At 58.0% G+C, this 57,671-nt stretch carries 45 protein-coding genes and 1 pseudogene (2 of these 46 cut by a window edge); 19 read left to right on the top strand and 27 right to left on the bottom strand.

Annotated elements, in window-relative coordinates; genetic code table 11:
• Nucleotides 1–1,296, top strand: partial view of a bifunctional tRNA (5-methylaminomethyl-2-thiouridine)(34)-methyltransferase MnmD/FAD-dependent 5-carboxymethylaminomethyl-2-thiouridine(34) oxidoreductase MnmC gene (gene mnmC / locus VCA57_RS12695; protein WP_411185390.1) — the 3' portion only. Its footprint begins 684 nt before the window's first position; only the last 1,296 of its 1,980 coding nucleotides appear in the window; its start codon lies beyond the left edge, outside the window; its stop codon occupies nt 1,294–1,296.
• A 246-nt stretch (nt 1,297–1,542) separates the two neighbouring features.
• On the opposite strand, the gene rlmKL is transcribed toward mnmC, so the two are convergent.
• Nucleotides 1,543–3,810, bottom strand: coding sequence for a bifunctional 23S rRNA (guanine(2069)-N(7))-methyltransferase RlmK/23S rRNA (guanine(2445)-N(2))-methyltransferase RlmL (gene rlmKL, locus VCA57_RS12690; RefSeq protein ID WP_411185389.1), 2,268 nt, complete (start codon nt 3,808–3,810; stop codon nt 1,543–1,545).
• Nucleotides 3,811–4,236: 426 nt separating this feature from the next.
• On the opposite strand from rlmKL, the gene rmf reads away from it, so the two are divergent.
• Entirely contained in the window at nt 4,237–4,452 is a 216-nt protein-coding gene (gene rmf / locus VCA57_RS12685) for a ribosome modulation factor (protein ID WP_090255928.1), read from the top strand.
• A 152-nt stretch (nt 4,453–4,604) separates the two neighbouring features.
• Here the strand turns inward: rmf and VCA57_RS12680 are convergent, their stop codons facing one another.
• Together VCA57_RS12680 and VCA57_RS12675 are read right to left on the bottom strand one after the other, a co-directional pair.
• The gene (locus VCA57_RS12680; RefSeq protein WP_411185388.1) at nt 4,605–5,639 is read right to left on the bottom strand and encodes a quinone-dependent dihydroorotate dehydrogenase; all 1,035 of its coding nucleotides are present in this window, start codon (nt 5,637–5,639) and stop codon (nt 4,605–4,607) included.
• Nucleotides 5,640–5,720: 81 nt separating this feature from the next.
• Nucleotides 5,721–5,942: a DUF2835 domain-containing protein gene (locus tag VCA57_RS12675; protein WP_411185387.1), complete on the bottom strand. Its 222-nt coding sequence runs from the start codon at nt 5,940–5,942 to the stop codon at nt 5,721–5,723.
• A 150-nt stretch (nt 5,943–6,092) separates the two neighbouring features.
• Here VCA57_RS12675 and VCA57_RS12670 point away from each other — a divergent pair, with 150 nt between their 5' ends.
• On the top strand, nt 6,093–6,977 hold the full coding sequence (locus tag VCA57_RS12670) for a DUF6685 family protein (protein ID WP_411185386.1): 885 nt from the start codon (nt 6,093–6,095) through the stop codon (nt 6,975–6,977).
• 103 nt (nt 6,978–7,080) lie between these two features.
• On the opposite strand, the gene VCA57_RS12665 is transcribed toward VCA57_RS12670, so the two are convergent.
• Nucleotides 7,081–17,241, bottom strand: a complete 10,161-nt coding sequence (locus VCA57_RS12665; RefSeq protein WP_411185385.1) for a retention module-containing protein — start codon at nt 17,239–17,241, stop codon at nt 7,081–7,083.
• Between the two features lie 417 nt (nt 17,242–17,658).
• Between VCA57_RS12665 and VCA57_RS12660 the strand changes: the two genes are divergently transcribed.
• The 3 genes from VCA57_RS12660 to VCA57_RS12650 are packed head-to-tail and all read left to right on the top strand — an operon-like array spanning nt 17,659 to nt 22,566.
• A complete protein-coding gene (locus tag VCA57_RS12660) occupies nt 17,659–19,014 on the top strand; it encodes a TolC family outer membrane protein (protein WP_411185384.1) in 1,356 nt (451 codons plus the stop codon).
• A 25-nt stretch (nt 19,015–19,039) separates the two neighbouring features.
• The gene (locus VCA57_RS12655) at nt 19,040–21,199 is read left to right on the top strand and encodes a type I secretion system permease/ATPase (RefSeq protein ID WP_411185383.1); all 2,160 of its coding nucleotides are present in this window, start codon (nt 19,040–19,042) and stop codon (nt 21,197–21,199) included.
• A gap of 8 nt (nt 21,200–21,207) precedes the next feature.
• Nucleotides 21,208–22,566, top strand: coding sequence for an HlyD family type I secretion periplasmic adaptor subunit (locus tag VCA57_RS12650; RefSeq protein WP_411185382.1), 1,359 nt, complete (start codon nt 21,208–21,210; stop codon nt 22,564–22,566).
• A 5-nt stretch (nt 22,567–22,571) separates the two neighbouring features.
• On the opposite strand, the gene VCA57_RS12645 is transcribed toward VCA57_RS12650, so the two are convergent.
• The 11 genes and pseudogenes from VCA57_RS12645 to VCA57_RS12595 all read right to left on the bottom strand — a co-directional run bounded on the left by VCA57_RS12645 (nt 22,572) and on the right by VCA57_RS12595 (nt 33,739).
• A complete protein-coding gene (locus tag VCA57_RS12645; protein ID WP_411185381.1) occupies nt 22,572–23,198 on the bottom strand; it encodes a tRNA-uridine aminocarboxypropyltransferase in 627 nt (208 codons plus the stop codon).
• 79 nt (nt 23,199–23,277) lie between these two features.
• Nucleotides 23,278–24,318, bottom strand: coding sequence for a methyl-accepting chemotaxis protein (locus VCA57_RS12640; protein ID WP_411185520.1), 1,041 nt, complete (start codon nt 24,316–24,318; stop codon nt 23,278–23,280).
• A gap of 243 nt (nt 24,319–24,561) precedes the next feature.
• A pseudogene (locus tag VCA57_RS12635) lies at nt 24,562–24,843 on the bottom strand (PAS domain-containing protein); the annotation flags it as partial.
• Nucleotides 24,844–25,676: 833 nt separating this feature from the next.
• Complete coding sequence (locus VCA57_RS12630) at nt 25,677–26,474, bottom strand: transglutaminase family protein (protein ID WP_411185380.1); 798 nt, start codon at nt 26,472–26,474, stop codon at nt 25,677–25,679.
• The gene (locus VCA57_RS12625) at nt 26,471–27,421 is read right to left on the bottom strand and encodes an alpha-E domain-containing protein (RefSeq protein WP_411185379.1); all 951 of its coding nucleotides are present in this window, start codon (nt 27,419–27,421) and stop codon (nt 26,471–26,473) included. Before VCA57_RS12625 ends, VCA57_RS12630 begins: the two co-directional genes overlap by 4 nt.
• A 2-nt stretch (nt 27,422–27,423) precedes the next feature.
• Nucleotides 27,424–28,833: a circularly permuted type 2 ATP-grasp protein gene (locus tag VCA57_RS12620; protein ID WP_411185378.1), complete on the bottom strand. Its 1,410-nt coding sequence runs from the start codon at nt 28,831–28,833 to the stop codon at nt 27,424–27,426.
• 191 nt (nt 28,834–29,024) lie between these two features.
• Complete coding sequence (locus VCA57_RS12615; RefSeq protein ID WP_411185377.1) at nt 29,025–29,732, bottom strand: type 1 glutamine amidotransferase; 708 nt, start codon at nt 29,730–29,732, stop codon at nt 29,025–29,027.
• A gap of 206 nt (nt 29,733–29,938) precedes the next feature.
• Complete coding sequence (locus VCA57_RS12610; protein WP_411185376.1) at nt 29,939–30,274, bottom strand: ribonuclease E inhibitor RraB; 336 nt, start codon at nt 30,272–30,274, stop codon at nt 29,939–29,941.
• Between the two features lie 315 nt (nt 30,275–30,589).
• Nucleotides 30,590–31,351, bottom strand: coding sequence for an SDR family oxidoreductase (locus VCA57_RS12605; protein ID WP_411185375.1), 762 nt, complete (start codon nt 31,349–31,351; stop codon nt 30,590–30,592).
• Nucleotides 31,351–32,280, bottom strand: a complete 930-nt coding sequence (locus tag VCA57_RS12600) for an alpha/beta hydrolase (protein WP_411185374.1) — start codon at nt 32,278–32,280, stop codon at nt 31,351–31,353. The genes VCA57_RS12605 and VCA57_RS12600 overlap by 1 nt, the downstream gene beginning before the upstream one ends.
• Complete coding sequence (locus VCA57_RS12595; protein WP_411185373.1) at nt 32,264–33,739, bottom strand: flavin-containing monooxygenase; 1,476 nt, start codon at nt 33,737–33,739, stop codon at nt 32,264–32,266. The genes VCA57_RS12600 and VCA57_RS12595 overlap by 17 nt, the downstream gene beginning before the upstream one ends.
• A 119-nt stretch (nt 33,740–33,858) precedes the next feature.
• Between VCA57_RS12595 and VCA57_RS12590 the strand changes: the two genes are divergently transcribed.
• The 3 genes from VCA57_RS12590 (at nt 33,859) to VCA57_RS12580 (ending at nt 36,376) form a co-directional block, all read left to right on the top strand.
• Nucleotides 33,859–34,881: an AraC family transcriptional regulator gene (locus tag VCA57_RS12590; RefSeq protein ID WP_411185372.1), complete on the top strand. Its 1,023-nt coding sequence runs from the start codon at nt 33,859–33,861 to the stop codon at nt 34,879–34,881.
• Nucleotides 34,882–34,971: 90 nt separating this feature from the next.
• Entirely contained in the window at nt 34,972–35,859 is an 888-nt protein-coding gene (locus tag VCA57_RS12585; protein ID WP_411185371.1) for a DNA-3-methyladenine glycosylase family protein, read from the top strand.
• A 4-nt stretch (nt 35,860–35,863) separates the two neighbouring features.
• On the top strand, nt 35,864–36,376 hold the full coding sequence (locus tag VCA57_RS12580; RefSeq protein ID WP_411185370.1) for a methylated-DNA--[protein]-cysteine S-methyltransferase: 513 nt from the start codon (nt 35,864–35,866) through the stop codon (nt 36,374–36,376).
• Nucleotides 36,377–36,381: 5 nt separating this feature from the next.
• Here VCA57_RS12580 and VCA57_RS12575 read toward each other — a convergent pair whose 3' ends face one another.
• From VCA57_RS12575 to aroC, 4 genes are all read right to left on the bottom strand, one after another.
• Nucleotides 36,382–36,573 (bottom strand): PLDc N-terminal domain-containing protein, encoded by a 192-nt coding sequence (locus VCA57_RS12575; RefSeq protein ID WP_411185369.1) that lies wholly within the window; start codon nt 36,571–36,573, stop codon nt 36,382–36,384.
• Between the two features lie 75 nt (nt 36,574–36,648).
• On the bottom strand, nt 36,649–37,197 hold the full coding sequence (locus VCA57_RS12570; protein ID WP_411185368.1) for an acireductone dioxygenase: 549 nt from the start codon (nt 37,195–37,197) through the stop codon (nt 36,649–36,651).
• Between the two features lie 44 nt (nt 37,198–37,241).
• Nucleotides 37,242–38,393 (bottom strand): MFS transporter, encoded by a 1,152-nt coding sequence (locus tag VCA57_RS12565; RefSeq protein ID WP_411185367.1) that lies wholly within the window; start codon nt 38,391–38,393, stop codon nt 37,242–37,244.
• Nucleotides 38,394–38,481: 88 nt separating this feature from the next.
• Complete coding sequence (gene aroC / locus VCA57_RS12560; protein ID WP_411185366.1) at nt 38,482–39,573, bottom strand: chorismate synthase; 1,092 nt, start codon at nt 39,571–39,573, stop codon at nt 38,482–38,484.
• 162 nt (nt 39,574–39,735) lie between these two features.
• On the opposite strand from aroC, the gene VCA57_RS12555 reads away from it, so the two are divergent.
• Both VCA57_RS12555 and VCA57_RS12550 read left to right on the top strand, forming a co-directional pair.
• Complete coding sequence (locus VCA57_RS12555) at nt 39,736–40,719, top strand: alpha/beta hydrolase (protein ID WP_411185365.1); 984 nt, start codon at nt 39,736–39,738, stop codon at nt 40,717–40,719.
• 70 nt (nt 40,720–40,789) lie between these two features.
• On the top strand, nt 40,790–41,581 hold the full coding sequence (locus VCA57_RS12550) for a hypothetical protein (protein ID WP_411185364.1): 792 nt from the start codon (nt 40,790–40,792) through the stop codon (nt 41,579–41,581).
• Here VCA57_RS12550 and VCA57_RS12545 read toward each other — a convergent pair.
• Both VCA57_RS12545 and VCA57_RS12540 read right to left on the bottom strand, forming a co-directional pair.
• A complete protein-coding gene (locus VCA57_RS12545) occupies nt 41,578–42,405 on the bottom strand; it encodes an AraC family ligand binding domain-containing protein (protein ID WP_411185363.1) in 828 nt (275 codons plus the stop codon). The two genes, VCA57_RS12550 and VCA57_RS12545, sit on opposite strands and share 4 nt — an antisense overlap.
• Nucleotides 42,406–42,417: 12 nt before the next feature.
• Nucleotides 42,418–42,987, bottom strand: a complete 570-nt coding sequence (locus VCA57_RS12540) for a GNAT family N-acetyltransferase (RefSeq protein ID WP_411185362.1) — start codon at nt 42,985–42,987, stop codon at nt 42,418–42,420.
• 231 nt (nt 42,988–43,218) lie between these two features.
• Between VCA57_RS12540 and VCA57_RS12535 the strand changes: the two genes are divergently transcribed.
• Nucleotides 43,219–46,698: a NahK/ErcS family hybrid sensor histidine kinase/response regulator gene (locus VCA57_RS12535; protein ID WP_411185361.1), complete on the top strand. Its 3,480-nt coding sequence runs from the start codon at nt 43,219–43,221 to the stop codon at nt 46,696–46,698.
• A gap of 25 nt (nt 46,699–46,723) precedes the next feature.
• Here VCA57_RS12535 and prmB read toward each other — a convergent pair whose 3' ends face one another.
• Entirely contained in the window at nt 46,724–47,656 is a 933-nt protein-coding gene (prmB, locus tag VCA57_RS12530) for a 50S ribosomal protein L3 N(5)-glutamine methyltransferase (RefSeq protein ID WP_411185360.1), read from the bottom strand.
• A gap of 383 nt (nt 47,657–48,039) precedes the next feature.
• On the opposite strand from prmB, the gene VCA57_RS12525 reads away from it, so the two are divergent.
• The 5 genes from VCA57_RS12525 (at nt 48,040) to mqo (ending at nt 52,335) form a co-directional block, all read left to right on the top strand.
• A complete protein-coding gene (locus VCA57_RS12525) occupies nt 48,040–48,636 on the top strand; it encodes a cysteine hydrolase family protein (protein WP_411185359.1) in 597 nt (198 codons plus the stop codon).
• Between the two features lie 125 nt (nt 48,637–48,761).
• Entirely contained in the window at nt 48,762–49,082 is a 321-nt protein-coding gene (locus VCA57_RS12520; RefSeq protein ID WP_411185358.1) for a hypothetical protein, read from the top strand.
• A gap of 61 nt (nt 49,083–49,143) precedes the next feature.
• Nucleotides 49,144–49,701: a Smr/MutS family protein gene (locus VCA57_RS12515; RefSeq protein WP_411185357.1), complete on the top strand. Its 558-nt coding sequence runs from the start codon at nt 49,144–49,146 to the stop codon at nt 49,699–49,701.
• Nucleotides 49,702–49,787: 86 nt separating this feature from the next.
• Nucleotides 49,788–50,336, top strand: coding sequence for a GTP cyclohydrolase I FolE (gene folE / locus VCA57_RS12510; protein ID WP_411185356.1), 549 nt, complete (start codon nt 49,788–49,790; stop codon nt 50,334–50,336).
• A 403-nt stretch (nt 50,337–50,739) separates the two neighbouring features.
• Complete coding sequence (gene mqo, locus VCA57_RS12505; protein WP_411185355.1) at nt 50,740–52,335, top strand: malate dehydrogenase (quinone); 1,596 nt, start codon at nt 50,740–50,742, stop codon at nt 52,333–52,335.
• 119 nt (nt 52,336–52,454) lie between these two features.
• Here mqo and VCA57_RS12500 read toward each other — a convergent pair whose 3' ends face one another.
• From VCA57_RS12500 to aceK, 4 genes are all read right to left on the bottom strand, one after another.
• Complete coding sequence (locus VCA57_RS12500) at nt 52,455–52,649, bottom strand: hypothetical protein (protein WP_411185354.1); 195 nt, start codon at nt 52,647–52,649, stop codon at nt 52,455–52,457.
• 117 nt (nt 52,650–52,766) lie between these two features.
• The gene (locus tag VCA57_RS12495) at nt 52,767–53,060 is read right to left on the bottom strand and encodes a type II toxin-antitoxin system RelE/ParE family toxin (protein ID WP_411185353.1); all 294 of its coding nucleotides are present in this window, start codon (nt 53,058–53,060) and stop codon (nt 52,767–52,769) included.
• On the bottom strand, nt 53,048–53,320 hold the full coding sequence (locus VCA57_RS12490; RefSeq protein WP_411185352.1) for a CopG family ribbon-helix-helix protein: 273 nt from the start codon (nt 53,318–53,320) through the stop codon (nt 53,048–53,050). The genes VCA57_RS12495 and VCA57_RS12490 overlap by 13 nt, the downstream gene beginning before the upstream one ends.
• A gap of 299 nt (nt 53,321–53,619) precedes the next feature.
• On the bottom strand, nt 53,620–55,350 hold the full coding sequence (gene aceK, locus VCA57_RS12485; protein WP_411185351.1) for a bifunctional isocitrate dehydrogenase kinase/phosphatase: 1,731 nt from the start codon (nt 55,348–55,350) through the stop codon (nt 53,620–53,622).
• Nucleotides 55,351–55,541: 191 nt separating this feature from the next.
• Between aceK and VCA57_RS12480 the strand changes: the two genes are divergently transcribed.
• A complete protein-coding gene (locus tag VCA57_RS12480; protein ID WP_411185350.1) occupies nt 55,542–56,438 on the top strand; it encodes a DMT family transporter in 897 nt (298 codons plus the stop codon).
• Nucleotides 56,439–56,494: 56 nt separating this feature from the next.
• Here VCA57_RS12480 and VCA57_RS12475 read toward each other — a convergent pair whose 3' ends face one another.
• Nucleotides 56,495–56,797 carry a DUF1883 domain-containing protein gene (locus VCA57_RS12475; RefSeq protein ID WP_411185349.1) on the bottom strand — a complete coding sequence of 101 codons (303 nt, stop codon included), beginning with the start codon at nt 56,795–56,797 and terminating at the stop codon, nt 56,495–56,497.
• 156 nt (nt 56,798–56,953) lie between these two features.
• On the opposite strand from VCA57_RS12475, the gene VCA57_RS12470 reads away from it, so the two are divergent.
• A protein-coding gene (locus VCA57_RS12470; protein ID WP_411185348.1) for an RNA methyltransferase crosses the window boundary here: on the top strand, nt 56,954–57,671 show its 5' portion. The gene runs 314 nt beyond the window's last position; only the first 718 of its 1,032 coding nucleotides appear in the window; it begins with the start codon at nt 56,954–56,956; its stop codon lies beyond the right edge, outside the window.

Raw genomic sequence — 57,671 nt, 5'->3', positions numbered from 1 at the left:
GGGAAAAAATGGGAAGTACTCAAGGGCGGATTTATCGGCAGCCCGGTAGCCGCGCAAAAGCCCTGGTTTGCCCGCCCTGCGCAACTGACTGAAGCACGCACAGCCTTGGTGATTGGTGCCGGTCTGGCCGGCTGCGCCACCGCCAACAGCCTGGCCCAGCGCGGCTGGCAGGTCACCTTACTGGAACGTCATAACGGCATAGCCCAGGAAGCCTCGGGCAATCCGCAAGGCGTGCTCTACCTCAAGCTCTCGGCCCATCACACCACGCTGTCACGCCTGATTGTCAGTGGTTATGGCCATACTCGTAGACTGCTGGAGCACCTGCAAAAAGGCGCTGACTGGGATAATTGCGGCGTGCTGCAACTGGCTTTTGATGACAAGGAAGCGCAGCGCCAGGCCCAGCTCGCGGCGGCCTTTCCGGCCGATCTACTGACGAATTTGGACAGAAGTGCCGCCGAAGCCAAAGCCGGCATCACCCTGCCGGCGGGTGGCTTGTTCTATCCCGAGGCGGGCTGGGTGCATCCGCCAGCGCTGTGTGAGCTGCTTAGTCAGCAGCCGACCATCCAGCTGCAACTGCATCAGGAAGCGCTAGAACTAAGTCGTGACGGTGATAACTGGCAAGCCTGGAATGGCGAGCAATTGCTGGCTAGCGCAAGCGTGGTGGTGCTGGCCAGTGCCGCCGAGATCAAAGGGTTTAGTCAAAGCGCAGGCTTGCCACTGAAACGCATCCGCGGGCAGATCAGTCGCCTACCTGCCACTGCAGCCAGCGGCGCGTTAAGTACTGTGGTATGCGCGGAAGGCTATGTCGCCCCAGTACGCCAGGATGAACATACGCTGGGGGCGAGCTTTGATTTCAACAGTGACGACCTGACGCTTAACAGCGCCGATCACGCAAGCAACCTGCAGCTATTGGAAGAAATTTCGCCAGAACTGGCCAGGCAGCTTAATGCCGCCGCGCTGAACCCAGAGCAACTACAAGGCCGCGCCGCGTTTCGCTGCACCAGCCCCGATTACCTGCCGATTGTCGGCCCTTTAGCCGATGCAGCAGCCTTTAGCGAGGCCTATGCGGTGCTGAGTAAGGATGCTCGCCAAGTGCCGGATACGCCCTGCCCGTGGCTCGACGGCCTGTATATCAACAGCGGGCACGGCTCACGCGGGCTGATTACCGCACCACTGTCTGGCGAGCTAATCGCCGCCTGGCTCAACAACGAACCGCTACCCGTACCCGCCGATGTGGCGCAGGCCTGCCACCCAAACCGCTTTGCCTTGCGCACCCTGATCCGCAACAAAACCTGAGAATCTATCCACGATCTGCTGCGCGTCGGCCCTGCTGCGTTAAAAACAGACTCAGCAAGCCGCTTGCGGCTAACGCGCTTCAGCGCGACCCGAAGGGCGAGTGCAACGAGTAATGCTCATGTACAAAAGTACACTCGTGTGCGAGCCCAGTCCGCGTCCTCGTCTGTTTTGAACAGCCGGAGGCTGTTACTAACGTAGCGCCTTGCAGGTCTCTAGCTCGCAAGATCGTGAACAGATTCTGAAATATCAGCCGCGCAGCGTGAAACGCCAGGCGCGGTGAATTTTCTGATTGCGGGCGAAGTCAGGGTCGAGGGTCGACTCGCTGATTTCCTCAACCTGATAACGCGCGGCCAGGCTCTCATCGAGCACGAACTTGCGGAAGTTGTTGGAGAAATACAGCACGCCGTCTTTAGCCAAACGCGCCATGGCCAAGTCGAGCATTTGCACGTGGTCACGCTGGATGTCGAAGATGCCTTCCATGCGTTTGGAATTGGAGAAGGTTGGCGGATCGATAAAGATCAACTCGTACTCGCCACGATCCTCAGCCAGCCAGGTCATCACATCGCCCTGCTCCAAACGGTTCTTGTCCGAGTATCCGTTGAGCGACAGGTTGCGGCGTGCCCAATCCAGGTAGGTCTTCGACAAGTCGACGCTGGTGGTGGTGCGCGCACCGCCTTTGGCCGCATGCACGGTGGCCGTGGCGGTATAGCAGAACAGGTTGAGGAAGCGTTTACCGGCGGCCTCCTTCTGAATGCGCAGACGCAACGGACGGTGATCGAGGAACAGTCCGGTATCCAGGTAGTCGGTGAGGTTAACCAGCAGCTTCACGCCACCCTCACTGACTTCCATAAACTGGCCCTGAGTCGCCTGACGCTGGTACTGCTTGGTACCGCTCTGGCGCTCGCGACGTTTGATCACCACTTTGCTCTTATCGACGCCCAATGCTTGCGGGATCGCGGCAATGGCATCAAACATGCGTTCTTTGGCTTTTTCAGGATCAATGGACTTGGGTGCGGCATATTCCTGCACGTGCACCCAATCACCATACAAATCCACCGCCATGGAATATTCCGGCATGTCGGCGTCATACAGGCGGTAGCACTGCACATCGTCACGACGCGCCCACTTACCCAGTTGCTTGAGGTTCTTCTGCAGGCGGTTGGCAAACATCTGCCCGCCTTCGCTCAAGCGCGCCTGCTCGACCACCGGAGCCGGTGCCGGCTTGATCGGGTTGCCGTTCTTGTTGTACTGACGCTCTTGCGGCTCTAGCGGTGCCTTGTCGGCCTCAGCCTGCTCGCGCTCGCGTTCACGTTGCTCTGGGGTGCGACGCTCACCGGTGACGAACTGCTCAGGCTGCACCTTGATCAGCAACAGCTTGCACGGCAACGCGCCGTTCCAGAAGGCGTACTGTTTGTGACTGCGGATGCCCATGCGCTTGCCCAGGTCCGGCGCGCCGGTAAATACCGCCGCTTCCCAGCCCATGCAGGCCTGACGCAGACGCTCACCAAGGTTTTGGTAGAGGTACAGCAAGCTGGCTTCGTCACCGAGGCGCTCGCCGTAGGGCGGGTTGCAGATCACCAAGCCTTTCTGATTTTGGTCCGGGCGCGGCTCGAACGTCGCCACTTCGCCCTGATAAACCTTGATCCAGTGGCTCAAACCAGCACGGTCGATGTTGTTGCGCGCCGGTTGAATCAAGCGTGGATCGGCCTCGTAACCACGAATCCACAACGGTGGCTTGGCCATGCCAACTTCAGCACGCTGCTGGGCTTCGGCTTGGAGCCTGCTCCACAAGGCAGGTACGTGACCCAACCATTTGCTGAAGCCCCACTGTTCGCGGGTGAGGTTCGGGGCGATATCGGCGGCGATCATCGCGGCCTCCACCAGGAAGGTGCCGACACCGCACATCGGGTCAGCCAGTGCGCCGCCTTCAGCGGCAATACGTGGCCAGCCGGCGCGAATCAATACCGCAGCGGCGAGGTTTTCCTTCAGCGGCGCAGCACCTTGCTGCAAGCGATAGCCACGCTGATGCAGACTGTGGCCGGACAGATCAAGAGAGAGAATCGCCTCACCGCGATCCAAGCGCAGATGCACGCGCATATCCGGGTTGAGTTTGTCGACCGAGGGGCGGGTGCCGTCTTTCAAGCGCAGCTTGTCAACAATACCGTCCTTGACCTTCAGCGCACCGAAGTGGGTGTTATCAATCCCCGAACCGTTGCCACTGAACTCTACCGCCAGGCTGCCGCTGGGCTCCAGGTGTTCAAACCAGTCGACCTCCAGCACGCCCTCATAGAGGCTTTGCGCGTCCTGCACGCTGTAGCGCTTGAGCACCAGCAACACACGGTTGGCCAACCGCGACCACAAGCACAGCCGGTAGGCCGTTTCCATGTCGGCCATGCCACGAATGGCCGAGGTGTGCTCACGTGCTTCTTCAAGACCGAGGTTGCTGGCTTCTTCAAGCAGTAAACCTTCGAGGCCTTTGGGGCAGGTGAGGAAGAGTTCGTAACGATCCGACATGGGAATTTCCAGTGCCTAAGGCAATCAACGGCGCGCTGAAAAATCAGCACAGCCAAAATAAGTGACAAAGCGTCGCAGCGCGACCCTTCGTCGGAATAAATAACAGTCTCAATCGCAATCAATTCGCGATAGCAAAACACCAGCACGCCAAGCCAATACGCCCACAGCATAGGCGCTGCAGCGATAAAACCAGGCGTTTGGCACAACGCCTTATGGCCTAAGCCGCAAAAAGGTTACGGGCTTATGACGAAACGGTCATTCACAGCAACCCGCGCATTGGTTAGAAATCATTCCAAGCCTTCACCGCAACGGTGCTTGGCAAGGAGGCTCGCGACGCCGGCAGCGGACTCCGTAGGCAGAACATTTCTGCCTGACCTTGCGACAAGGTCTAAGGGACATAACAGTCAACATTGAGGGCTTTACCCTATGAGAAGACTTAAGCGTGATCCGTTAGAAAGAGCTTTTTTGCGCGGTTATCAATACGGCATCAGTGGTAAATCCCGCGAACTCTGCCCCTTCACTCTCCCCTCTGTCCGCCAAGCCTGGTTGAACGGCTGGCGCGAAGGCCGCGGTGACAACTGGGACGGCATGACCGGCACCGCCGGTATCCATCGACTCAACGAACTTCACGCTGTCGGCTGATTCAGGAACCTACCGACTTACCATGCGCGCTCCATCCGAGCGGCGGGCGCAAGCCCAGGGGCTCCTTAAAGGAGCCCTTTTTATGGGCTGCCAAAATGACTCGTCCTTGTAGGGGCGTCATCACCCAAACTTAATTCCACTGCCGAACACATCTACGCTTGCGGCTTGTGCGGCTGCGCCGCTATTGCATCGACCGCTTCGCGTATCAGCGCCGGACCTTTGTAAATAAACCCGGAATAAATCTGCACCAGGCTGGCACCCGCGGCGATCTTCTCAGCCGCATGCCTGCCTTCCGTTATGCCGCCGACGGCAATGATCGGCAAACGGCCTTTCAACTCAGCGGCCAACACTTGAACAATGTGGGTGCTCTTTTCACGCACGGGCGCGCCGGACAGCCCGCCCGCCTCATCGGCACACTCCAGGCCGTGCACGCCTTCACGGCTCAATGTGGTGTTGGTAGCGATCACCGCATCCATACCGGCTTCTACCAGCGCATTAGCCACTTCAACGGTTTCTTCGTCGCTCATGTCCGGCGCGATTTTGATCGCCAGCGGCACACGTTTGCCATGCTGCGCCGCCAGGTCTTCCTGACGCTTACGCAGGGCTTCCAGTAATTGCTTGAGCGAGTCGCCAAACTGTAGGCTGCGTAAACCCGGGGTATTTGGCGAGCTGACGTTGACGGTGACGTAACTGGCATGCTGATAGACCTTGTCCAGGCACAGCAGGTAATCATCCACAGCGTTCTCGACCGGCGTGTCGAAGTTCTTGCCGATATTAATGCCCAACACGCCTTTGTATTTGGCGGCCTGTACGCGAGTCAGCAGATGATCAACACCATGGTTATTAAAACCCATGCGATTGATGATCGCCTCAGCCTCAGGCAGACGGAACAAACGCGGCTTAGGGTTACCTGGCTGGGGACGCGGCGTCACCGTGCCGATCTCGACAAAGCCAAAGCCCAATTGCGCAAAACCATCAATGGCGTCGCCATTTTTGTCCAGCCCGGCTGCCAAGCCGACTGGGTTTGCAAACTCAAGCCCCATCACTTTAACCGGCAGCGCAGCCGGGCTCTTGGTCAGTAACCCGTTAAGGCCCAGACGACCACCAGCACCGATTAAATCGATGGACAGTTCATGAGAGGCTTCAGGGGACAGTTTGAACAGTAGCTCGCGGGCCAGGGTATACATGGGCAGGCTTAGCTCGATAAAGATACAAAGGCCGCGATTATAGCCGCCTGCGTGCCTGATAGGCGAGGCGCGCAGAGAGTATCAGCCTAAACGGCGTAAGCTAAGTAACTCCCCCGCACTACTGAACTCCAGCTCAAAGGAACCATAAACCCCTTCGTGAGTCAGAAAAGACCGAAAATGGTGGGCAGGTACACTGACACTTCGCCCATCACGGCTTTTCACTAATATCCGGCTGGCGCGCCCCTGATAGACAACACGCAGCCGCTCGGCTGATAACGCAATATCGAAAACCAGACTGGCCATGGAGGCACCCTTGCAACTGATTGCAGCAATATTGCCATATGCCCGACTCATGCCAGGTGAAAAACCTGGCGCGATAACAGATAAACCCTGTGCAGGGTCCTGTGGGCTCTGCCAAACTGGCGCTGGTGATTTTGGAGTTCGTACCCGGCCATGAGTCAGTCTGAGCAGCATTCCACCATCAGCTCTCGCCTCGGCGCCCTGGCGCAACGCCTGGGACTTATCGGCCGTGGGCAACGTCTCATATTGGAACGCTCCAGCCAGCTGCGCCTGCCCTTCAGCCCGCTACCACAACCTAGCCAAAGCATTTGCTGGCAAGACGGCCCGCAACTACAACGCCTGCTCGACCTGCCACGTAGTGCGCTCTCAGGCCCAGTGCAGGAAGATAAAGCGCAAGCTCACGCGATGCTGGTACGAGTAATCGAAGCGCAGGAACAGCAACTGAGCCACTTCGATCTGCGCATGATCAATGGCCTATCAGCTTGCGCCACTCAGCAAGCCGACCACCCAACCTTCGAAAGCTATGCTGCCAGCGAGTCATGTCGCCAGGTACGCATCATCAGCTACAAAGATTTCGTCAAAACCATCAGCCTGGCGCTACCGCGTTTCCTGGCTGGCGAGAGCATAAGCCTGTGCCAAGCCAGTTGGCGTGGCGAACGCGTATTCTGGACCGGCGATCATCACAACGAAGCCTTTGCTTGCGCCATTGCCTACGCACGCCGGCGCGAGCTGGAAGTTAACCTACCTGCCGAACTCAGCTATTACCGCTTGAGCGAACAAGGCCTCAGTAACCTGCAGCAGCATTACCACGTGCTCGCCATGCCCAATGCAGCCTGGAGCGACCCTGCCTTTATGGCCCTGCTGCTGGATAACGGCCTGCCGTATGCCCGACTGTCGCAGCTAGGTGGCCCCGGCTCTCCGGAGTTCCTCTTGCTACCCAAACATTCAAGCGAGGCTACGGCCTTGGGCGAAGGGCTACGCCTGGCGGGTGCGCCGGATGTAGTGGGCTATCTACAGCAGCTCAAGGCTATAGATTGACCGGCCTAAACTGCACAGTGCCAATCTATATCGATAAAAACCCGCAACCAATAAAGGTCGCGGGTTGATGACTAAGCGCCAACAGGCGCTCCCACTTGGCCGCTCAAGCAACCTTCAATGCATGGTCATCCAGCATGCCACTGATAACGCTCGCAGCATCACTACTGCCGTAATAAGCACTGCTGGATAGATCAATACCGTTGAGCACGATAGTTTGATCCGCTGCACCACCATTCCCAGCTTTATCTACCGTGATAGTTGTGGTCCCACCGGCAAAGCCAAAGTCCAAGTATTGACTCAACTCAGCACCACCTGGATCGACTGACAGCCCTGAGAGCAACTCGGACAAATCCAGCATGTCAGAATTGACGCCATTGGTATCAACAAAGAAGTCCATAACCTTATCGACACCACCGTCGGCATCCCCGGCCTGCCAAACAAAAGTATCTTTACCGGCTCCGCCAGACATCGTGTCGGAATCAAGCCCACCGATCAGAATGTCGTCACCAGCATCGCCCAGCAGAGTGTCATTACCCAGCCCGCCGAGCAGTGCATCATTACCCGCACCACCATTGAGCTGGTCATTGCCGAGCCCACCTTCAAGGATGTCGTTGTTGTCGTTACCGTTGAGAATATCGTCGCCAGATCCACCGAGTAGGTGGTCATTACCCGTGCCGCCATTGAGGGTGTCATTACCCGCACCGCCGTAGACAATGTCATTACCTCCCTGCCCGTTAAGCGTGTCATTGGCATCCTCGCCTCCGACAAAGTTGTTACCGTTGCTGGAGCTAGAGCTGTAGTCATGGTCGGCTAGGTTGACCGTCAGTAGCGCACTAGAGGTACTGCCATCAGCATCGACAATGCTATAGCTGAAGTTATCAGCCGCGCCGGCCTGGTAGTCCTGCGGATGCTGGGTATAGCTGTACTGGCCATTGGACGCGATATGCAGAGTGCCGTAGTCGCCCGCTATGTCAACGGCGCTGCCTAGCGCCACCGCACTGCCATTAACCTGTGTAACCTGTAAGCCGCCGTCAGTACCAGGGAAGTCATTAGCCAGCACATTACCAGTGAGTAACGCCGCAACCCAAACCAGCCCGGGTGCCGCGACACTTACTGTCTGAGTGGTAGGCTCGGTGTAACTAAATGAACGGTAATAAATGTCGCTAAGCCGCAGATCAGCCCGACTACTGTTGCTAGCCCCCCAAGTGTTGTCGAACACGGTAAAGCGGACGTAATACATGCCTGACTCGGTAATCCCTCCAATTTCCTGATTATTAAGGTCGCCAACCTGCCCGGTAAGTTGCGCCACTACGCTAGACGCTCCTTCCTTGAACACCTGAGTCTGCCAAAAGTCACCGGAATTGAACTGCCGGAAATCAGCATCAAAACGGACCGAGCCCGGATGATCAGCATCCGCCGTCAGATGAAAGTGCTCGGTGTCAATTGAGCTCGGGAGGTTGTAAGACGCATTGTCGATACGGGTGTCATTGAGAGAGTGATCAATACTGCCCAAACTCCAGGTGCCATCCACTTGAAACTGCGCCGTGTAGGTGTCGTTGCCACCACTCCCGGCCCAGTAACCTTCTGCCAAGGTATGACTATCGTTGACGGCTGTAGGCACGCTGTCAGTGATATTAATAATCAGGTCAGCGCTGGATGGGCTGCCGTCACTGTCGGCAATGGTGTAGGTAATAACCTCCTGCACGCCGCTGCCGACATTACCTGGCGCGCTGTAGTGGTAGTCGCCATTTTTATCGATGGTCAGAGTACCGCCCAGCGGCGTAGTAATGGTCAGATCACTGCCATTGTTCGGGACGCTGAACGAAACAGTCGTGGTCATGGCCCCAACCGTCAACGTAGCGCCGCCACTTTGATACTGGCCCAGCAGCGCGACCTCGCCGTTGTCAACGCTAAAACTTACGTGCGTAAGGGTTACGGGTAAATCGTTGCCGAGCACATCTTTGCCGGCCACGCTGTCGACATCCAAGACAACGTTACCGTCGATGGTGCCGGGCACGGTGCCACCCAAGGTGGCCGACAACTGCGCCGGGTTCTGCACCAGCACAACAGTTTCACCGGCGTTGGCAACTTCCTTCAGCTCGCCCTCGGCAGCCGAGCCGCTGGCGATCTGAATACCAACGGCGACCACATCAATGCCATTGCCATCAACGAATGCTTGCCAGTCATCCGGGGCATCGGCGCTACTCGGGTTAGGTTCACCGTCAGACAGGAAGTAAACCTTGTGCTGATAGCCCGGCAGGTATTCGGAGCCTCCCGCACTCATCTCGTCCTCAATCTCACCACGGGCCATGTTCAAAGCTGCCGCATAGTTGGTGCTGCCATCAGCCGAGAGCGAGCCATTGAGAATCGCATTCTTGGCGGCAATAAGGTCATCACCCTCGTAACGCAGCGAAGCACCATCGCCAAACGCTATGAAGTTGATATTGAGCAACCCAAGCCCGCCCAAGGCGGCGTAGCTGTCGATTAGGTTCACCAACGCCTGTTTGGCCACCTGCAAGCGCGTGGTGTTCTCTAGATAACCATCGCCATCAAGATCAGCTCGGATAACGTCATCATCCATACTGCCCGAGCGATCCAGAATCAGCGTCAAGCTGTAGGGCTGCAAACTACTTTCCGCGACGCTGACGGTATTGTTACGCGCCACCGGCGCACCATCCTCAATGCAGATGTTCAGGTCAGCCTCTGAGGTACTGCCATCGCTGTCTTTGATTGTGTAGGTGAACACCTCGGTTGTATCGCCTGACACGTTGGCGGGGGCACTGTAGCTGTAGGTGCCATCACTGGACACGTTAAGCCAGCCCCCCTCAGGCGTTTCGATAACCCCGCTAGTGCCACCTTCGACCTGATAGGTCACACGGAACTGACCACCGCCAAGGTCGACCACACTGTCAGCGTCATGACCATTGCCATCCTGATAAGCAGAGGCATCGCTGACCACGAAGCTAATCTGTGTAACCACAACAGCGCCGTCGGCCCCCGCTATATCCACCCCCGCCAGCGCATCGATATCAGTGATCAGGTTGCCGCTCACGGGGTCAGGCAGCGTGGCGTCCAGCGCAGCGGACAGCTCATCCGGATTCTGCACCAGCACCACGTCCTCATTAGCGTTGGCCACTTCTTTGAGCTCATCTGCAGCAGCAGAGCCGTCGGGAACCTGGATGCCTACCGCGATGACATCAATGCCGTTGGCATCCACAAAAGCTTGCCAGTTGGCCGGCGCATCATTGCTGCTGGGGTTTGGCTCACCGTCAGAGAGGAAATAGACCTTGTGCTGATAGCCCGGAAGGTACTCACCGCCCAAGCTCAGTTCGTCTTCGAGATCAACCTTGGCCAAATTCAGCGCATCAGCGTAGTTGGTAAAGCCGTCGGCATCTAAACCTGGATTGAGTATCGCCGCCTTGGCCGCCGCCGCATCATGGCCTTCATAAAGCATGCTGGCGTTATCACCGAAGCCAATGAGGTTAAAGTTCAACGGCACGCCGAGGGCAACATAGCTGTCAATCAGGTTGAGCAGTGCCTGCTTGGCCACTTGCAAGCGCGAAACGCTGTCGAGATCACCATTACCGTCGATATCCGCCAGTACCTGAGAGCCCATGCTGCCCGAGCGGTCGAGGATCAACGTGACACTGAAGGGTGGCAGCCCTGATTCGGGCACACAAATCGAATTGTCCTTGGCGATTGGCGCGTCGTCGACGATATCGATGGTGATCGTCGCGGGGGCCGACGTTTGCGAGCCGTCACTGACGGTTAAGGTAAAGACATCCTCCTCTGCTCCGGGCAGATTTTCGGTGCGCTCAGTCAACTCGTAGCGGTATTGCGCAATACCCGTTGTGTTGTCGTAAGCGGTGATGGTCAGCGTGCCATGCTCACCGACTACCTGATTGTTATTGCCCAGGTCGCCAATAAGTATCAGTTGCCCATCGATGGTCACCGACTCAAGGTCAGCCAACCCGTCTGGATCAGACAGCTGGAAAGTGCCACTGGCAAATTCGCTGTCACTCGCCGCAGCGCTGCCTACACCATTAAGACCGGCTTCATAGACGTGGTCATTGGTGCCCTGATTGCCCGGATCAATGTTGATTTCCGGCCCACTATTACTCCCCACAATAGTGATCGTCAGCTCGGCAGTGGAGATATCCCCGTCCGCGTCACGCATGGTGTAAAGCAGGCTTTGGCTGATGGTCTGGCCATCCACCAGATTGATCACATCCGGGTCGGCGTTATCCAGCACGAAGCTATAGTTGCCGCTGGAAGGCTCAAGAACAAGGCTGCCATAGCGCGCCAGTTCAGTCAGCGCGGCGCTGTTCGCGCCGTTGTTCCAACCGACAAATGCCTTACCGAGGTCATTGCCGGCAGTATCGTTAACCAACACATTGCCGCTCACCTGGCTGGCCAGGGCGCTGCCTTCGATCACCGCAGCGGGATTATCGTCAACCGCCTGCGGCCCATCATCTTTGAAGCTGATAACGGTGCCGATATCAATGCTGGCGTTGGCCTGATCACCATCATCATCGGTCACAGTAGCGCCCAAGCTGACATGCCCAGCACCAAGGAACTTAGCCTCATCAGGGTCACCCGTTGGGTGAACGATGGCGCGGCCTTGATCCAGCTTGACCGTGCCGGCCGCATCGACACTCAGGGTAAATACCAAGTCGTTGCTGACCGCGGTGCGGCCTTGAATAACACCCGCATTGACGCTAAGAATCACCGCCTCATTGGTTGCGCTATCAACCAAGCCCGAGTCGGCATTCTGCACACTCAGTTGGTAGGTCAAGCTTTGCTGGCCATCAGCCCCCGGCTGCACATTGAACACACTACTGAAGTTGGCCGTGGCGTCGAAGGTGAAATTCGACTCATCCACCTGCAATGCCGAGCCCCAGGTGACATTGGTGCTGACATCGTTGTAGTCGTAATCGGAGCTGAGTGTTTGGTCTTCCCAGTTCTGATTACCTGCACTGCCGGTATCCTGCAAATGTGAGCCACCAGGATTCAGGCTGGCATCACTGAACAGCACGCTGGCCCCATCGGCCCCAGTCAGCGGCACACCGCCCAGCGAGGCTTGCCAATGCCCGGCAACAAACTCAAAGGTCACGCTGGAACCGTTAACCAGCCCCGCATTGCCGCCCCCATGAGGAATGATAAAGAAGCCTGTTGTAGCCGGGTCCAAACCGCTGAGGTCGGCCACATCGCCAACGGACTGGGCGTGTACATTGGCCCAAATAACTTTGCCATCTAGCGGCGTGCCATCGGCAGCCTTGTTGTAATAGCCATAGGAATTGCTGAAACCGGCATCGCTGCCCTGGAAGGTAACGAAGGAGCTAACGCCAATACTCCCGGCCTGGATGGCTGGGGTGTCATCATCGATCGTCACGACCAGTGAACCCGTGGCCGAGTCGTTATCACCGTCGGTCACCGTATAACCGATGTTCAAGGTGATGTCGTCTTCGCTGCCACTGACTGGATGCATCAACGGTTGCAACAGGTTGATGGTGTAGGCGCCACTGGCTGGGTCAGTGAGCACCACGGTCAACAAATCACCACGCACCGAGCTGATAGTCAGGGTGTTGGAGAGTGCATTCCAAGTGGATGTCACAGACTCCGAACCCAGCGTTAACGGGCCGCTAAGCGCAATGGATTTAAGCCCATCGGCCCCAGCTTCAAACAGCAAATTGCCACTGGTACTGGTAGCCGCACCAGCGACATCACCAGTACCGCCATTGATACCACCCGCAAGCCCCTCATCATCAAGAACAACGGCTGCGGTTACCTGGCCAGCCGTTGGGGCATCGTCTTCAAAGCGAATTACATGGCCGATATTGACCGAGTCGACCGATACATCACCGTCGCCATCAGTAATAGTCAGCACGGCTTGGATTTTGCCGTTAAGGCTTATGGACTCATCGGCGCTACTGCCATCAGGATGGTAGAGGGACAGGTACTGAACCACACTCAACTTGCCGTCACTGCCGATGGCGACAGCAAAGGCAGCCTTGCCGTCATTAACACCGCCACTTACACGCCCGACAACTAGGTCAGCCTCACCTGGTCCACCACTCTCGACATACAAGCGAATAATCGAACCGTCAGTGGTTTTCAGCCCCGAATCCAAGCCATTAGCGCCTTGTAGGGCCAGGCTCAGATTAGCCATAGCGCCCTCTTCATCTTGACCGACACTGCTGCCCGCCGCACTGACTACGGCACCGCTACTTTGCGCATAACCGAGCGGATCAAGGCCAGTACCCGGCAAAGCCACAGATGAGAAGATCGAAGCCAGATCGGCCACATCGTTATCGTTGGCATCGCCTGAGATGAGTGGGGTTTCTAGTGCGTTCTGCAGCCCTGCAGACTCATCATGGGTAACGCCGGCATTGCTGACCAAACTGATGTTCGCGGTGGGGCCGTCATCCTCAAAGCGAATCACGCTACCAATATCGACTTTGTCGACCGCCACATCGCCGTCGCCATCCGTGATTGTCACAACCGCCTGAATTTTCCCAGCCAGGTTGACGGCCTCGTCGTAGCTACTCCCGCCAATCGGGTGCTGCAACGAAACATACTGAGCCAGGCTCAACGAGCCGTCGGCACCGATGGCAATCGCAAATGCCGCCTTGCCGGCATCCGCACCGCCGACGATTCGACCGACGATCAATGCGCCTTCAAGATGCAGAGTGATGCTATGACCATCGGTGGTGCGCAGGCCGGAATCATCACCATTACCATTTTTCACAACGAGGCTGAGCTGGGCAGTGGCACCCTCCTCGTCCTCACCGTAACTGCTGCCCAGGGTAGTCACCACGGCAGTGGCACTTTTAGCAAAGCCAGTTGGGTTGATGTCTGTAGCTTTGTTGGCAACGCCATTAAATACCGACAGGTAGGCCACATCATTATCGCTAATGTCGCCCAGCGCCCAGGTATGCCAGAAGTTCTGCAAACCGGCCGTTTCATCATGGGTCACATCAGCCCATGGACCTTTGAGGTTGATACACGCAGTGGGGCCGTCGTCCTCAAAGCGAATGGCACTGCCGATATTGACCTTGTCGACAGCCACATCACCGTCACCATCGGTCACGGTTAGCACGACCTGAACTTTGCCAGCCAGACTCACAGCCTCGTCATAGCTACTGCCGCCAACAGGGTGCTCAAGGGACACATATTGCGCGACGCTCACGGTACCGTCTGCACCGATTGCAACGGCAAATGCCGCCTTACCCGCATCAGGCCCGCCGACAATACGCCCGACTACTAGGCCGAGCTCAACAGAGAGCTTGATCGCAAAACCAGCGGTCGTGGTCAAGCCGGAGTCGCTGCCATTGCCCCCCACAACAGCCAGGCTGAGTTTAGACGTGGCACCTTCCTGGTCCTGACCGTAACTACTGCCAGAAGTACTGACCAGCGGCCCATTGCTCTGCGCGTAGCCTTTCGGAGAGAGATCGCCGCCTCTGTTTACAACACTGTTAAACAAGCTGGAGACGCCATTGCTGTCATTGTCATTGGCGTCACCAGGAACAGCCGGCGTTGCCGTCGCGTTCTGCAAACCATGCGACTCGTCATGCACAACGTTCACGCCCTGCACAGCCTGGATATTGGCAACCGGGCCATCATCCTCAAAGCCGATGACGTGGCCGACACTGACTTTTTCCACCGCCACATCACCATCGCCATCAGTGACAGTGACTACTGCGTTGAGCTTGCCGACCAGCGTGACTGCTTCGTCATAACTGCTACCACCAACCGGGTGTTGCAACGACATGTACTGAACGATGCTGATCGAGCCATCAGAGCCGATCGCCACAGCAAAAGCCGCTTGACCGACAGCAGCGCCACCGGCAACGCGCCCGACAATTAGGTCGCCTTCAAGATAGAGGTTGATCGATGTGCCATCGGTTGTTTTCAGGCCTGAATCACTGCCTTGAGCCCCGGTTAGCTCCAGACTGAGTACGGTACTGCCCATACCATCGGCACCGTAGCTGCTGCCGTAAATCCCGACAATTGGCGTCAGGCTCTTGGCAAAACCGGCAGGATCAATATCACTGCCCTTGTTGCTAACAGCGTTAAAGACCGAGGCTGAGCTGACATCATTGTCCCAGTCGCCAGGTTTCCACCAGGAGGTCAGGAGGTTCTGCAACCCAGCGCTTTCATCATGGACAACCAGAGCCCATGGGCCATTGATATAGATACAGGCTTCAGGGCCGTCATCTTCAAAACTAAATGCACCCGCCGCGCCCAAGTCAATCGACACGCTATCGCTGTCGCCATCACCGTCGGTGACGGTCTGGGTCAGCAGCAAGGCCCCCTCGGTCAAGGACAGCACTTCGCTGTCATCGGCATTGCTGGTGTTGCTATGCCAGAGGTTGTCGAGCAGTTCCAGGGTCACAGCGCCGCTGGCCGGGTCGATGGTCAGGGTGAAATAATCCACGCCGCCGGCACTGCCGGTGATGACGTTATCCAGCTGATTAAGGACTATTTGCTCGCCTTGGCCCTGCGGCGCATTGGGATCTACCGCGTATAAACCGCTGGGCACATCGGCTCCGTTTAACGCCAGGCTATAAACCGTGCCGGCATCACCGGCTGCGGCGCCGTCGGCACCAAACACACTATTGAACTGCGCTTGCACCACCTCAGACTCCAGCACCGCCGTATCAATGCCATCGGTGTAAGCACCGTTCAAACTCAATAGGCTTTCATCTACACCCACAACGCCCAAGCCTTCCGACTGTTGGTTGAGCTGCGCCAGTGGGCCGTCATCCTCAAAACTAAATGCGCCCGCCGCGCCCAAATCAATCGACACGCTGTCGCTGTCGCCATCACCGTCGGTGACGGTCTGGGTCAGCAGCAACGCCCCCTCGGTCAGGGACAGCACTTCGCTGTCATCGGCATCGTTGCTGTTGCTATGCCAGAGGTTGTCGAGCAGTTCCAAGGTCACCGCGCCGCTGACCGGGTTGATGCTCAGGGTGAAATAATCCACGCCGCCGGCACTGCCGGTGATGACGTTATCCAACTGATTAAGGACTATTGGCTCACCTTGGCCCAGCGGCGCATTGGCGTCTACCGCGTACAAACCGCTGGCCACATCGGCACCGTTTAGCGTCAGGCTGTACACCGTGCCGCCATTACCGGCTGCGGCACCGTCGGCACCAAACACACTGTTGAACTGCGCCTGCACCACCTCAGACTCCAGCACCGCCGTATCAACGCCATCGGTGTAGGCACCGTTCAAACTCAATAGGCTTTCATCTACACCCACAACGCCCAAGCCTTCAGACTGTTGGTTGAGCTGCGCCAGTGGGCCGTCATCATTGACCAGAACATCAATAAACACTGTCGGCGACACATCCCCGTCAAGATCGAACATCCGTACAGGGAAGTTTTCACCCACTTGGTCGGCAGCACCTGTTGCGTTCGGGTCGCTATGGTTGAAGGTGTTGCTGGTTAAGGTGTACGTCCAGTTACCCGCTGCATCCACAGTTAGCGTGCCGTACTGACCGACAACCACACCGCCAGCGGTGACATCGACCCATACACCATCGAAACCTTGCACCTGTAACGAAGAAGTGCCATCCGGCGAGGAAATAACTATCTGGCCACTGGCCTGCTCCGCATTGCTACTGGGGTTGCTGCCATTGAACAGCGCCTCTTCATCGACGATGGCTGGGCCAACCACGATGCTGCCAGTGGCATCTTCATATTCGATTTCAATCGTCGGCGAGAAGTCAGGCGCATCAGCTGCCGCAACAGGATCTGGGTTGGGAAACTCCGGCCCGTTACTCAGCCCCTCGGTGGGAAAGCCAATGGTTGGATCAAGCGCACCACCAGTTGCTGTAAGCAACACAAAAGAGCTGCCGCCCCCTGCGCTACCGGTACCGCCTGCACCAGCGCCAGGACCGGCAGCCGTTGCCTCACCTTCAAGCGTCGGGTCGACGCCCGCTTCGATTGCAGCTTGCAGCTTCTCTACATCGGTTAGATCGCCATCCGTTGGCACGGCTGGCGCTGTTTCTATATTGGGTAGTTGCTGACTGGAGCTGTCTGCGAGCATTTGCTCGGTTAGGTTCAGACTGCTTTCACGACCCAGCGTGAGCTGCTGGCCGTTGCTCAGGGCAACAGCGATAGCGCCTGCAGCCCCAGTCACGATTTGTTCCCCAGCAAAAACCCGATCGCCTTCACTGAGTGGCCGACGCGCTCCGTCGCCAGCTACTGCATAGACCTCGCCGATAACCTGGCTGACGACACCAATCAAAGTAGCCATGACTAATCCTCACTACAGCTGCCGACCAGCGCCGACACGTATGTAAAAAAGGCCAAGACACCCTTCAAGGAGAGAAGCAAACCGCTGGTTGATTACAACGACGTCAAACTCAAAAAAGCTAACGACAAAAAACTGTCACCCTGACCCACGTCGTTCACCGCACCAAATAAATCCCGCCCCTAATCGCATCTGACCATCTGCCCTAGCCAAAACGACCTCTGAAAGTCACAAAAATCGCGGCCATGACTCAAACAATGTGCTGCTTTTCTCAACCTGCATAAGATTATTTCCTCATATGCCTTGTAACAAACTCATCTTAGCTAAGCCAAAAAGTGTTCTTAGCTGTGAGGTTACAGAACAAGAATAATCCACAAGATAAAAAAGCCATTTTTTTGGCGACAATAAGGAGAGTTACCGATGCGCGCACTTAACCCTCTATGGAGCAGTATCGTGCTGGCCGCGTTCTGTACCCAGGTGCAAGGCATCACCTTGTCTCAAGCGATCCAGAGCACACTGGATAACCACCCTGAAATTCATGCCGGAGTAAACAGCCGTCTTTCATCTGATGAAGAGGTAAAAATTGCTAAAGGTGGCTACCTGCCAACAGTCGACCTGCTCGTGGGCTACGGCCGTGAACACACCGACAGCCCGAGCACTCGGGCTGTCGGTAACCATAATTCGGAAACACTGAACTACGGCACGTCCGAGTTACGCCTCAGGCAAATGCTGTTTGATGGTTTCAATACGCCAAATGAAGTGGACCGTACCAAAGCCGTGGTGAACTCAAGGGCTTACCGCCTGCTTGGCACCTCTGAAAGCTTGGCGTTGCGTACGGTTGAGGTGTACCTCGATTTGCTCATGCGCCGTGAGATGGTCGAGCTGGCGCGCAACAACCTACAGGCGCACCAACGCATCAATGATCAGATCGGCCTGCGTAGCCAGCAAGGTGTTGGCAGCACGGCAGACCTCGATCAATCCGAGGCACGCCTGGCCCTGGCTGAAAATAATCTCTACACCGAACAGGTCAATCTGGCCGATGCCGAAGCCAATTTCTTCAGTTCAGTTGGCCGCATACCTGACGAACTGGAGTCACCGGCATCGCTGAAAGGCTCGCTGCCTACGACCCTCGTAGACGCCCGCCAAGCGGTGATGGATAACAACCCCTTCCTGAAATCAGCCCAAGCGGATGTAAACGCCGCAGAGAAACAGTACGAAGTCGCCAAGTCGACCTTCTACCCACGCGTTGACCTTGAACTGGCCACCAATGCGGACAACGACACTCAAGGTGATGAAGGCCACAGCAACGGTTGGCGCGCCGCCGTGGTGATGAACTACAACCTGTTCAACGGCATGCGAGACAAAGCTCGCCTGCAATCGACCGCGCACCAGATCAACGAGTCGATGGACATCCGCAACAATGCCCTGCGCGTCCTCAACGAAAACCTCTCTCTGGCCTGGAATGCCATGGAAAACGCCCAACGACAAACCCCGAAAGCGCGGGATTACGCGGACTACACCCGGCGGGTTCGTGAGGCCTACCAGCAGCAGTTCGGCCTTGGGCAACGCACCCTGCTCGACTTACTCGACAGTGAAAATGAGCTATTCACCGCCAACCGGCGTTACAGCGAAGTGCGCTATAGCGAAGAATTTTCCATGTACCGCGTAAGCGCCGCGATGGGCGAATTGTTGCGCCAGCAGCAAGTGGTAGTACCGGCAGAGGCGGTAGCCCTCAGTGAAGTGAAGAGCGAGGCGCGTCTGCCGGAAATGAAGTAACCACGGCATCAAGGGGTAGTACATTTTGACCAGCATGGAACGGCCGGGGTCGCCCAGCGACCCACGCCTGAATCACGACGACCCGCTACTAGATGGCTTGTTAATTCTCTGCAAACTCCACGGCTGCTCAGCCAGCCGTGGCAGCTTGAGCGCAGGCTTACCCTTACCCGAACAGCGCCTGAGCGCTGAACTTTTACCCCGCGCAGCCGCACGCGTTGGTTTACAGGGCCGCCTGTTGCAACGCGAGCTGGGCAGTATTTCTGCCCTCAACTTACCGGTATTGCTGCTGTTGAAAAACGGTCGCAGCGCCGTGTTACGCCAATGGGGAGCGAAAAACCAGGCGCAGATCCTGCCCTGCGAAGCAGACGGTGGCGAGCAATGGGTCAGCCGCGAGCAACTAGCAGAGGCTTACAGTGGCCAAGCCTTCTTTGCCCGTCCACGGCATGAACTTGAAGAGGCGCGTAACCCACTCATACCCCGCATAGAAGCCTGGTTTCGTGACACCCTGAAACTGTCGCGCTGGCTATATACCGACGCCATCCTTGCCAGCCTGCTGATCAACCTACTCGGTTTGATGGTGCCGTTGTTTGTCATGCAAACCTATGACCGCGTGGTGCCGAATCAGGCGACATCGACGCTCTGGGTTCTGACCATCGGCTTGCTGATCGGCATGGGCTTCGAGTTGCTGCTGAAAATCCTACGCTCACACCTACTCGACACCGCCGGCAAAAAAACCGATGTGGTGCTCTCGGCCACCCTGTTCGAGCGCATTACAGGCATGTCGATGAAAGCCCGCCCAGCGACCATCGGCGGCTTTGCGCAAAGTATTCATGATTTCCAGGGCCTGCGTGAGTTTCTCACCGCTGTGACCCTGACCAGTCTGATCGACCTGCCATTCTCCTTTCTGATGCTGAGCGTGATCTGGCTGATTGGCGGTTGGTTAGTGGTCATCCCCCTACTGGCGTTCCCAGTTACCGCCCTCTTCGCTTTTATCATCCAAGCGCGCTTGCGTGACACCGTGGAGAAAAGCCTGCAACTGGCCTCGCAACGTCAGGCCTTGTTGATTGAAACACTCAGCGGCCTGGAAACCTTAAAAGCCTGCGGCGCAGAAAGTGAGCGCCAGCATCAATGGGAAAAAACCCACGGAGCCATCACCCGCCTGGATATCCACGCTCGCTCGCTAGCGGCCATCGCCACCAATGGCACGCTGTTTTTGCAGCAGTTTGCCGGCATGTCCACCATCGTCTGCGGCGTCTACATCATCATTGCCGGCAAACTCAGCGTGGGAGCCCTGGTGGCTTGCTACATGCTGGGCAGCCGGATTTTGGCGCCACTCGGGCAAATAGCCGGGCTGATCACCCGCTACCAACAAGCCCGCCTGACCATGACCAGCACGGACGCGCTAATGGCACTGCCGCAGGAGCGCCAAGCAAAGCAGCGCCCCCTGGAGCGCACACAGCTACATGGCGCACTGGATGTACGCGACGTCACCTTCAACTACCCCGGACAAAGCACCCCAGCCCTGGCAGGTGTCAGCCTGCGCATGGCGGCGGGCGAACGCATCGGCATTATCGGTCGCAGCGGCTCCGGCAAAAGTACCCTGGCAAGGCTGGTGATGGCCTTCTACAGCCCGGACAAGGGACAGATTCTGCTCGACAACCTCGACCTGCGGCAGCTCGATGTGGCCGACCTGCGCCACCAAATCGGCTATGTGGCCCACGACCTGCCCCTGCTTGCCGGCAGCCTGCGCGACAACCTTACCCTCGGAGCACGCTATGTCAGCGACGCACGCATGCTGGAGGTGGCAGAGCTAACCGGCGTGATAGACCTGGCTCGGCAACATCCACAAGGCTTTGATCGCCCGGTGGGTGAACGTGGCCAATTACTCTCAGGCGGCCAACGACAAGCCGTGCTGTTGGCCCGCGCTCTGCTTTTGGACCCGCCCATTCTGCTGCTGGATGAACCCACCAGCGCGATGGACAACACCAGCGAGGAAATCCTGCGTAACCGCCTGCAAACCTGGGCACAGGGCAAGACCTTACTCTTGATAACCCACCGGGCCTCCATGCTCAGCCTAGTTGATCGTTTGGTGGTGCTTGATAACGGCCATATTGTCGCTGACGGCCCGAAAGAAGCGGTCATTGAAGCGCTACGCAAAGGCCGAGTCGGCCCAGCAGCGGTATAGGAACGCTCATGCCAACACGCCATTCGCTTCGCAACTATTTCGCCAGCATGCGCCAGCGCAAGCAGGACACCGAGTTCATGCCGGAAGTCGACGGCGCCATTCTCGAAGACTCACCCTGGTTTACCCGCATCACCGTTTGGGTGGTCAGTGCGTGCCTGATAGCGGCACTGATTTGGGCCAACTTTGCCGTACTGGAAGAAGTCACCACCGGGCAAGGCAAGGCCATTCCCTCCAGCAAGATCCAGGTGATCCAGAACCTGGAAGGCGGCATCGTCAGCGAAATATTCGTACGTGAAGGCCAGGTGGTTGAAAAAGGCGCTGTTCTGCTGCGCCTGGATGACACCCGCTACCTCTCCAACCGCGGCGAAAGCGAAGCGGATCGCCTGGCCCTGGTGGCCCGGGTGGAGCGTTTGAGCGCTGAAGCGGAGGGCCGCCCGCTCAACATGCCGGTCGAAATTCTGCGCGACGCGGCACAACTGGCTGAAGATGAGCTGGCGCTTTATCAATCTCGACAAAACCGCCTGCAAAGCGAACAACGCACACTCGGTGAACAACTGCAGCAAAAAAACCAGGAACTGGCCGAGTTTCGCGCCAAGGCTCAGCAGTACAGTTCAAGCATGAATCTGCTGCAGCAAGAGCTGAACATGTCACAGCCGTTGGTGGCCACCGGCGCCATCTCGCAAGTGGAGATTCTGCGCTTGCGCCGTAGCCTGGTGGAAATACGCGGCTCACTGGAGGCCACCAACCTGGCAATCCCCCGGGCCAAATCGGCGATGGATGAAATCAAGAGCAAGATTGATGAGTCGGAACTGGGCTTTCGTGCCGATGCATTCAAGGAACTCAATGAAATCCGCACCGAACTGCAGAAGATCACCGCCACCAATGTCGCCATTGATGACCGGGTTAGCCGTACGACCGTGGTGTCGCCCGTGCGCGGAATCATCAAACAACTCAAGGTCAATACCATTGGCGGCGTGGTGCAGCCGGGCAGTGACATGTTGGAAATCGTCCCCCTCGACGACAGCCTGCTGATTGAGGCCAAAGTTCGGCCGCAAGATGTGGCCTTTCTCCACCCTAACCAGAAAGCCATGGTCAAGTTCACCGCTTACGACTACACCATTTACGGCGGGCTGAAGGCCAACCTCGAACTTATCAGTGCCGACACCATCACCGATGAAGAAGGCAATAGCTTCTACCTGATCCAGGTACGTACCGATAAGAGCCACCTAGGCAGCGAAGAGCATCCGCTACTGATAATCCCTGGAATGATCGCCAGCGTGGACATCATCACCGGTGAAAAAAGCGTGCTGGATTACCTACTCAAACCCGTACTCAAAGCCCGTGCGGAAGCCATGCGAGAGCGTTGATCGCCCTATTCTGCTGGCTTAGGCACACCCTCAGCATGACCATGGTTACGCTGGTAAGTCTTTTCGCCCATAGCCTCAATCTGCCCGTCAATCAGCACATCGAATGGCGCGAGCAATGCATCGAAACAGCCATCCGGTTCTAGCGTGTTGAGCGCGGCGACAATCGCCTCGATGGTTGAGAGCGCACCGAGCATTGGCGCTTTGCGTAAGCGATAGCGCGACTGTAAACCTGTCGCCAGAACCACCCGCGGCAAATCCGCCAACAGCGGATTCAGGTACAACAGCTTGCGCGCTTTGCGCCACGTGCCATCGGGCACTACCAGTAGCAACGGCTTCTCGCTGTGCTGCTCGGCAAACTGCAGCAATGGCTGGGCCGGCTCGCCAGGGAACAGCAAACAGGGACGATAACCAGACTGCTGTAACAATGCCGGTAGTGACTCAAAGACTTCCCCGACCAGCAGTTCGGCATTACTAAGACCCAGCGCCGCCAACCGTGCGGTATTCAGTGCATGCCGCACTTCACTCGGATGTTGCAGGATCAACACCCGAGTACGGCTGGCTATATGGGGGATGAGCGCGCACAGGCAGCGCTCGGCAGGACGGGTGCAACGTGGGCAATGCTGGCGTGACATGTGGCTCTCCTCAGCCACGCAGTTTGCCATAACCGATGAGCATCAGACCTGTCGCACTGCAGGCCTGCTAACCGGTACGTCAGCGATTAAAGCGCTCGGCCAGGCTGTGCAGATAATCGGCCATATCTTCAAGCTCACGGCCAATCTGTGCGCCCTCATGAGCCTGGCCGGCGCTGCGATCAGACAACTGTGCGATTTGGGTGATTTGCCGGCTGATATCTTCCGCCACATGGCTCTGCTCTTCTGAAGCCGAAGCCATCTGCTGGCTCATACCCGTAATACGACTAACCGCCTCACTGATGCCACCAAGCGCCGTACACACAGACTCCACACTGCCAACACTCTCTTTAGAAATCGACTCGCCCTTACTCGCAGTAACAACCGCTCGTTCAGCACCGGCGCGCAGGGATGCAATGATCTGGTGAATTTGCTCGGTTGATTCACGGGTACGCGAGGCCAGTGAGCGCACCTCATCGGCAACCACCGCGAAACCCCGTCCTTGCTCACCCGCACGGGCAGCTTCAATGGCCGCGTTAAGCGCCAGAAGGTTGGTCTGTTCAGCAATTGAGGTAATTACATCCGCCACGCTGCCAATAGATTGCGTGGAGTTGGCAAGGTCATTAACCGCTTGGCCAATATCCATCACCGCCTTGGCCATATGCTGCATTGACTCCAGGCTACCGCTGGCCAGTTGCAATCCTTGTTTAGCTAGATGATCAGCCTCCTCAGCAGCATGTGAGGTGCTTTGCACGTTATGCGTTACTTCTTGGATGGTTGCAGCCATCTGGTTGATCGCCGTCGCCGACTGATCCGTCTCACTGCGCTGCTGATCGAGCATTTCCGCTCCTGAGCGAGACAGCTCCGCCGATCGCGCGGCATGCTTCTTAACATTATTGCCGGCATCCTCGATGCGCGTCAGTGCCGTCTGCAAACGTGCCTCTTCGCTGATCATCGCCATATCAAGCATCGCCTGCGCACCGCGACTATCGGTATAGGTCAACGCAACCAGCTCACTGGTAAAGGCCTTCGGATGCTCAGCCAAGGTCGCCCTGATAAGGCTACGTTTTTCGAACAACTGATAAGCGCCAAGACCGAACATTACGGCAACGATCAGCCCCAACAACCATGGGCCACTGAGCAAAAACTGGGCGCCTAGGATAATCAATCCGGTCAGAATCAACGGCCAAGACTGAATAATGTCGAGTGTCCAGTATTCCAACTTGGGCACGGCCGGTTTGCCCTCGCGCAAACGCGCATAAAGCTTTTCTGCCCGGCGCTTCTGCGCGTCATCCGGCAAGGAGCGCACCGATTCATAACCCACGACTCGGCCGTTTTCATAAACCGGCGTGACATAGGCGCTGACCCAGTAGAAGTCGCCATTCTTGGAGCGGTTTTTAACAATGCCCATCCAGGGCTTGCCCTGTTTGATGGTTTCCCACATATGCTGAAAAACACTTGGCGGCATGTCGGGATGGCGCACCAAATTGTGCGGCTGACCGACCAGTTCCTCACGGGTGAAACCGCTGATCTCAACAAAGGCGTCATTACAGTAGGTAATGACGCTGTTCAGGTCAGTGGTAGAAATCAGGCGTTCATGCCCGGGAAACGTTCTTTCCCGTTGAGTCACTGGAAGGTTCTGGCGCATCGAGGCTGTCCCTATCTAATCTTTTTTCAACTGCTTTTTAGGTTTAGCACACTCAAACAAACACAATAAAAAATGCATGTTTGAAGGCTGGATAATGACCAATAAATTCTATCGATAACTTTCAAAAACATAGCCACACACACGTTAACGGTGCCTGAAATTTTTTAGTTGTCAGGTGAAATTTAACGATAGCGGAAAACTTATTGAGTGCAGATTTATTGTTGCGTAAGAAAATCAATCGCAACAAAACCGTGCATGCGGATATAGGACAAGCAAAAGAGATAGCAAGGTACTGTGTAATTTTATTTTCATAAAAAAACCTTCAGTCACGCCCGATATACAGGCGCATAAGCGCCTCTTTCCAGCCTAGTTTACGGGTGGATAATCTGCTGCCCTGCAGCTATTGGGTATCAAACGGCAGACGTAAAGCCATGCCATGTAGCGTTACCGTACAAGACGATTTTCCGGCATAAATAATTACGCGATGCTTAAACGATAGGCGCTTGATCAATTTTTCGAATGCGCGGTACGGCCGAAATTAAAACGCTGGAGACTTAGCCCCGCAGTATCAAAATCGCAAGAACAGCGCAGAGCTATGGGGAAATGCACAGAACAGCTAATGCTAAAGACCGGCGGCGCGGCCTAGAAGGGAAATGGATCGACTTAGAGACCTTGCCCGTCAAAGCGAAACCAGGCCTCAGCCAACCGTCGCAAGTAACCTGCACAGTGCAACGGTGGCTAACAGCTTATAGGTTCCGTGGCGCTAAAACTGCGAGCTGAATGGTCAATGTCAGATCATCGCCACAAACCCACTCTTGCGGCAGGCAACGAACTTACTGCTGCTGCACCCGAATCACCGGAGCAACTTCCACCTGCGCATGCATCTGCTCAACCCCACCACCGCGACGCATGCCACGTACCGGGCAGGCATCGAGATAATCCAGCCCTACGGCTAATTTCAGGTGGCGCTCGGGGCGGGCCAGGCAGTTGGTCACATCAAAGCTGTACCAGGCGTCATCCAGCCAGGCTTCGGCCCAGGCGTGGCTAGCCAGATGGTCCTCACTGTCGGTAAACAGATAGCCCGATACATAACGCGCCGGAATGCCCATGCTCCGCGCGCAGGCAAGAAACGCGTGGGCATGGTCCTGGCAGACGCCCTTACCACCGGCGAAGGCTTCAGCAGCGCTGGTTTCTACCGCAGTGGTGCCAGGCTGGTAGCTGATATGGGCATTCAACGCATGCATCAGGTCGATCAGTCCACTGCGATCCTGGCGGTTCTTGCTTTGCAGTTTGGCAAACTCTCGCAGGGCTTCGTCGGCTTCAGTCAGGCGGGTGAAGCGCAAAAACGGCAAAGGCGACTGGCTTTCATGTTCGGCCTCACGCGCCTCGTCGATTTCCACCTGACCACGGGCACCGATAACGATGGATTCGTGTGGTTCTTCCATCGTCAGCACGTGGAGGATATTGCCGTAAGGGTCGAGCTGCGCCCGCACCGGACGCGGCAAAGTCAGCTGCCAGCTAAGCACGCGTTGGCGCTCGCTGTCGTGCGGGGTCATGCGCAAATACTGGATGCTGGTGCGTACCTGATCTTCATAGTGATAGGTAGTGTCGTGGCTGATTGACAGTTTCATGCAACCTCCAGGTAGGAACTTTGGATGGCTTGACCCAGCTGGCGTACCAGCAGGATGAAATCGGTGAGCCAGGCGTGCAGGCCCTCGTCGAGTACTTCCTCAATGCTGGTGTAGCGCAACCGCGCTTCCAGTTCAGCGGCCAGGCGCTGGGCCGGGCGGCCGTTATCGCCGGGCAGGCTGGCGAGCATCAAGCTGAGTTCGTCCATGCAGGCGCGCAGCGAGCGCGGTACATCGGCACGCAACAGCAGTAGTTCGGAGACTTTGCGCGTACCGGGCGAGCCGCGATAGATCTCGGCAAACGCCTCAAACGAGGACAGTGCACGTAGCAGCGCTGTCCACTGGTAATAGCTGCGCGCCGGCCGACCGTCAATTTCGTCGATGTCTTCGCCGAGCATTTCATAGCGTGCATCAAGCAGACGCAGGGTGTTGTCGGCGCGCTCGATAAAGGTGCCAAGGCGAATAAAGCGGTACGGATCGCCGCGCATGATGGTGCCGAAGGTGGCACCACGAAATAGGTGCGAGCGCTCCTTGACCCATTCGCAGAAACGACTGATGCCATAACGGCCCATGCCTTGTCCGGAGATATCACGGATTTCCAGCCAGGTGGCGTTGATGTTCTCCCACATATCCGCCGTGATCCGTCCACGCACGGCGTGAGCGTTACTACGCGCGGCTTGTAAGCAGCAATAGATACTCGCCGGGTTGCTGGCGTCGAGGGCAAAGAAATTCAGCATGCGCTCAGCGTGCAGAGGGCCGTGGCGCTCTAAGTAGTCATCCAGTGTGCCGGTAATCAGCAGCGGCATAGCCAACTCTTCCAGGCCATCGCTCTGCCCATCCTGCGGCATCAACGACAACGAATAGCTGACCTCAAGCATGCGCGCGAGGTTTTCCGCACGCTCCAGATAACGCGACATCCAGTACAGATCAGAGGCAGTTCTTGAAAGCATGATTAGTCCTCCACCACCCAGGTGTCTTTGGTACCGCCACCTTGGGACGAGTTGACCACCAGCGAGCCTTCGCGCAGTGCAACACGGGTAAGACCACCTGGAACGATGCGAGTTTCTTTGCCGGAAAGCACGAAGGGCCGCAGGTCGATATGCCGTGGTGCAATGCCGCGTTCAACAAAGGTAGGGCAGGTCGACAGACACAGGGTTGGTTGCGCGATATAGGCCTCAGGACGAGCGATCAGCCGAGCCCGGAAGTCCTCGATTTCGGCCTTGGTTGCAGCCGGCCCCACGAGCATGCCGTAGCCGCCTGAACCTTGAGTTTCCTTGACCACCAGATCGCCCAGATTAGCCAGCACATGAGACAGCTCGGCCGGTTTGCGACACTGGAAGGTCGGCACGTTTTTCAGGATTGGCTCCTCGCTCAGATAGAAGCGGATCATCTCGTCGACATACGGGTAGATCGACTTGTCGTCCGCCACACCCGTACCGATGGCGTTGGCCAAGACCACATTACCGCTGCGGTAGCAGGCCAGCAGCCCCGGCACACCGAGCATGGAGTCCGGATTAAAGGCCAGCGGGTCAAGGAAGGCATCGTCGAGGCGGCGATAAACCACATCCACCTGCTTGGCACCTGCCGTGGTGCGCATAAACAACTTGTCGTCACGCACGAACAAATCCGCACCTTCAACCAGCTCAACCCCCATTTCACGGGCGAGGAAGGCGTGCTCGAAATAGGCACTGTTGAAGCGCCCCGGCGTCAGCACCACAACACTGGGGTTATCCAACGGGCTAGACGACTTGAGCGTATCAAGCAGGATATTCGGATAGTGGCCGATCGGTGCAACACGCTGGGCAGCAAACAGCTCGGGGAACAGACGCATCATCATCTTGCGGTCTTCGAGCATGTAGCTGACGCCACTGGGCGTGCGCAGGTTGTCTTCCAGCACGTAGTAGCTGCCATCGCCATCACGCACCAAATCAACCCCGGCGATGTGGGCGTAGAGATCACGGTGCAGGTTCAGGCCCTGCATGGCGATCTGGTAACCCTCATTAGCCAGCACTTGCTCAGCGGGGATAATCCCGGCCTTGATAATGCGCTGATCGTGGTACAGGTCGGCGAGAAACATATTCAATGCCTGCACCCGTTGGATGCAGCCACGCTCGACAATGCGCCATTCACTGGCAGGAATACTGCGCGGAATGATGTCGAACGGAATTAGCCGTTCAGTGCCCTGATCATCGCCATACAAGGTGAAGGTGATGCCTGCACGGTGAAACAGCAGGTCGGCCTCACGGCGGCGCTGCGCCAGCAGTTCCTCGGGTGTATCTGCCAACCACCGGGCGAATGCCTGGTAGTGCGGGCGGACAGCGCCACTCGCGTCGTACATCTCATCATAAAAGGTGCGGGCCATGCCGTACTCCTTGTCACCCGAACATGAAGTAGCTACTGCAAGGCCCGCGCCAGACCATAAAAATCTTTAGAATCAAGTGCTTGAATATTAGAAAGGTCTAAAGCGCACCAAATCGGAGCGCACCAATGACCGCACAGCACGCCAGGTGCGCCATTTTAAGGCGAACCCTGGTCGAGCTGGTTGCAAGCGCGTCAAAGACCGGCCAATTGCAGCCAGTGCCGATAGAAGCCTTCAGCTACGCGGTTCAGCTGCGCGATCTTAGTCGGCAAGTCTGCCAGCATCTGCGCCCTGCTCTGCTGGCTCGGCTGGCTGTCGTCAAGCAGGTGATACCAATCGTTCAGCCATTGGCGCACCAAGGCCTCGTCCATTTCCGGATGGCCTTGCAAGGCCAGCACCTTGTCGCCCCAGGCAAACGCCTGGTTGCTGCACCAAGGGCTGCTGAGCAAAGGCTGTGCTCCCGCCGGAATCGCGAAGGTGTCGCCATGCCATTGAAACACCGGGAAGGTCGCCGGCAGATGCGCCATCCAGGGGCTTGGTGCGGCCTGATCAAGACGGCTGAGCGGCTGCCAGCCACTCTCGGTATAGGGCATGCAAGATATCTCACCACCAAGGGCCTTGGCCAATAACTGGCCACCCAGGCAATGACCAATCAGCGGGATATCGCGGCGGATAAGATGCTGCAGCGCCGCCACCTCAGTTTGTATCCAAGGCAGCGGATCATTCACGCTCATCGGCCCGCCCATGACAGCCACAGCCTTGGGACGGTCGAGATCAATGCCCTCCAACTCACCAAGATCAGCGCGCAGCACGGTGAATGCATGGCCAGCCTGCGCCAACACCTTGCCCAGGTGGGCCGGCGGGCAGTAATCAATATGGGTAAAAATAACAATGTCGGTCATAACCACCTCCGCCTGTCAGTCTGAAGCAAAGCGCAGGCGAGGGTCGAGCGGCGATTGGCAGGAATAAGCAGGAAGACGAGGCTAGAAATAAAACCGGCCAGCGCATGGCTGGCCGGTGTGTGGATCTCAGAGCGGTTGGCGATCTGCGAGCTAGGTCCGGTTGTTTAACGTTGCAGGACCAGCGCGCAGTCGACCGTTAAAAGCCCTCAGGGCTGCCTCACCTCCTGGGTTACCCCCCACCCATCCAGTTTGCCGCCAAGCGGCGCCACAACAGACTCCAGGTCATGCTCGAAGTCGTCGATACCATGATACGTCGCGAACATAACTTTACTGACTTGCAGGTGCCAAATACCGTCATCACGCTCGGTGACTAAGGCATGCAAAGATTCACCACGAAATTTACGGGTGGCCATGCGGGCCCGTTCTTCATCGGGGAAAAGGGCGTAGAACTCGATGGGATGGAAGCTGGCAAAGTCAAAGCCACCCTCCTTCATCCGCCGTAAAACCCCGTTACTGACATCATCGTGCAAGGCTGTGCTCATGAAGTGACCTCCTCAGGCGATGGACAAAATGACAGGACGCTAAAGAACCAACTAGGTGTCGATACTGCAGTGCTACGACCTGTTAAACGCTTTCCCATTGCTACCGCCAGAACCTCAGCGGTGTCACGGCACCAGTTGCAGTGCCGCCCGAGAATCAAGCAATGACGCCGCTTGATGTGTCATAAGCCAGTCCTGAAACCAGGGCTGGTCACGCAGGCCCGTACAGAACGTACAAACCGGAAGCGCTGACTGCAGACTAGACCTATCGCACAGCATTTGCCCAGCGAAACTTGTTACAGCAAGACACCTAAACACTTATGTACGGCTTAACCAGGCCATGATTCGCCGGGTCAGCCAAGCCGGAGTTAGCTGACCCGACCAATACAACAGCTTGAATTGCAGGCTGATGGGCCGGTGAACCTGGTTCTGCTGCGCTTGCGCCCAAGCGGCCTGGGCTACCGCATCTGGCCCAAGGTTAACCCCTAAACGGCGGAGCACCGGGGCCTGGAAGCGCTGGTTATTGAGCATCGGCGTACTGACAAAGGGCGGCATCAGGTCACCAACGCGAATGCCATGTTTGGCCCACTCCAACTCCAGTGCCTCGGTTAGCCCACGCACAGCAAACTTGGAGGCAGAATAACTGGCCATATGCGGCACGCCATACAGCCCGGAAGCCGAGCCCATATTCATCACCTGAGCCTGCGCCGTGGCCTTCAGGTAGGGGAATGCGGCGTGAGTCATGTTGAGCAAGCCCTGCACGTTGATCTGCAGAATGCGCGCATGCTCGCTCAGTTCGATTTCTTCGAAATGACCGCACTGCAAAATGCCCGCGCTGTTGAACAACAGGCGCAATTGCCCGCCATGTCGAGCGCAGAAATCCGCCAGGGTAACCTTAACCGCCGCCGCATCGGTCACATCCAACTCGGCATGCCAGGCATTGCCCAGCTCGCTGGCCAGCTCGGCCAGTGCCTGCGGGTTGATGTCGAGCAATCCTACCTGCCAGCCCTGGCGGTGGAACAATCGTGCAGTCGCCGCGCCGATACCAGAGGCTGCGCCAGCAATCAGAATATTGTTCATCAGCAGCCTCGCTCACGTAGAAAACTCACCACTTCGGCCAACGCAAAATCTGCCACGTTGAGCATCCCGGCGTGGGCCTGAAATACGTGCCACAGGCCGGGATAACGCTGCAGACGCACATCCACTCCCGCCGCCATGGCTTTGTCGGCAAAGCGCAAGCTATCGTTGCGCAACATTTCGTCCTCGCCCACCTGTATCAGCAACGGTGCCAGCCCCTGCAAGTCGGCAAATTGTGGCGACACACCGGGGTCGTCACTCGCCACATCAGCCGGGCAATACAACGCAAGCGCCTGCTCCATCCACTTGCGATTAAGCAGCGGATCGCCCGCAGGAGGTTCGTGCATTTGCGTGCCGGTAAAGTCAGTCACGGGTGAAAAACACACCAGCGCCGCCGGTTGCGGCAAGCCCAAATCGCGCAAACGCAGGCTGCTAATCAGACTCAGATTGCCACCGGCTGAATCCCCGCCCATAACAATCTGCGAGGGTTTGTAGCCCAACTTGATCAGCTCCTCGAAGGCTGCGAGCGCATCATCACGGGCTGCCGGATATTGATGCTCAGGGGCCAGGCGGTAGTCCAGGGCACACACGTCCATCTGCCCGCACTTGGCCAGGTGGGAGCAAATCGTGCGATGGGTATTCGGCCCGCCAATCAGGTACGCCCCGCCATGCAAATACAGCAGAACCGTGCCGCTACCACTGGGCGGCTTGTGCCATTCGCAGGCGCGCCCAGCCAGGGTGCCGGCGCTGCGTGTAATGCCACGCGGCATAGGGCTGACTGCCGTGAGCAAACGCAGCACCGCGCGCTGCCCGGCAATCGGCATCGGCGGGCGCACCAAACCACGAAACAACAGGCGCAGGCTGCTGCGCAAGACGCTACGCAGGAACGCCTGATCGGCCGCTGGCGCGCTAAATTCAGAGGATGCAGTCATAGTCATTCACCTCCGGGGCACGGGTCTGCTGGCGGTAGGTAAAGGTGTACCCCGGCCAGTTATTGGTATTTTTTCCAGAGGCGGTTTTGTACCAACTGGCACAACCCTGCTCCCATATCGTGCGATGTGAACTGGCCTGAATGTGCTGGTTGTAGCCCTGCTGCACCGTCGCTTTTACATCCAAATAGCGTGCGCCCTGCTGGCGCAGCAAATCAATGCAGCCGAGCACATAGCGGAACTGACTTTCCAGCATATAAATGATTGAGTTATGCCCCAGGTTGGTATTCGGCCCATAGAGGATGAACAGGTTGGGGAAGCCACTGACACTGATGCCCTTGTAGGCTTCAGCGCCATCACGCCAAGCCTGATTCAACTCCTGCCCGCCAAGCCCGCGAATCTGCATCGGCGCAAGAAAATCCGTGGCGGCAAAGCCGGTGCCGTAGATCAGCACATCACAGGGATGCTCGCGGCCATCGGCGGTGATAATCGCCGTCTCGCTAACGCGGTTGATCGCCTCGCTGATCACGGTCACGTTGGGCTGTGCCAGGGCCGGTAAGTAATCATTGCTGATCAGAATGCGCTTGCAGCCCATGGGATAGTCCGGCTGTAACTGCGCACGCAACTGCGGATTGCTGATGTGCTGATTCAGGTGGCGCTCGAAGCTGAAACGAAACAGCTTCATAAGCCACGGCATGCTGATAAACGCCAGGCCGCGCACCTCATGTTGAATGTACTTGAGGCCACGGTCGAGGCGTTGCAGCCAAGGCAGTCGGCGCATCAGCGCCAGCTCCCACGGACGGTAGGCGCGATCCGGCTTGGCCAACACATAAGCCGGTGAACGCTGGAACAGCTTGAGTTCGGCAACCTTGGGCTGGATCTGCGGGACAAACTGAATCGCCGACGCGCCAGTGCCGATTACCGCCACGCGCTTACCGGACAGGTCCAGGTCATGCCGCCAGCGCGCCGAGTGGAAGGCCTCGCCGCTGAAATGCTCAATACCCGGTAGCGCAGGATAGGCCGGTTGATTGAGCTGGCCACAGGCGCTGATCAGCACCTCAGCGCAAAGTTCTTCGCCGTTGCTCAGGCTCACCCGCCACAGCGCCGCCTCAGCATCAAACAACGCCGACGCCACCTCAGCATTGCAGCGAATGCGCGGGCGCAGCTGATACTTGGCCACGCAATGCAGCATGTAAGCGTGGATTTCCGCCTGGGGCGCGAACTTGCGGCTCCAGTCGGTTTTCGCCTCGAAGGAAAACGAATACAGGTGTGACGGCACATCGCACGCCGCCCCTGGGTAACTGTTGTCACGCCAGGTGCCGCCGACATCTGCGGCTTTTTCCAGCAGCAGAAAATCTTCGATACCGGCCTTTTGTAACTGAATGGCCATACCCAGGCCACCAAAGCCGCTGCCGATAATCAGCACGCGCAAGGAGACCGGTTTTTTGGAGGTGTTATTCATTTTTATATCCCCAACCGCAAACAGTGCGGATGCCCGGATGCTACTTGCCTGCCGCCTAGCGGGTTATGGCATAGTCGGCCAACAGATTGTGACTTTCGGACAATCGCAACGGACAACCTATGCCAAGCGCCACCATGAGCCTGCCCAAACGCAGCATCACCAGCGCCCAATTGCTGACCCAACTGGGTCTCGACCATGGCCTGAGTGTCGAACGCTGCCTGCTCAATACCGGCCTCAGCCCCCTACAACTGGCCGAACTGCATAGCGAGATCGAAGGTGCGCAGGAACTGCAACTGATCAGCAACCTGATTGACGCCCTGCCCGATCAGCACGACCTGGGCCTACAAGCCGGCCTGCGCTACCAACTGACCACCTACGGTATCTGGGGCTACGCCTTGCTCAGCAGCCAGACCTTTCGCCAGGCCGCCGAACTGGGTCTGCGCTACCTCGATCTGACCTTTGCCTTCAACCGCATCACCTTGCATGAAGATACCAACCAAGCCCACTTGGAGCTGGACGGCAGCCATTTACCGGACAAGGCCCGCGACTTTCTGCTGCTGCGCGACGCGGTCGCAGTGATGGTGATTCAACGCGAGTTAACCGCTGCCAAAGTGCCCCTGAACCAGGTGCAACTGAGCATGCCAGCGCCAGCCGACCCGACGCGCTTTATTGAACACTTCGGCTTGCTACCGGAATTTTCCTGCACGCAAAACCGCATCAGCTTCGCCCGCCACCTGCTCGACCTGCCCCTGCCCCGCGCCAATCCGCACAGCGCCCAGCTCTGCGAGCTGCAGTGCCAGGCGCTGCTGGCCAAACGCCAAGTGCGCAGCGGCCTGGCTGGGCAAATCCGCGACCGCCTGCTTAGTACGCCAGGCCGGCTAGCGGATATGGAAGTGATCGCGGGCGAGCTGAATATCAGCAGCCGCACCCTGCGCCGCCGCCTGGAAGAACAAGGCAGTAGTTTCCGCCAGTTACAGGAAGAAGTTCGCCAGGCACTGGCCGAAGAGCTACTGGCCATCGCCAGTCTGAGCCAGGAGGAAATTGCCGAGCGTCTGGGTTACAGCGAGGTATCGAACTTTCTGCATGCCTTCAAGCGCTGGAAAGGCCTGACGCCTGGGCAATATCGTCAAACGCTCGGCTAAAGGTTGCCGCCCGCATCCATAAATAGAGCCTGCCAGTTTGAAAGTCAGTTCTGCACTGACAGTCGCTTAGCCTGCGGTTATTGTTCAGCTATGACCAATTCCCTATACCCCGCTCTACTGCTCAGCTATCAACCGCCCTGGCAGTGGCAGCAGTTCTATCGGCACTTTGCCCTACGCGCACTGGCTGGGGTGGAAAGCTTGCAGGCCGACAGTTACGCCCGCAGCGTACAACTGGATGGGCAACGCGGCTGGTTTCGTGTGCAGGCGCTGACAGATCAACCCGCGCTGCAATTGCACTACAGCCAATCGCTACAACCCTGCCTACCAGCACTCATCATGCGGGTACGCAAGATGTTCGATCTGGACTGCCAGCCGCAGCGGATCAACGCGCACTTTGCCGCCGATGAGCAGCTTGGGCCATTGTTCGCACGTAACCCCGGCTTACGCCTGCCGACAGCCTTTGATCCGTTCGAACAGGCCGTGCGCGCCATCGTCGGCCAGCAAGTCACGGTCAAGGCGGCGGTAACCATCACCGGCCGTTTAGTCACGCGCCTGGGTGAGCCGTTGCAGTTTGCCGATGCTACCGATATTCAGCGGTTGTTCCCCAGTCCTTGCGCTATCGCCGATGCCAACCTGGATGGCATCGGCATGCCTGGCAAACGCGTGCAGACCTTGCAACACTTCGCCGCGCAGGTGGCCAGCGGCCGCTTACAGCTGAATCTGCAAGTTGGTTACACAGCCTTTGTCGAGCAGCTGTGCGCCCTACCCGGTATCGGCCCGTGGACGGCTGAATATATTGCGCTGCGCGCCTTTGGCGAGGTCGACGCATTCCCCGCCAGCGACCTTGGCCTGCTCAAGGCTCCGGCATGGGGATCAGATGGTATCGACGCCAAACAGCTAAAAGCCCGCGCCGAAGCCTGGCGACCTTGGCGCGCCTACGCGGCCGCGCACCTGTGGCAAAACTATTACGAGGGCTAAACCGATGTTCTACCGCTACCACGACAGCCCGATCGGCCGCCTGCTACTGAGTGGCGATGCCAGCGGCCTGCAGCACGTGCTAATGGATATCGCTGACAAACCCTGGAGAATCGACGAGCACTGGCGCAGTGCTGGCGATGAACTGGATCAGGTATGCAGGCAACTGGATGAGTATTTCGCCGGCCGCCGGCAGCGCTTCGAACTGCGCCTGGCGCCGCAAGGTACAGCGTTTCAACAGGCGGTATGGCAGGCACTGCAGAGCATCCCGTTCGGCCAGACCAGCTGCTACAGCGACCTCGCCGCCGAGATCGCGCGGCCTAAGGCCGTGCGCGCTGTAGGCGCAGCTAATGGCGCCAACCCGATTGCCATCATCATTCCCTGCCATCGGGTAATCGGCCGCGATGGCAGCCTCACCGGTTATGCCGGCGGCCTGCCACGCAAAGCGCTGTTGCTCAAATTGGAAGGGGTACAACTACCAGAACAAGCGCTGCTGAGTTTCTCAACCAGCACCGCATAAGATCACTAGAACTTGACCGTGCCACGCGGCCCCATCAACGCCCAGATAATCAAGCCAACCACTGGCAGCAAGACGATCAACAATATCCACAACACTTTGATACCGGTTTCAGCGCTGCTTTTGATCACGCTGAGAATCGCCCAGATATCCAGCGCCAGAATGACCAGCCCCAGTAAACCGTTGAACATTGAACCCATATTGTGTCGCTCCTATGCGAAGGGATCGCTTATGTAGGATAGACGCTATCCATAAGAGTTCAGCGACTGGGCCAGTTAGCAGTCATCCAAGCCTGCAAACGCTGAGGCGAAATCACCGCCTACGGCGGCAAATTCCGGCACTTCTGGGCTGTCGAACAAGCGCAGAACGGCAAAACGCGGATGTTCACCCGCATCGAACCAATGCGTAACGCCAGCAGGCAGCCCTACCAGGTCGCCCTTCTCGCACAACAGGCTGTAAACGTACTCACCAATATGCAGCGCCAGCAAGCCACGCCCTGCCAGGTAGTAATGCAGGTGAGCCGGCGGGCAGGCCTGTTCCTGACGCAGCCCACGGGCCAATTCACTGCCCTCACCACGCTCATCACACAGGCTCAGGACCTCGGCACTGACGTAGCCATGCGTGACCATCAATTGGGCGATCTGCACACGGCAGGCCTCCATCAACTCATAGTTGGCAGTGCCGGCGGTAACAGGCTGCTGCACCGGCACCTGGCTGAACGACACGCCGACGGCAGCCAGGGTGCTGATGACGTCTTCAGCGTGGGTCAGCAGCTTGTTCGGGTACTCGGGCGAAGACTGGTGGTAGACGGTCAGGCTGCTCATGGTCAGGGCTCTCGTACGGTCGACTTCAATTCAGTTAATAACGCTCAGGGCCTTTCATCATGCATATAACGCGCGATGATCACAGCGGCCAACAGGGCAATCAGGCTGGCGATGGCAAAAGTCCAGGCAGCACCAAGACTGTGCCAGCTGTAGCCGGAATACAGTGCGCCCAGTGCCCCGCCGACACCAGCCAGCGCGGCATACAACGCCTGGCCCTGGCCCTGCTGGCGATCGGCAAAGCTGCGCTGGACAAAATGCATGGCCGCCGCATGAAAAGCACCAAAGGTTGCCGCATGCATCAACTGGGCGAATAACAGCACCGGCAGATGCCCGGCCAGGTTACCCAGCAACAGCCAGCGCACGGCGGTAATCAGAAAACTCGCCAGCAGCACGGTACGCAGCGAGTAACGGGCAAGCAACCGCGCCATAAACATGAACAGCACGATCTCAGCCACCACGCCCAACGCCCACAGCTGGCCGATCATCCCACGCGAATAACCCAAAGCCTCCAGGTGCAGGCTGAGAAAGGTGTAGTACGGGCCGTTGCTCAACTGCATCAAGCCGGCACTCAGGTAGAAAGCCAGAATCCCCGGGCGACGCAATTGCTGGAGAAAGCCACCGTGCTCCTGAGTATTGGGGCGCATCTGTGGCTGCGCATTGGGCACCCACCAGCTACTTAGCACGATGCCGCTCATGATCAGGATTAGCGCCCAAGGATAGGCGTCCAGGCTAAGCAGCTCGAACAATTTGCCCAAGCCCACCACCGCAACGATAAAGCCGATGCTGCCCCACAGGCGAATCTGGCTATAACGCGAAGCCTGCTCTTTTAGGTGAGCAAAGGTGATGACTTCAAACTGCGGCAGCACGGCGTGCCAAAAGAACGCATGCAACGCCATGATCAACGCCAGCCAGGCGTAGCTCTGGCTGATAAAAATTCCGGCAAAGCACAGCAGCGTGCACAGTGCGCCGAAGCGCACGATGGCCAGCCGCTGCCCGCTGTAATCGCCCAGCCAACCCCAGATATTCGGCGCGATACAACGCATCAGCATGGGAATGGCGATCAGCTCGCCGATACGCGCAGCGGGGAAGCCTAGATGATCGAAATACAGCGCGAGAAACGGTGCCGTGGCACCGAGCAACGCAAAGTAGAAGAAGTAGAAACCTGACAGCCGCCAGTATGGCAATGCGCCGCTCATAACTTGGCCGTAGCCTGGGTTGAGCAGAGCGATACCCTGGGGGCGCTGTGTTGGGTATCGCTGCGCTCAACCCAACCTACGCGGGACCTCACAGCTGCGGCAGCACCGGCGTGCTGACCCGCACATCGGCATTTTGCGCGCGGTGCCGCAGCAGATGATCCATCAACACGATGGCCATCATCGCTTCAGCAATTGGCGTAGCGCGGATGCCCACACAAGGGTCGTGACGGCCCTTGGTGATGATATCCACCGGATTGCCATGCACATCAATCGAGCGCCCTGGCGTGGTGATGCTTGAGGTTGGCTTGAGCGCCAAGTGCGCAACAATCGGCTGCCCACTGGAGAGCCCGCCAAGAATGCCGCCGGCGTTGTTGGAGAGGAAACCCTCTGGGGTCATCTCGTCGCGGTGCTCGGTGCCGCGCTGCGCCACACTGGCAAAACCTGCGCCGATTTCCACGCCTTTAACTGCGTTGATGCTCATCAGCGCATGGGCCAGTTCGGCGTCCAGACGGTCGAAAATCGGCTCACCCAGACCCGGCATAACGCCTTCAGCCACCACGGTAATTTTCGCCCCAACCGAGTCCTGATCACGCCGTAGCTGGTCCATGTAGGCTTCCAGCTCGGGCACTTTGTCTGGATCAGGGCAGAAGAAGGCGTTCTGCTCAACGCTGTCCCAGGTTTTGAACGGGATTTCGATTGGCCCCAGCTGGCTCATATAGCCACGAATCACAATGCCCTGGGTCGCCAGGTACTTCTTGGCGATGGCTCCAGCCGCCACGCGCATGGCGGTTTCCCGCGCCGAACTGCGACCGCCACCGCGATAGTCACGGATGCCGTACTTGTGGTGATAGGTGTAATCGGCGTGGGCCGGGCGGAAGGAATCCTTGATTGCAGAGTAATCCTTGGACTTCTGATCGGTATTGCGGATCAGCAGGCCAATCGAGCAACCGGTGGTTTTGCCCTCGAACACCCCGGCGAGGATTTCCACCTCATCGGCTTCTTGGCGCTGCGTGGTGTGGCGGCTAGTGCCAGGTTTGCGCCGATCAAGATCACGCTGCAGGTCTTCCAGGCTAATATCCAGCCCCGGCGGGCAGCCATCAACAATAGCGACCAACGCCGGGCCGTGGCTTTCGCCAGCGGTGGTGACAGTGAACAGCTTGCCGTAGGTATTGCCGGACATGTGCAAAACGCTCCGCGAGAATCAGCGCAGGGCCGCGCTAACTGGCGCAACGCCCTACTTAAATGAAGTCGGCAAGTATACCTGCGGCGTCCGTACAGATCACCCTCGAACCTTAGCGCTAGATATGCGTCCAAGGGTTTCCCCCTCTGGCAGTTGTTATCCATGTTGCGAGCGCTTCTATTGACCCTTTGCCTACTTCCGCCGCTGGCTCAAGCTGCATCCCAAAGCGCTACGCACAGCAGCGTGCAACAACCGATGCGCCTGCAAACCGCCCAAGGCACGCTGTATGGCACCTTGCTCAAGCCCAGCGGCACAACCCCAGTGGCTGTGGCCTTGCTGATTGCTGGCTCCGGGCCGACTGACCGCGACGGCAATAACCCGGAAGGCGGCCAAAGCGACAGCCTCAAGCGCCTGGCCCAGAGCTTGGCTAAACAAGGTATCGCCAGCCTGCGCTATGACAAACGCGGCGTAGCCGCCAGCCGCGCTGCTACCCCAGATGAACGCGACCTGAGTGTCGCAAGCTATGTCAGCGATGCCGTGGCTTGGGCACACTTGCTGATGGCCGACCCAGCGTTTGACCGGCTGATTCTGATTGGCCACAGCGAAGGTGCGCTGATCGCCAGCCTCGCGGCCGAACAGGCTAAAGCCGATGCGCTGGTATCGATAGCCGGCAGTTCACGGCCAATTGACCAACTCTTGCGTGAGCAACTGGCCGCACGCCTACCGCCGCCGCTGCTCGAACAAAGCAATCAACTGCTCGACCGCCTACTGGCCGGACAACTCACCCCGCAGGTGCCCAAACAGTTGCAAGTGCTGTTTCGCCCTAGCGTGCAGCCTTACCTGATCTCACTGCTGCAACAGAACCCTGGCCAGGCCTTTGCCCAACTGCCCATCCCGGCGCTGATCGTACAAGGCAGCCACGATATCCAAGTCAGCGTCGCCGATGCCCGCGCCCTGCAAGCAGCCAAACCCGATGCGGAGCTGCTGATCATCCCCGGCATGAACCATATGCTGCGCATTAGCGCGCTGGATTTGCCCGCGCAACTGGCCAGCTATAACAATCCTCGGTTACCGTTGGCCCAAGGCTTGGGCGAACACATCGCCCAGTTCATCCAGCGCACCGGCAAAATACCAGCCTCTAGTTAACCGACGGGCGGCCGATAAGCGCAATGAGCAGGCGACACCAGTACCGGCGTCGCGCACAGGACCGCCGTTTATGACCGACAGCCCCGCGCCGCAAATCGACACCGACGCCGCACCACAGGAAGTCGTCGAGCAAGCCCACCCGTGGGCAGAGCTTGCTCCCGAGCACCTGAGCCTGCTGCGTCTGGCAGCCTTGCCGACAGACCGCCACACCGGTGCGCGGCCCCTGCGCTTTATCCAACTGGGCAAGGTTGAACGCCTGGGCAAGCAGCACAGCCTGCTGCGCCTGACCTTACAACTACCCGGCCAGCGCGTACGCAAGGAACAAAATATCCTTGAGGTCTGGGCCGACCATGCACAGCGCATGATCCGCTTTGGCCCTGAAAGCGGCCTGACAATAGAGCCGGAGAACCGTGGTTTGGGGCGTTTTTTGCTGGCCCAAGGAATCGACTGGGCCCGTCAGCACTTCGCCCATTACCAGGTAGAAAACACCCCATTACCCAGCAAGGACGCCTTCAGCGAGGAAGCCCGCAGCCGTCGCGACCACTGCTTGCAAGCCCAGGGTTTTGTCGTTGAATACCTTGATCCGCTGCGGATCAAGGCGCAATGCGGTGCCGCCCGAGTTAGCTCGCTGCATGGCGACTGGCAGGCGGAGAAGGTGCAGATCATCGAGCTATTAGATGCAGCGAGCATGCTGCAACAAGCCGATCAGAATCTGCGAGAGCAGGACGTGAAGATCCGCAAACTGGAAACGCGTATCGATGTGTTCAAGCGCGATGACACTGGCCTGCGCTTTACCATCACCTGCCTGGTGGCCTTCTCCGTGTTTCAGGCCGGCCTGCTGATCTGGATTGCCACCCACTAAGAAACCTCAGCACGAGCCTGACGGTACTGCCCCGGCGCCACACCATAGGCTTGTTTGAACTGTCGACTCAGGTGGCTCTGATCAGCAAAACCCAGCTGCATGGCCACCGCCAGCGGCGCGCAGCCCGAGCGCAGCAGCGCCCGCGCCTGCTCCAAACGCCGCTGCATCAGCCAACTGTGTGGCGGCAAGCCAGTGGCGCGGCGAAATACCCGAGCGAAATGAAACGGCGACAAGCCCACCGCCTGCGCCAACTGCTCCAGTGAGGGAGGCGTTGCCAACTGGCTGGCCAGCAGCTCTTTGGCTCGGCTTACAGCGCGCGGCTCATGCCCCGGAACCAGCCCTTCAGGTAAGCGCGCATGGCGCTGAAACAGCAACAGAACGGCCTCGCGCCAGGCGGTCTGCAACTGCAGCGCCGACGCCTGGCTGTCCAGCAACTGATGCAAGGCAACAAACTGACGATGCAGTTGCGGGTCGTGCAATACGCTGAGGGCAAACGACGGCATGCCTTGCCGCCCCAACTCCAGCTCCGCCAACACCCCGCCGACCTGCGCGTTGCCAGGATAGAAGCCGCGATAGTACCAACCCTGATCATGGGCCTTAGAGCCGGTATGCAGTTCGTCGGGGTTGATCAGCACCATGCTGCCGGCTGAAGCCAAGTGGTCGCTGCCACGATGGCGAAAGCGTTGGGCACCCTGCTCGATTACCGTGAAGACAAAGCCTTCATGCACATGGGGAGAAAAACGCTGCTCAATGTAATGCGCATGCAGCAGCTCAATACCGCCAAGCTCGCGCGATTGCCAGAAGCGTGTCTGTTCGGTGCCCACCTGCGCCATGCCTCAACCGCTGAAACGCGCCTCCAGTTGCTGCTTGATCGCTGGCCAATCATGGTCGGTGATGCTGTACAGCACGGTGTCATCCAGTCGCCCATCGGCCAGCCGGCGGTGATTGCGTAACACGCCTTCGCGCAGTGCCCCGAGTTTTTCGATGGCGCGTTGCGAGCGCAGATTACTGGCAGCGGTTTTCAGCTGCACACGCACCATGCCCCAATTCTCGAAGGCATGCCTGAGCATCAGGTATTTAACGGTGCTGTTGAGGCCCGTGCCGTGCTGGCTACGATCCAGCCAGGTCCAGCCGATTTCAGTAGCCGGCAGACTGCTGACAAAATCGGCAAAGCGCGTGGTACCAACCAGTTGCTCGCCAAGCCGGATAGTAAAGGGCAAGGCGCGCCCTTCGCGCTGTTCGCTCAGGCCCTCGCGGTACCAGTCCAGCCGCTGGGTGCCATTCATGTAGAGCAACTCGGCGCGGTTGGCTTCAGCCAGGCTCACCAATGCAGGAATATCAGCATCGACCATCGGCTCGATGCGCAACGCGCCACGTTGCAGGGTTATCAGTTGCGGCTTGAACATAGGGTCCCTCCTCGGACAGAGTCGCAGGCGCGACACGCTAACAGCGCGAGCCAGTGTGCACAATCCGCAACAGCAATAAGTTCGACCTTGGTCGTGCCTGACGACTCGACACTTTGCTGCGAGACTGCTGCCAATCATCTGCCGTAGGCTCTGATGCGGTAGGCTCAGGGCAGCCGCTGCGCTACCAGTTACGACCGTGATAACCCCCTATAGTTTGCTTTCGGAGTATGCATGACCCTGTCCAGTGGGCTGATCGCCGCAGTTGCGCTGATTTACATGGCCATTCTGTTCGCTATCGCCTTCTATGGCGACCGCCGTTCCACGCCACTGCCGCCCCGTGTTAGAGCCTGGGTCTATAGCCTGTCGCTGGCTGTGTACTGCACCAGTTGGACCTTCTTCGGCGCGGTCGGTCAGGCCACCGAGCAACTCTGGGCGTTTCTGCCGATCTACCTTGGCCCGATCATCATTCTGGTCTTCACCCCGTGGGTGCTGCAGAAGATGGTGATGATCAGCAAGCAGGAAAACATCACCTCAATCGCCGACTTTATCGCCGCGCGCTACGGCAAATCCCAGGCTCTGGCAGTGGTAGTGGCGCTGGTTTGCCTGGTTGGCGTGCTGCCCTATATCGCGCTACAGCTCAAAGGCATCGTGCTGGGCGTCAACCTGCTGATTGGCGAAGGCGCAGGCGCCAGCGGTACCAGTGCGCAAGACACCGCATTGATCGTCTCGCTGGTGCTGGCCCTGTTCACAATTTTGTTCGGCACACGCAACCTGGATGTCACCGAGCACCACCGCGGCATGGTGCTGGCAATTGCCTTCGAATCGCTGGTCAAGCTCCTGGCTTTTCTCGCCGTTGGCGCATTTGTCACCTATGGCTTGTACAACGGCTTTAGCGACCTGTTCAGCCAAGCCACAGCCAACCCTGAGCTAAAAGAATTCTGGGCAGAAACCGTGAACTGGCCGGCAATGATGATGCAAACCGGCTTGGCGATGATCGCCATCATCTGCCTGCCGCGGCAGTTCCATGTGGCGGTGGTGGAGAACATCGAGCCCAAGGACCTGCGCCTGGCGCGCTGGGTTTTCCCCACGTACCTGATACTTGCCGCACTGTTTGTCGTACCCATTGCCCTGGCCGGGCAAATGTTGCTGCCTGACGGAGTCACCCCGGACTCCTTCGTGATCAGCCTGCCGCTGGCCGAAGCGCATCCGGCGCTGGCCTTGTTGGCGTTTATCGGCGGTGCCTCAGCAGCCACAGGTATGGTTATCGTGGCGTCGGTGGCGCTATCAACGATGATTTCCAACGACATGCTGCTGCCCTGGCTGCTACGCCGGCAGAACACAGAACGACCTTTTGAGGCCTTCCGTCACTGGATGCTTACTGCGCGCCGGGTCAGCATCGTTCTCATTCTGCTCTTGGCCTACGTGTGCTATCGCCTGCTCGGCTCCAATGCCAGCCTGGCGACCATCGGCCAAGTGTCCTTTGCGGCCATCGGCCAGTTGGCTCCGGCCATGTTCGGCGCGCTGGTGTGGAAGCAGGCCAACCGTCAGGGAGTGTTTGCCGGTTTGTTCGTGGGCGCGCTGATCTGGTGCTACACCTTGGTCATGCCGTTGGTAGCACGCGGACTGGGCTGGCCACTCGAGGCCTTCCCTGCGCTGCAACCACTTCTGTATGCAGATATCGGAATAAAAGTCGATCCGTTAACACGCGGCGTCGTACTGTCGCTGGCCGGTAACTTCCTGCTGTTTGCCTGGGTCTCTTACTTCTCTCGCACCCGAGTGGCAGAACATTGGCAGGCAGGGCGGTTTATCGGCCATGACCTGGGCACCAAACCGAGCAACCGTAGCATGCTGGCGGTACAGGTCGGTGACCTGCTGCTACTGGCCAACCGCTTTGTCGGTGAAGACCGCGCGCGCCATAGTTTCATGCGCTTCGCTTACCGCCAAGGACGTAGCTTCGATCCCAACCAGACCGCCAACAGCGACTGGATTGCCCATACCGAACGCCTGCTGGCCGGCGTACTGGGTGCGTCCTCGACTCGCGCAGTGGTCAAGGCCGCCATCGAAGGCCGGGAGATGCATGTCGAGGACGTGGTACGCATCGTCGACGAAGCCAGTGAAGTGCTGCAGTTCAACCGCGCCCTGCTACAAGGTGCCATTGAGAACATCACCCAGGGCATCAGCGTGGTTGATCAGTCACTGCGCCTGGTGGCCTGGAACCACCGCTATATCGAGCTGTTCAACTACCCAGACGGCCTGGTCTATGTCGGCCGCCCCGTGGCCGAACTGATCCGCTTCAATGCCGAACGCGGCCTGCTAGGCGGCGGTGACATCGACGAACACGTCAGCAAGCGCCTGTACTGGATGCGCCAGGGCACAGCGCACACCTCTGAGCGCCTGTTCCCCAATGGCCGGGTGATCGAACTGATCGGCAACCCGATGCCCGGCGGCGGTTTCGTCATGAGCTTTACCGACATCACCGAGTTTCGTGAGGCCGAGCGCGCACTCAAGGCGGCCAACGAAGGCCTTGAGCAACGGGTCAGCGAACGTACCCATGAACTGTCACAGCTCAACCTGGCATTAACCGCAGCCAAGGGGGTCGCAGAAGCCGCCAACCAATCGAAGACCCGCTTTCTCGCGGCCGTCAGCCACGATCTGATGCAGCCACTCAACGCAGCCCGCCTATTCTCCGCCGCACTCGCTCACCAGGACGACGCCCTGCCTCAGGATGCCCGCGAACTAGTGCACCACCTAGACAGCTCACTGCGCTCAGCCGAAGACCTGATCAGCGACCTGCTGGATATCTCACGCCTGGAGAACGGCCGCATCACCCCGAATCGTCACAGCTTTGCCCTGAACAACCTGTTCGACACCCTTGGCGCAGAATTCAAGGCGCTGGCAGCTGAGCAGGGTGTGGACTTCCGCCTGCGCGGCAGCAACCTGCGGGTCGACAGTGACATCAAGTTGCTACGGCGCATCCTGCAGAACTTCCTGACCAATGCCTTCCGCTACGCCAAAGGCCGCGTTCTGCTGGGCGTGCGTCACCAGGGTAGACAGTTGCGCCTGGAAGTATGGGACCGTGGACCGGGGATTCCCGACGACAAACGCAAGGTGATATTTGAGGAATTCAAACGCCTCGACAGCCACCAAACCCGCGCCGAAAAAGGCCTGGGACTGGGCCTGGCGATTGCCGATGGTTTGTGCCGAGTCTTGGAACATAAGCTGGAAGTCCGCTCCTGGCCAGGCCGTGGCAGCGTATTCAGCGTCACCGTGCCCTTGGCACAGCATGCCGAAGCGGCAGCGCCAGTAGCCGCCAAAGCGGACCACAACGGCCAAGCGCTATCCGGTATTCAAGTACTCTGCGTGGACAACGAAGACAGCATCCTTACCGGCATGCACAGCCTGCTTTCGCGCTGGGGTTGTCAGGTGTGGACAGCGCGCACCCGCTTGGAGTGCGAGCAATTGCTGGGCGAAAACATGCGCCCGCAACTGGCCCTGGTGGACTTTCACCTCGATGACGGCGAAACCGGCACCGAGTTGATGGCCTGGTTACGCACCCGTATGGCGGAACCGATACCAGGCGTTGTGATCAGCGCCGATGGCCGCCCCGAGCTGATCGCTCAGGTGCATGCCGCCGGCCTCGGTTACCTAAGCAAACCGGTCAAACCAGCCGCCTTGCGCGCCTTGTTAAGCCGCCATTTGCCGCTGCGCTGAGGCGCAGCACGCTACAAATTGAATCTCAACCCTGCAGGCGCTGACGGAATAGCGCCTGATGCTCGCGACACTGCTGGGCAGCCAGCAAAAATACGCCATGACCGCCGCGTTCGAACTCCAGCCAGGTGAAATCGACTTCCGGGTACAGGGCTTCAACATGCACCTGGCTGTTGCCGACTTCGACGATTAACACACCCTTCTCGCTCAGGTGATCAGCCGCTTCGGCCAACATCCGCCGCACTAAATCCAGACCATCCTCGCCACAGGCCAGACCAAGCTCTGGCTCATGCTGATACTCGGCCGGCATATCGGCGAAGTCCTCGGCGTCGACATAGGGCGGGTTGGAGACAATCAGATCAAATCGCTGCCCCGGCAAACCGGCAAAACCATCGCCCTGCACGGTGTACACACGCTCGCCCAGTTCATGCCGCTCGATGTTCTGGTTAGCCACTTCCAGCGCGTCATAAGACAAGTCGCCGAGCACCACCTCAGCATCGAGAAACTCATAAGCACAAGCGATACCGATACAGCCCGAGCCCGTGCACAGGTCAAGAATCCGCGCCGGCTGCATAGCCAGCCAAGGCTCAAAATGCTGTTCGATCAATTCGGCAATAGGTGAACGCGGGATCAGCACCCGCTCATCAACAATAAATGGCAGGCCGCAGAACACGGCTTCGCCCAGCAGGTAGGCCGTGGGCACGCGCGCCTCAATACGCTGCTGCAACAAGTCGTGCAGGTGCGCATGCTCGTCATGCTCTAGGCGGCAATCGAGGTAGCTGTCGGCAATTTCATAAGGTAAATGCAGGGCACCCAGCACCAGCTGGCGGGCTTCATCCCAGGCGTTATCGGTGCCATGGCCAAAAAACAGTTCTTCGCCATGAAACCGACTAACCGCCCAGCGAATGTAGTCACGGATACTGCGCAGGCGGGTTGGATGGGCGTTTGTAGCGTCGGTCACGGTAGCTCTCCGCAGAAAAAGTGCTGCATTCTAGCCCATTGTGCCGGCATTACTGCCTGCGCGGCGCGAGCAAACTCAGCAGAGACAACCGTTCCAGGGTGTTCCTTGCTCAGTCGTCGGAGGGTGTTTCGTCACGTTTCAGATACAGCTCACGCAACACGGCGACGGAAACGGCCAGGGCAAACAACAGCCAGAAATACTCGGTAAATAGACTTATCAGGCTCATAACGCAGCTCCTTTTGCTTGAAATTGCCGGTCCTCGGCAGCTAGCTGATTTTGCTCATTACACAAACAGCAAGCAAGATCATCAGGACAAAGGTTCACAGCAGCGCAACACAGGTGGACAATGGGTGGACTGTCCATGCCAGCCTGGAGTTCCTGCCATGTCCACCCCAAAAACAATGTTCGCCCTCACTGGCCGCAGCCATGCTCCCGCCAGCCTGAGTAACGCGACCCTGCTGGTAATTGATGCGCAAGAGGAGTACCGCAGCGGCGTCTTGCAGTTACCAGGGCTGGATGCGGCCTTAGAAGAGATTGCCAAACTGCTCGCCGCCGCCCGCGAACTGGGCAGCGCCATCGTCCACGTCAAACATCTCGGCATCCCTGACGGCCTGCTCGACCCACGCGGCCCGCGCGGCGTGCATCTGCCAGAAGCGGCACCCTTGCCGGGGGAAATCGTCGTTGAAAAGCGCATGCCCAATGCCTTCAATGGCACCGACCTGCATGACCGTCTGCAAGCACTAGGTCACCTGGACTTGATCGTCTGCGGATTTATGACCCACTCCAGCATCAGCACCACCGTGCGTGCGACCAAGGATTATGGTTACCGCTGTACCGTGGTCGATGCCGCTTGCGCCACCCGCGATCTACCGACCCTTGATGGCCAGGTGATCAGCGCCGCCGATATGCACAGGGCCGAAATGATCGCCCTCGCTGACAATTTTTCTGCCGTGGTGCCGTGCGCCAGCGCCTTGCTTTGACGCCACTGGCAAACGCGCTATTGATCACAGCCTGCGCACTGCTCACCTGCAGCGGTTGAACCACACCGGCAGCTGCCGGTCATACCGCCGATAGCCATAGAGGAAATCGGCATGAGGACATCGGCATGAAGCAATCCGACGGTTTTGACGCTCGCCGCTTGCGTCCACGTAGTGCCGGCACCTGGCGTTTACGTCTGGGCGCGGCATTCGCTGCGTTGCTGGCCACGTTCGGCGTCCTGCTGAGCATGGCCGGCATTGCTGCCCTACTCGGCCAGCACTCAGTATTGGGGCCGCTTAACGAATCCGCTGTTGCGGCCGGTTTGTTCGCGCTCATCGGCCTGGCTTTGCTGTACGTCGGCGTGATGCTCTGGCGTCGCTGCCGACGCCGCTCAAGACATGCCAGCGACCTGAGCATGGCACCGCACCTGATGAAGAAACGCGACTGATTCATCCGCACAGCACGATGACGGCAGGTTGGTTACACTAGCGGCCTTCGCGGAGGCCCAGATGCAAGACGACGACTTCTCTCTCTTTAAAGCCGAATTGCGCGGCGTAAAACCGATCAAGCATGACCGCGCAGATACCGGCAAAGCAAAACCCAACCGTGCCCAACTGGCCACCCTGCGCCAGGCGGCCACGGCGCGCGTAGACTCGATTAAGGTCGACGGCCTGTCTGATCAATTCGTGATTGATGTGGGCGCTGAAGACCCGCTGTACTGGTCGGCCAACGGCGTGCAAGAAGGCCAGATGCGCAAACTCAAGCTGGGTCAGATCAGCTTCGAGGGCAGCCTCGACCTGCACGGCATGAGCGTGGAAAAGGCCCGCGATACGCTCTGGGAGTTCATTGCCGAGGCCAACAAGCTAGAAGTGCGCTGCGTACGCATCACCCACGGCAAAGCGGTGCGTATGGATGGCCGTAAGCCGATGATCAAGAGCCACGTCAACACCTGGCTACGCCAGCATCCACAAGTACTGGGCTTTACCTCTTGCCTGGCCAAACACGGCGGTACCGGCGCGGTTTACGTCATGCTTAAACGCACCATGATGGATGGCCGCGACGAATAAGCCACGCTGGCTGGTGGCCTGCGCACTTGCCAGCCCAGCCCTCGCGGCCTAACCTGCGCCCTTCGGAAAGACCAACGAGATTGTCCATGTCCCTGGAACAGAATTACACCGCGATCCTCGGCAAACTTGGCGAGGACGTATCCCGCGAAGGCCTGCTCGATACGCCAAAACGCGCCGCCAAAGCCATGCAGTACCTGTGCAAAGGCTACCAAGAGACCCTCGACGAGGTCACTAATGGCGCGCTGTTCAGCTCCGACAACAGCGAAATGGTGCTGGTGAAGAACATCGAGTTGTATTCACTGTGTGAGCACCATTTGCTGCCCTTTATCGGCAAGGCCCACGTCGCTTATATCCCCAGCGGCAAAGTGCTCGGTCTGTCGAAAGTCGCGCGCATCGTCGATATGTACGCGCGCCGCCTGCAGATCCAGGAAAACCTCAGCCGGCAGATCGCTGAAGCCATCCAGCAGGTCACCGGCGCCCTGGGTGTTGCCGTGGTGATCGAGGCGCAGCACATGTGCATGATGATGCGTGGTGTAGAAAAGCAGAACTCCTCCATGGTCACCTCAGTGATGCTTGGCGAATTCCGCGAAAACGCCGCCACACGCAGCGAGTTCCTCAGCCTGGTCAATAACTGATCAACTCAGCTAGCAAAAAACCGGCTCCGGCCGGTTTTTTTAGGCTTGCCTAGCGGCGACAATCCGCCACAAAACACGATGAAACCGCCAGCATATGGCGAGATCACGCCACATCTTCCTGGTATTTAGTGCTGCTCTACTGCGGCAGCATGCCGCAAGCAGGGATATTGCAGTGATGGGCATGCATCTTGCGATAAGACCTGTAACGCCAGCGCACCCCGCGTTTTTCTGCAGGTTTTAATCGCCTGTACCCGAAGTCGCTGTCGTTTTGCACACGACGCCCTATACCCCCTACAACGCGCCTGTCAGCAGATGATGGGCACATCCGCTATTGCTGCATAGCTGATCCCGCGTCGGCCATAGGGCGTCATCCTGACTTCACCGATTAAAGATGGTTGGTTTAATGAAAAAGCTTCTATTGGCCACGCTATGCCTGAGCGTGATCGGTTGCGCCAAGCAACCCGAGCCAGAAAAAACCGTAGATGTTCTATTGATTGGCGGCGGCATCATGAGCGCCAGCCTCGGCACCTACCTCACAGAGCTGGAACCCACCTGGACCATCGATCTCTACGAGCGCCTCGACCAAGTCGCCGCTGAAAGCTCCAACGCCTGGAACAACGCTGGCACCGGTCACTCAGCACTCGCCGAACTGAACTACACCCCGGAAAAACCTGACGGTTCCATCGATATCAGCAAGGCTGTGACGATCAACGAGTCGTTCGAGATCTCCAAGCAATTCTGGGCCTATCAGGTCGATCAACGCATCCTTAACAACCCCAAGTCGTTCATCAACAACGTGCCGCACATGAGCTTCGTCTGGGGTGATAAAAACACCGCGTTCCTCAAGAAGCGTTACGAGGCCCTGCAGAGCAGCACGCTATTCCGCGGTATGGAATTCTCCGAAGACCCGGCCAAAATTGCCGAATGGGTCCCGCTGATCATGGCCGAGCGCCAGCCGGGTGAAAAAATCGCAGCGACCCGTGTGACCTTCGGCACTGACGTCAACTTCGGTGAAATCACCCGCCAGTTGATCGACTCGCTGAACCAGAAGGACACCTTCAAGCTGCACCTGCAGCATGAAGTGCGTGACATTGTGCGCAACGACGATGGCACCTGGAAGGTCGTGATCGCCGACCTGGCCAATGACGGCCTTGAAAACGCTGTTAACGCCCGCTTCGTGTTTATTGGCGCAGGTGGCGGTGCCCTCAAGCTGCTGCAGAAATCCGGCATTCCGGAAGCCGACGGCTATGCAGGCTTCCCGGTGGGTGGCCAGTGGCTGGTTAGCGAAAACCAGGAATTGGTCAGCCAACACCAGGCCAAAGTTTACGGTATGGCTTCGGTCGGCTCGCCGCCCATGTCAGTACCGCACCTGGATACTCGCGTGATTGATGGCAAGAAGGCGCTGCTGTTCGGTCCCTTCGCTACCTTCTCCACCAAGTTCCTGAAAAACGGTTCCTGGACGGACATGTTCGGCAGCCTGACGACTCACAACGTCATGCCGATGGCCCACGCGGGCCTGGACAACATGTCGTTGACCACCTACTTGATGGGTCAACTGGTGCAAAGCCAGGACGACCGCATGGACTCGCTGCGTAACTACTTCCCGGCAGCCAAAAACCAAGACTGGCACCTGCTGCAAGCCGGCCAACGCGTGCAGATCATCAAGAAAGACGCCGACAAAGGCGGCATCTTGCAATTCGGTACCGAAGTGGTCAGCTCCGCAGATGGCAGCATCGCCGCCCTGCTCGGTGCCTCACCGGGCGCATCAACGGCTGCACCGATCATGCTTCACCTGCTTGAGCGCACCTTCAAGGACAAGGTGCAGAGCCCAGCCTGGCAGGCCAAGTTGAAGGAAATCATCCCCTCCTACGGCCAGAAGCTTGAAGGCAACCTGGAGTTGACCAACAAGACCCGCGCCTGGAGCAGCGAACGCCTGCAACTGGAGTTCACTGAAGTACAACCGCTGGCCCTCACCACAGAGGCCAGCGCGGCGCAGTAGCACGCGCCTGGGGATGAACCTGTAAGCCGTACTTACAAGTTGCAGGGAGCAGATGTCGCGGGCACACCGATTGAGCCCGCGACAGTTATTCCTCGTCATCATCCTCGCAGTGGCCAGACTCAATCACCGACCTCAGACCGGGGCAAACTCAAAGAAACCTCACGAAATGCAAGCAAGGCGGCTTCGAGGTGCTCGATAATTTCCAGCTGAAGCACATCGGGTAGCGGCAGATCGTCCAAGTTGTCCAGGCTGTCATATTTCAACCAGAAAATATCTGAGTCGATTTGCTGACGGGCTTTTAACTCTGGCGTCATGATGCTGATCCCTGCAAATTCCGCACTATTGAATTGAACCAATAACAACCAAGCTACTTAGGGCTTTCTGGAGACTGGGCAGACCGATCTCAAACCGCTGAAAATACGCAGCCTTGCTCAGTAACCGACTTCTTTCTGATGCCGAAAGGCCAATACATAGACAGCATCATCCGCGCGCTCATGCCGATAGAGCGCCACATAACCAGAATCACCGAACTCGATAATTAGCTCACGCAACTCCGGCAGCTCTGGAAATGGGCGACCTACTTCCGGGCCATCTTCCAATCGGACGAATTGTCGTTCAATCGCCTGAGCGGCTCGCCGAGCAATCTGCGGGCCTTTCTCGACAAGAAACTGACGACAACGCTCAAGCCCTTGCGCAGCACCTTCAGTGATAATCAGTCGTGGCACTTGGGAAGCTCCGCCTCAGCCTCAGTGCCCCAGGTATTGAGCCAGGCCCGCGTCTCTTGGCCGGTCAGATGCCGACCTGTTTCCTGATACGCCGCCCACGACGCCAAGGCTTCTTGTTTGAAACTCTCACGGGCTTCCTCGCGCTCAACGTACTGCGCTATCGCTTCGCGCATAATCCAGTGGGGCGAACGTTGACGCAGACCAGCCAAGTGCTGAATGCGACTTTTCAGCTCGTCATCAATTTTGATAGAAGTGGCCATAGCCGAACCCTCGTTATCTAAAGGTATTACCTTTTGATAAGGTATCAGTCACCCAGTTCATCTGTCCATGCGTCTAGAAGACAGTCGATGCCACGCAGAACGTGGATGGGGGTACAAACAGGCATATAGAAATTAAACTATATAAATCAAGGATTTAGTTTTTATAAAACGCCGACCACAAGCCAGTTTTTTGCCTGCAAAACCTGCTTTTCTCCAACAGTGACTTGAGTGAATCCCGGCAAATCCAATGCTTTCAGACCAGTTGCGATCTATCCGCCAGCCAACGCAGAGCCGGCGCGTCAATACTCCCGGTCTGCCTGGTCCTTGCGCCGATACGGGAACACATCAATCACCTTGCCGTCGCGAATCGCCGCTTGCAGGCTCTTCCAGTAGTCGGCGTCATACAGGTTGCCGTGCAGTTCGCTGAACAGCTTGCGCTGCTTGCTATCGGCAAACAGAAACGGCGGAAATTCCTCGGGGAATACATCCAGCGGCGCGACCGAATACCAAGGCTCGGCGGCCATCTCATCTTCGGGATAACGCGGTGGTGGAATGCGCCGAAAGTTGGCCTCAGTCAGAAAGCAGATCTCGTCGTAGTCGTAGAACACCACGCGGCCGTGACGGGTTACGCCGAAGTTCTTCAGCAACATATCGCCTGGGAAAATATTCGCCGCAGCCAGTTGCTTGATGGCCAGGCCATAGTCCTCCAACACCTCACGCACCTGGGCTTCGCTGGCGCTTTCCACGTACAGGTTCAGCGGCGTCATGCGCCGCTCCGTCCAGCAGTGACGCACCAGCACCGTGTCGCCATTAACCTCAATGGTAGAAGGGGCCACTTCCAGCAATTCAGCCAGGCACTGCGGGTCGAACTTGCTCAGCGGAAAGCGGAAATCGGCGAACTCTTGGGTATCGGCCATACGCCCTACCCGGTCGACGGTTTTCACCAAGCGGTACTTCTCAATCACCGTGCCGCGGTCAACGGTTTTCGAGGGTGAGAAACGGTCCTTGATGACTTTAAACACGGTGTTGAAGCCTGGCAGGGTAAACACGCTCATCACCATGCCGCGCACGCCCGGAGCCATGACGAATTTGTCGTCAGTGGTCGCCAGATGGTTGATCAGCGAGCGATAAAACTCTGACTTGCCGTGTTTATAAAACCCGATAGAGGTATACAGCTCGGCAATGTGTTTGCCCGGCAGGATGCGCTTGAGAAACCCGACAAACTCGGCCGGATAGCCCACCCGCACCATGAAATAGGAACGGGTGAACGAGAAGATAATCGACACCTCGGCCTCATCGGTGATCAGCGCATCAATCTGGATGCCCCGGCCCTCGCGATGCAATAACGGGATCACCAATGGCCATTGTTCGTCATGGGTGAAGATGCGCCCGACCAAGTAGGCGCCCTTGTTGCGGTATAGCCGCGAAGCAAACAGCTCTATGCGCAGGTCTGGGTCTTTGCATACCCAATCCGGCAGGCTGGCGCGCAACTGCTTGAGCAAACGCGCCAGATCGCGCTCGTGGTCTTCATAACCGACTTCAAAGCTGAAGTCGGCGAAGATCTGCCGCAGCGCCTGCTCAACATCACCCGCAGGCTCGTACAGCCTTGTCTGCGGTGTACGCTCATTGCGCCGTAAAGCTGGGCGGGTGGTATGAATAAACATGCAGCCGTCGTTGATCTGGTCATGGCTGAACAGGCTGCAAAAAATCGAATTGAACCAGGTTTCTGCCAATTCATCGTCGTAACGCAGGTCGATCAAGGCGATGTAGGCCGACTTGACCAGCGGCCACTGCTGCACATCCATCAGCACCTCTACATCGCCGGCGCTACGCAACCGCTCGCTGACCGCACTGACGAATTCCTCATACAAGGCAATTCGCACCGCTGAAGCTTGCTGGATTTCCTGCCACTGCGCCTGCTCAAAACGCAGCCGTGCGCCGTTGGTAATTTGCCGAAACTGTTCGCGGTAATCGTCAAAGCCTTCGAGAATAAGCGCGGCAATCGCGCTGGCTGGCCATTGCTGTGGCATGAGTAAAGCCCTTTAGCGGAAACTTAACCGAGCTTATCCAGTGAACACGCCATGTAAAGCCGGCAATGCATGGATACGCGCTTAGGCGATGAAATATTGCCAGTCAGGCAGTTTGAAAGCGCTTTTCGAATTGCCTTAGCGCAGCTGCCCGGCAACACTGCGCAGCCTTTCTCACTGCTGTGGAGTTCGTCGTGCGCATCGCCGACCTAACACGCCTGTTGTCACTTGCTGCCATCTGGGGCGCAAGCTTTTTATTTATGCGCATCGTAGCGCCGGTATTGGGCAGCATGCCAACCGCGTTCTTCCGCGCCAGCCTGGGCATGCTCGGGTTGCTGGCAATACTGTTGCTGATGCGCGTGCGCTGGGACTTCAACGGCAAACTCAAACACTGCCTGGTACTTGGGGTGATTAATGCCGGCCTACCGTCTGCCATGTACTGCATGGCAGCAATGGTGTTGCCAGCTGGCTACTCGGCTATTTTCAATGCCACCACACCGATGATGGGCGTGCTGATTGGCATGCTGTTCTTTGCCGAAGCCCTGACCCTGAGTAAAGCCGCTGGTGTGGCCATCGGTTTATTTGGCGTGGCGGTGCTAACTCGCACCGGCCCGGTGGAGTTCGACCTAAACCTGCTATTCGGTGCGGCCGCCTGCCTGGTGGCGACCGCCTGCTATGGTTTTGCCGGCTTTCTCGCCCGGCGCTGGATTGGCCAGCAAGGTGGCCTGGATAACCGCCTGACAGCCTTTGCCAGCCTGTGTGGCGCGAGCTTGTTTCTGTTGCCCTTGTTTGGCGGCTCGTTGCTCATAGCGCAACCCGCCAGTTGGGGCGGGCTTGACGTCTGGCTGTCACTGGCGGGGCTGGGCTTCATCTGCACGGCACTGGCTTACGTGCTGTATTTCCGCCTGCTCAGCGACGTTGGGCCGATCAAGGCCAGTACCACCACCTTTCTCATCCCACCCTTTGGCGTGCTCTGGGGCGCGTTGCTGCTGGATGAGCCACTGTCCTGGGCCTACCTGTATGGCGGTGTGTTGATCGCCATTGCCCTGTGGCTGGTGGTGCGACCAACCACAACAGCCAAATCAAGCTAATAACCGCCAACAAAAAGCCCGCTGTGGCAGCGGGCTTTTTAAATACGCAGCAAGCATCAGCTCAGGCGTGAGGTCGACTTACGGATAATCTTGATCGAATGTTTGAGCGTAGGTTTGCGCGTGACGCTGATGGCTTTGCGCGAAACCGTGTCGATGGTGATATTCCAGAATCCGCTGCTGGGCACGGTGATCTTGGCCGGGAAGGTGTCGAACGCACCACCGTGGTAGGTGTGCCGGCCGCCATTCTTGAAGCTGCGGAAGTTGGCATCGCTCATCAGGCGAATATTGCAGGTCTGCGAGCACTCGATCACGACGACGTCGTCTTCGTTGAGGTGTTCGCGCTGGTGTATAAATTTCATCTACCGCTCCGCACAGCTGGGTCAGGCCAATCAGGCCGCTAGTATGAGTGCCTGACGAGGGTTGAGCAAAGGCTAAGCAGTTTTACCTGAGCCGACAGTACTTACTCAACTCCACGCATACCGCCGCAACCTAGGCGGTGGTAGCATGCGCGCCCCATGCATATCCACGATTTTCAGCAACGCCTCAGCGACCTCGGTGCCAAGCCCATGCACATCGGGCGTATCACCCGTGCCTGGCTGGGCGGCAAGCCGCTGGATACCGGCACGCGCAACCAGAAAACCGAGAATTTCCTGCCGCTGGCTGTGCGTAATGCCCTGCCACAGTTGAGCAGTGAACTCGACGGGTTGGCCCGACTAAGTTCCGAACACCCGGCTACAGATGGTTCGGCACGCCTGCTGGTGGAGCTGGCTGACAAGCAAATGGTGGAAAGCGTACTGCTACCCCGTGATGGCCTGTGTGTGTCCAGCCAGGTGGGTTGCGCGGTGGGTTGCGTGTTCTGCATGACCGGTAAAAGCGGTCTGCTGCGCCAACTGACGAGCAGTGAAATCCTTGCCCAGGTGGCGCTGGCCCGGCGTTTTCGGTCGGTAAAGAAGGTGGTGTTTATGGGCATGGGTGAGCCCGCCCACAACCTCGACAACGTACTGGACGCCATCACGCTGCTTGGCACTGAAGGCGGTATCGGCCAGCGCAACCTGGTGTTTTCCACCGTCGGCGACCCGCGCGTGTTCGAGCGCCTGCCACAGCAGCAGATCAAACCTGCTCTGGCTCTGTCGTTGCACACCACTGACGCCGAATTACGCCAACAATTGCTGCCACGTGCACCACGCATTGATCCTGAAGAACTGGTCGAACTGGGCGAAACCTACGCACGGC

Source organism: Pseudomonas sp. (genome assembly GCF_046581935.1).
GTDB lineage: Bacteria > Pseudomonadota > Gammaproteobacteria > Pseudomonadales > Pseudomonadaceae > Aquipseudomonas.
The sequence above is the reverse complement of the archived record's forward strand: the minus strand, read 5'-3'. Positions and strand labels throughout refer to the sequence as shown.

What these genes read in the sequence shown, in the direction of transcription:
- VCA57_RS12660 (WP_411185384.1), top strand. Translation starts at nt 17,659, where the DNA reads ATGCGCGCACTTAACCCTCTATGGAGCAGTATCGTGCTGGCCGCGTTC.
- VCA57_RS12665 (WP_411185385.1), bottom strand. Translation starts at nt 17,241, where the DNA reads ATGGCTACTTTGATTGGTGTCGTCAGCCAGGTTATCGGCGAGGTCTAT.
- VCA57_RS12525 (WP_411185359.1), top strand. Translation starts at nt 48,040, where the DNA reads ATGTCCACCCCAAAAACAATGTTCGCCCTCACTGGCCGCAGCCATGCT.
- VCA57_RS12600 (WP_411185374.1), bottom strand. Translation starts at nt 32,280, where the DNA reads ATGACTGCATCCTCTGAATTTAGCGCGCCAGCGGCCGATCAGGCGTTC.
- VCA57_RS12535 (WP_411185361.1), top strand. Translation starts at nt 43,219, where the DNA reads ATGACCCTGTCCAGTGGGCTGATCGCCGCAGTTGCGCTGATTTACATG.
- VCA57_RS12680 (WP_411185388.1), bottom strand. Translation starts at nt 5,639, where the DNA reads ATGTATACCCTGGCCCGCGAGCTACTGTTCAAACTGTCCCCTGAAGCC.
- VCA57_RS12570 (WP_411185368.1), bottom strand. Translation starts at nt 37,197, where the DNA reads ATGAGCAGCCTGACCGTCTACCACCAGTCTTCGCCCGAGTACCCGAAC.
- VCA57_RS12500 (WP_411185354.1), bottom strand. Translation starts at nt 52,649, where the DNA reads ATGACGCCAGAGTTAAAAGCCCGTCAGCAAATCGACTCAGATATTTTC.
- folE (WP_411185356.1), top strand. Translation starts at nt 49,788, where the DNA reads ATGTCCCTGGAACAGAATTACACCGCGATCCTCGGCAAACTTGGCGAG.
- VCA57_RS12555 (WP_411185365.1), top strand. Translation starts at nt 39,736, where the DNA reads ATGTTGCGAGCGCTTCTATTGACCCTTTGCCTACTTCCGCCGCTGGCT.
- VCA57_RS12615 (WP_411185377.1), bottom strand. Translation starts at nt 29,732, where the DNA reads ATGACCGACATTGTTATTTTTACCCATATTGATTACTGCCCGCCGGCC.
- VCA57_RS12605 (WP_411185375.1), bottom strand. Translation starts at nt 31,351, where the DNA reads ATGAACAATATTCTGATTGCTGGCGCAGCCTCTGGTATCGGCGCGGCG.
- VCA57_RS12630 (WP_411185380.1), bottom strand. Translation starts at nt 26,474, where the DNA reads ATGAAACTGTCAATCAGCCACGACACTACCTATCACTATGAAGATCAG.
- aceK (WP_411185351.1), bottom strand. Translation starts at nt 55,350, where the DNA reads ATGCCACAGCAATGGCCAGCCAGCGCGATTGCCGCGCTTATTCTCGAA.
- mqo (WP_411185355.1), top strand. Translation starts at nt 50,740, where the DNA reads ATGAAAAAGCTTCTATTGGCCACGCTATGCCTGAGCGTGATCGGTTGC.
- VCA57_RS12565 (WP_411185367.1), bottom strand. Translation starts at nt 38,393, where the DNA reads ATGAGCGGCGCATTGCCATACTGGCGGCTGTCAGGTTTCTACTTCTTC.
- VCA57_RS12580 (WP_411185370.1), top strand. Translation starts at nt 35,864, where the DNA reads ATGTTCTACCGCTACCACGACAGCCCGATCGGCCGCCTGCTACTGAGT.
- VCA57_RS12590 (WP_411185372.1), top strand. Translation starts at nt 33,859, where the DNA reads ATGCCAAGCGCCACCATGAGCCTGCCCAAACGCAGCATCACCAGCGCC.
- VCA57_RS12575 (WP_411185369.1), bottom strand. Translation starts at nt 36,573, where the DNA reads ATGGGTTCAATGTTCAACGGTTTACTGGGGCTGGTCATTCTGGCGCTG.
- VCA57_RS12585 (WP_411185371.1), top strand. Translation starts at nt 34,972, where the DNA reads ATGACCAATTCCCTATACCCCGCTCTACTGCTCAGCTATCAACCGCCC.
- VCA57_RS12550 (WP_411185364.1), top strand. Translation starts at nt 40,790, where the DNA reads ATGACCGACAGCCCCGCGCCGCAAATCGACACCGACGCCGCACCACAG.
- VCA57_RS12620 (WP_411185378.1), bottom strand. Translation starts at nt 28,833, where the DNA reads ATGGCCCGCACCTTTTATGATGAGATGTACGACGCGAGTGGCGCTGTC.
- VCA57_RS12595 (WP_411185373.1), bottom strand. Translation starts at nt 33,739, where the DNA reads ATGAATAACACCTCCAAAAAACCGGTCTCCTTGCGCGTGCTGATTATC.
- VCA57_RS12625 (WP_411185379.1), bottom strand. Translation starts at nt 27,421, where the DNA reads ATGCTTTCAAGAACTGCCTCTGATCTGTACTGGATGTCGCGTTATCTG.
- VCA57_RS12475 (WP_411185349.1), bottom strand. Translation starts at nt 56,797, where the DNA reads ATGAAATTTATACACCAGCGCGAACACCTCAACGAAGACGACGTCGTC.
- VCA57_RS12490 (WP_411185352.1), bottom strand. Translation starts at nt 53,320, where the DNA reads ATGGCCACTTCTATCAAAATTGATGACGAGCTGAAAAGTCGCATTCAG.
- VCA57_RS12520 (WP_411185358.1), top strand. Translation starts at nt 48,762, where the DNA reads ATGAAGCAATCCGACGGTTTTGACGCTCGCCGCTTGCGTCCACGTAGT.
- VCA57_RS12645 (WP_411185381.1), bottom strand. Translation starts at nt 23,198, where the DNA reads ATGTCACGCCAGCATTGCCCACGTTGCACCCGTCCTGCCGAGCGCTGC.
- VCA57_RS12675 (WP_411185387.1), bottom strand. Translation starts at nt 5,942, where the DNA reads ATGGCCAGTCTGGTTTTCGATATTGCGTTATCAGCCGAGCGGCTGCGT.
- rlmKL (WP_411185389.1), bottom strand. Translation starts at nt 3,810, where the DNA reads ATGTCGGATCGTTACGAACTCTTCCTCACCTGCCCCAAAGGCCTCGAA.
- rmf (WP_090255928.1), top strand. Translation starts at nt 4,237, where the DNA reads ATGAGAAGACTTAAGCGTGATCCGTTAGAAAGAGCTTTTTTGCGCGGT.
- VCA57_RS12610 (WP_411185376.1), bottom strand. Translation starts at nt 30,274, where the DNA reads ATGAGCACAGCCTTGCACGATGATGTCAGTAACGGGGTTTTACGGCGG.
- VCA57_RS12650 (WP_411185382.1), top strand. Translation starts at nt 21,208, where the DNA reads ATGCCAACACGCCATTCGCTTCGCAACTATTTCGCCAGCATGCGCCAG.
- aroC (WP_411185366.1), bottom strand. Translation starts at nt 39,573, where the DNA reads ATGTCCGGCAATACCTACGGCAAGCTGTTCACTGTCACCACCGCTGGC.
- VCA57_RS12515 (WP_411185357.1), top strand. Translation starts at nt 49,144, where the DNA reads ATGCAAGACGACGACTTCTCTCTCTTTAAAGCCGAATTGCGCGGCGTA.
- VCA57_RS12540 (WP_411185362.1), bottom strand. Translation starts at nt 42,987, where the DNA reads ATGTTCAAGCCGCAACTGATAACCCTGCAACGTGGCGCGTTGCGCATC.
- VCA57_RS12670 (WP_411185386.1), top strand. Translation starts at nt 6,093, where the DNA reads ATGAGTCAGTCTGAGCAGCATTCCACCATCAGCTCTCGCCTCGGCGCC.